This is a genomic window from Klebsiella sp. 64 (assembly GCF_018223915.1).
GTDB classification, from domain to species: Bacteria; Pseudomonadota; Gammaproteobacteria; order Enterobacterales; family Enterobacteriaceae; genus Klebsiella; species Klebsiella pneumoniae.
In genome coordinates this window covers 115,344-173,014 of sequence record NZ_JAGRQZ010000034.1, presented here as the reverse complement: position 1 = coordinate 173,014, position 57,671 = coordinate 115,344, and the positions used below count along the sequence as shown (strand labels likewise).

53 protein-coding genes and 7 tRNA genes (2 of these 60 cut by a window edge) are annotated in these 57,671 nt (G+C 57.9%); 41 read left to right on the top strand and 19 right to left on the bottom strand.

The features are described from left to right. From nei to KHQ23_RS21425, 8 genes are all read right to left on the bottom strand, one after another. A protein-coding gene (nei, locus tag KHQ23_RS21460) for an endonuclease VIII (protein WP_032414684.1) crosses the window boundary here: on the bottom strand, positions 1–52 show its 5' end (the start). 740 nt of this gene lie to the left of the window's left edge; only the first 52 of its 792 coding nucleotides appear in the window; its start codon is at positions 50–52; its stop codon lies off the left edge, out of view. Between the two features lie 15 nt (positions 53–67). Continuing rightward, entirely contained in the window at positions 68–712 is a 645-nt protein-coding gene (gene pcp, locus KHQ23_RS21455) for a pyroglutamyl-peptidase I (protein WP_032434206.1), read from the bottom strand. A 9-nt stretch (positions 713–721) separates the two neighbouring features. Further along, the gene (locus KHQ23_RS21450; protein ID WP_032423934.1) at positions 722–1,717 is read right to left on the bottom strand and encodes a DUF979 domain-containing protein; all 996 of its coding nucleotides are present in this window, start codon (positions 1,715–1,717) and stop codon (positions 722–724) included. Beyond that, positions 1,714–2,439 (bottom strand): DUF969 domain-containing protein, encoded by a 726-nt coding sequence (locus KHQ23_RS21445; protein ID WP_002894928.1) that lies wholly within the window; start codon positions 2,437–2,439, stop codon positions 1,714–1,716. The genes KHQ23_RS21450 and KHQ23_RS21445 overlap by 4 nt, the downstream gene beginning before the upstream one ends. 81 nt (positions 2,440–2,520) lie before the next feature. Then, a complete protein-coding gene (gene pxpA / locus KHQ23_RS21440) occupies positions 2,521–3,264 on the bottom strand; it encodes a 5-oxoprolinase subunit PxpA (protein ID WP_004176856.1) in 744 nt (247 codons plus the stop codon). Continuing rightward, positions 3,254–4,186 carry a 5-oxoprolinase subunit PxpC gene (pxpC, locus tag KHQ23_RS21435; RefSeq protein WP_004183433.1) on the bottom strand — a complete coding sequence of 311 codons (933 nt, stop codon included), beginning with the start codon at positions 4,184–4,186 and terminating at the stop codon, positions 3,254–3,256. The genes pxpA and pxpC overlap by 11 nt, the downstream gene beginning before the upstream one ends. Further along, entirely contained in the window at positions 4,180–4,836 is a 657-nt protein-coding gene (gene pxpB / locus KHQ23_RS21430; RefSeq protein WP_004214454.1) for a 5-oxoprolinase subunit PxpB, read from the bottom strand. Before pxpB ends, pxpC begins: the two co-directional genes overlap by 7 nt. 14 nt (positions 4,837–4,850) lie before the next feature. After that, positions 4,851–5,594 (bottom strand): type 2 GTP cyclohydrolase I, encoded by a 744-nt coding sequence (locus KHQ23_RS21425; RefSeq protein WP_004142237.1) that lies wholly within the window; start codon positions 5,592–5,594, stop codon positions 4,851–4,853. Between the two features lie 267 nt (positions 5,595–5,861). On the opposite strand from KHQ23_RS21425, the gene dtpD reads away from it, so the two are divergent. After that, the gene (gene dtpD, locus KHQ23_RS21420; protein ID WP_004893379.1) at positions 5,862–7,340 is read left to right on the top strand and encodes a dipeptide permease DtpD; all 1,479 of its coding nucleotides are present in this window, start codon (positions 5,862–5,864) and stop codon (positions 7,338–7,340) included. Here the strand turns inward: dtpD and phrB are convergent. Both phrB and KHQ23_RS21410 read right to left on the bottom strand, forming a co-directional pair. Further along, a complete protein-coding gene (phrB, locus tag KHQ23_RS21415; protein WP_073553723.1) occupies positions 7,312–8,754 on the bottom strand; it encodes a deoxyribodipyrimidine photo-lyase in 1,443 nt (480 codons plus the stop codon). The two genes, dtpD and phrB, sit on opposite strands and share 29 nt — an antisense overlap. A gap of 183 nt (positions 8,755–8,937) precedes the next feature. Further along, the gene (locus tag KHQ23_RS21410; RefSeq protein ID WP_004142243.1) at positions 8,938–9,147 is read right to left on the bottom strand and encodes a DUF2517 family protein; all 210 of its coding nucleotides are present in this window, start codon (positions 9,145–9,147) and stop codon (positions 8,938–8,940) included. 306 nt (positions 9,148–9,453) lie between these two features. Between KHQ23_RS21410 and kdpF the strand changes: the two genes are divergently transcribed. From kdpF to kdpE, 6 genes are read left to right on the top strand one after another with little or no spacing between them, the layout of a single operon-like run. After that, a complete protein-coding gene (kdpF, locus tag KHQ23_RS26565) occupies positions 9,454–9,543 on the top strand; it encodes a K(+)-transporting ATPase subunit F (protein WP_020323459.1) in 90 nt (29 codons plus the stop codon). Further along, on the top strand, positions 9,543–11,222 hold the full coding sequence (gene kdpA / locus KHQ23_RS21400) for a potassium-transporting ATPase subunit KdpA (protein ID WP_004152226.1): 1,680 nt from the start codon (positions 9,543–9,545) through the stop codon (positions 11,220–11,222). The genes kdpF and kdpA overlap by 1 nt, the downstream gene beginning before the upstream one ends. A gap of 20 nt (positions 11,223–11,242) precedes the next feature. Continuing rightward, positions 11,243–13,291 (top strand): potassium-transporting ATPase subunit KdpB, encoded by a 2,049-nt coding sequence (gene kdpB / locus KHQ23_RS21395; protein WP_004147607.1) that lies wholly within the window; start codon positions 11,243–11,245, stop codon positions 13,289–13,291. A gap of 10 nt (positions 13,292–13,301) precedes the next feature. Then, positions 13,302–13,877, top strand: coding sequence for a potassium-transporting ATPase subunit KdpC (kdpC, locus tag KHQ23_RS21390; RefSeq protein WP_004142248.1), 576 nt, complete (start codon positions 13,302–13,304; stop codon positions 13,875–13,877). Then, positions 13,878–16,565, top strand: coding sequence for a two-component system sensor histidine kinase KdpD (gene kdpD / locus KHQ23_RS21385; RefSeq protein ID WP_004142255.1), 2,688 nt, complete (start codon positions 13,878–13,880; stop codon positions 16,563–16,565). After that, positions 16,562–17,239 (top strand): two-component system response regulator KdpE, encoded by a 678-nt coding sequence (gene kdpE / locus KHQ23_RS21380; protein WP_002894776.1) that lies wholly within the window; start codon positions 16,562–16,564, stop codon positions 17,237–17,239. Before kdpD ends, kdpE begins: the two co-directional genes overlap by 4 nt. Here the strand turns inward: kdpE and KHQ23_RS21375 are convergent. From KHQ23_RS21375 to seqA, 3 genes are read right to left on the bottom strand one after another with little or no spacing between them, the layout of a single operon-like run. After that, positions 17,221–17,658: a hypothetical protein gene (locus KHQ23_RS21375; RefSeq protein ID WP_032434204.1), complete on the bottom strand. Its 438-nt coding sequence runs from the start codon at positions 17,656–17,658 to the stop codon at positions 17,221–17,223. The two genes, kdpE and KHQ23_RS21375, sit on opposite strands and share 19 nt — an antisense overlap. Before the next feature lie 54 nt (positions 17,659–17,712). Next, positions 17,713–19,353, bottom strand: coding sequence for a phosphoglucomutase (alpha-D-glucose-1,6-bisphosphate-dependent) (gene pgm / locus KHQ23_RS21370; RefSeq protein ID WP_073553722.1), 1,641 nt, complete (start codon positions 19,351–19,353; stop codon positions 17,713–17,715). 32 nt (positions 19,354–19,385) lie between these two features. After that, positions 19,386–19,934: a replication initiation negative regulator SeqA gene (gene seqA / locus KHQ23_RS21365; RefSeq protein ID WP_211776812.1), complete on the bottom strand. Its 549-nt coding sequence runs from the start codon at positions 19,932–19,934 to the stop codon at positions 19,386–19,388. Between the two features lie 183 nt (positions 19,935–20,117). Between seqA and ybfF the strand changes: the two genes are divergently transcribed. The 5 genes from ybfF (at position 20,118) to KHQ23_RS21340 (ending at position 23,363) form a co-directional block, all read left to right on the top strand. Continuing rightward, a complete protein-coding gene (gene ybfF, locus KHQ23_RS21360; RefSeq protein ID WP_065806618.1) occupies positions 20,118–20,891 on the top strand; it encodes an esterase in 774 nt (257 codons plus the stop codon). Between the two features lie 133 nt (positions 20,892–21,024). Beyond that, a complete protein-coding gene (gene ybfE, locus KHQ23_RS21355) occupies positions 21,025–21,318 on the top strand; it encodes a LexA regulated protein (RefSeq protein ID WP_009308190.1) in 294 nt (97 codons plus the stop codon). 151 nt (positions 21,319–21,469) lie between these two features. Beyond that, the gene (gene fldA / locus KHQ23_RS21350) at positions 21,470–22,000 is read left to right on the top strand and encodes a flavodoxin FldA (RefSeq protein ID WP_002894765.1); all 531 of its coding nucleotides are present in this window, start codon (positions 21,470–21,472) and stop codon (positions 21,998–22,000) included. Between the two features lie 291 nt (positions 22,001–22,291). Further along, positions 22,292–22,744: a ferric iron uptake transcriptional regulator gene (gene fur, locus KHQ23_RS21345; protein ID WP_002894761.1), complete on the top strand. Its 453-nt coding sequence runs from the start codon at positions 22,292–22,294 to the stop codon at positions 22,742–22,744. Positions 22,745–22,865: 121 nt separating this feature from the next. Next, entirely contained in the window at positions 22,866–23,363 is a 498-nt protein-coding gene (locus KHQ23_RS21340) for an MFS transporter (RefSeq protein ID WP_165863834.1), read from the top strand. Here KHQ23_RS21340 and chiQ read toward each other — a convergent pair. Continuing rightward, on the bottom strand, positions 23,360–23,692 hold the full coding sequence (gene chiQ, locus KHQ23_RS21335; RefSeq protein ID WP_002894759.1) for a ChiQ/YbfN family lipoprotein: 333 nt from the start codon (positions 23,690–23,692) through the stop codon (positions 23,360–23,362). The two genes, KHQ23_RS21340 and chiQ, sit on opposite strands and share 4 nt — an antisense overlap. A gap of 47 nt (positions 23,693–23,739) precedes the next feature. Beyond that, positions 23,740–25,143 carry a chitoporin gene (gene chiP / locus KHQ23_RS21330; protein WP_004152230.1) on the bottom strand — a complete coding sequence of 468 codons (1,404 nt, stop codon included), beginning with the start codon at positions 25,141–25,143 and terminating at the stop codon, positions 23,740–23,742. 73 nt (positions 25,144–25,216) lie between these two features. Here chiP and KHQ23_RS21325 point away from each other — a divergent pair, with 73 nt between their 5' ends. Further along, complete coding sequence (locus KHQ23_RS21325; protein ID WP_032434194.1) at positions 25,217–25,525, top strand: hypothetical protein; 309 nt, start codon at positions 25,217–25,219, stop codon at positions 25,523–25,525. 53 nt (positions 25,526–25,578) lie between these two features. Here KHQ23_RS21325 and glnS read toward each other — a convergent pair whose 3' ends face one another. Together glnS and nagE are read right to left on the bottom strand one after the other, a co-directional pair. After that, positions 25,579–27,246 (bottom strand): glutamine--tRNA ligase, encoded by a 1,668-nt coding sequence (glnS, locus tag KHQ23_RS21320; RefSeq protein ID WP_002894753.1) that lies wholly within the window; start codon positions 27,244–27,246, stop codon positions 25,579–25,581. A 178-nt stretch (positions 27,247–27,424) separates the two neighbouring features. Continuing rightward, positions 27,425–29,380, bottom strand: a complete 1,956-nt coding sequence (gene nagE, locus KHQ23_RS21315) for a PTS N-acetyl glucosamine transporter subunit IIABC (RefSeq protein ID WP_004147599.1) — start codon at positions 29,378–29,380, stop codon at positions 27,425–27,427. 314 nt (positions 29,381–29,694) lie between these two features. Here nagE and nagB point away from each other — a divergent pair, with 314 nt between their 5' ends. The 12 genes from nagB (at position 29,695) to KHQ23_RS21255 (ending at position 36,782) form a co-directional block, all read left to right on the top strand. Then, positions 29,695–30,495, top strand: a complete 801-nt coding sequence (gene nagB, locus KHQ23_RS21310) for a glucosamine-6-phosphate deaminase (protein WP_002894749.1) — start codon at positions 29,695–29,697, stop codon at positions 30,493–30,495. Between the two features lie 109 nt (positions 30,496–30,604). Then, positions 30,605–31,753: an N-acetylglucosamine-6-phosphate deacetylase gene (gene nagA, locus KHQ23_RS21305; RefSeq protein ID WP_002894747.1), complete on the top strand. Its 1,149-nt coding sequence runs from the start codon at positions 30,605–30,607 to the stop codon at positions 31,751–31,753. Between the two features lie 8 nt (positions 31,754–31,761). Then, a complete protein-coding gene (locus KHQ23_RS21300; RefSeq protein WP_002894742.1) occupies positions 31,762–32,982 on the top strand; it encodes an N-acetylglucosamine repressor in 1,221 nt (406 codons plus the stop codon). Positions 32,983–33,098: 116 nt separating this feature from the next. Then, positions 33,099–33,851 carry an HAD-IIA family hydrolase gene (locus KHQ23_RS21295; RefSeq protein ID WP_002894738.1) on the top strand — a complete coding sequence of 251 codons (753 nt, stop codon included), beginning with the start codon at positions 33,099–33,101 and terminating at the stop codon, positions 33,849–33,851. Between the two features lie 278 nt (positions 33,852–34,129). Continuing rightward, the gene (gene asnB, locus KHQ23_RS21290; protein ID WP_002894734.1) at positions 34,130–35,794 is read left to right on the top strand and encodes an asparagine synthase B; all 1,665 of its coding nucleotides are present in this window, start codon (positions 34,130–34,132) and stop codon (positions 35,792–35,794) included. A gap of 237 nt (positions 35,795–36,031) precedes the next feature. Continuing rightward, positions 36,032–36,108 (top strand) — tRNA-Met (locus KHQ23_RS21285). Positions 36,109–36,116: 8 nt separating this feature from the next. Further along, a tRNA-Leu gene (locus KHQ23_RS21280) sits at positions 36,117–36,201 on the top strand. A gap of 23 nt (positions 36,202–36,224) precedes the next feature. Further along, a tRNA-Gln gene (locus KHQ23_RS21275) sits at positions 36,225–36,299 on the top strand. Positions 36,300–36,335: 36 nt separating this feature from the next. Next, positions 36,336–36,410, top strand: a tRNA-Gln gene (locus KHQ23_RS21270). A gap of 23 nt (positions 36,411–36,433) precedes the next feature. Next, positions 36,434–36,510: transfer RNA gene (locus KHQ23_RS21265), tRNA-Met, on the top strand. Positions 36,511–36,557: 47 nt separating this feature from the next. Continuing rightward, positions 36,558–36,632 (top strand) — tRNA-Gln (locus tag KHQ23_RS21260). Between the two features lie 75 nt (positions 36,633–36,707). Then, positions 36,708–36,782 (top strand) — tRNA-Gln (locus tag KHQ23_RS21255). 119 nt (positions 36,783–36,901) lie between these two features. Here KHQ23_RS21255 and ubiF read toward each other — a convergent pair. Beyond that, positions 36,902–38,077 carry a 3-demethoxyubiquinol 3-hydroxylase gene (gene ubiF / locus KHQ23_RS21250; RefSeq protein WP_009308186.1) on the bottom strand — a complete coding sequence of 392 codons (1,176 nt, stop codon included), beginning with the start codon at positions 38,075–38,077 and terminating at the stop codon, positions 36,902–36,904. 179 nt (positions 38,078–38,256) lie between these two features. Between ubiF and miaB the strand changes: the two genes are divergently transcribed. The 11 genes from miaB (at position 38,257) to KHQ23_RS21195 (ending at position 51,514) form a co-directional block, all read left to right on the top strand. Continuing rightward, positions 38,257–39,681 carry a tRNA (N6-isopentenyl adenosine(37)-C2)-methylthiotransferase MiaB gene (miaB, locus tag KHQ23_RS21245; protein ID WP_002894730.1) on the top strand — a complete coding sequence of 475 codons (1,425 nt, stop codon included), beginning with the start codon at positions 38,257–38,259 and terminating at the stop codon, positions 39,679–39,681. A gap of 153 nt (positions 39,682–39,834) precedes the next feature. After that, positions 39,835–40,881, top strand: a complete 1,047-nt coding sequence (locus KHQ23_RS21240) for a PhoH family protein (protein ID WP_004176871.1) — start codon at positions 39,835–39,837, stop codon at positions 40,879–40,881. Further along, the gene (gene ybeY / locus KHQ23_RS21235) at positions 40,878–41,351 is read left to right on the top strand and encodes an rRNA maturation RNase YbeY (RefSeq protein ID WP_002894722.1); all 474 of its coding nucleotides are present in this window, start codon (positions 40,878–40,880) and stop codon (positions 41,349–41,351) included. The genes KHQ23_RS21240 and ybeY overlap by 4 nt, the downstream gene beginning before the upstream one ends. A gap of 147 nt (positions 41,352–41,498) precedes the next feature. Next, a complete protein-coding gene (gene corC, locus KHQ23_RS21230) occupies positions 41,499–42,377 on the top strand; it encodes a CNNM family magnesium/cobalt transport protein CorC (RefSeq protein WP_002894719.1) in 879 nt (292 codons plus the stop codon). A 125-nt stretch (positions 42,378–42,502) separates the two neighbouring features. Next, entirely contained in the window at positions 42,503–44,041 is a 1,539-nt protein-coding gene (lnt, locus tag KHQ23_RS21225) for an apolipoprotein N-acyltransferase (RefSeq protein WP_004147589.1), read from the top strand. Between the two features lie 354 nt (positions 44,042–44,395). Beyond that, positions 44,396–45,307 carry an amino acid ABC transporter substrate-binding protein gene (locus tag KHQ23_RS21220; protein WP_002894712.1) on the top strand — a complete coding sequence of 304 codons (912 nt, stop codon included), beginning with the start codon at positions 44,396–44,398 and terminating at the stop codon, positions 45,305–45,307. 164 nt (positions 45,308–45,471) lie between these two features. Beyond that, entirely contained in the window at positions 45,472–46,212 is a 741-nt protein-coding gene (locus tag KHQ23_RS21215) for an amino acid ABC transporter permease (RefSeq protein ID WP_002894709.1), read from the top strand. After that, positions 46,212–46,886, top strand: coding sequence for a glutamate/aspartate ABC transporter permease GltK (gltK, locus tag KHQ23_RS21210; RefSeq protein ID WP_002894707.1), 675 nt, complete (start codon positions 46,212–46,214; stop codon positions 46,884–46,886). The genes KHQ23_RS21215 and gltK overlap by 1 nt, the downstream gene beginning before the upstream one ends. Further along, a complete protein-coding gene (locus tag KHQ23_RS21205; RefSeq protein ID WP_002894706.1) occupies positions 46,886–47,611 on the top strand; it encodes an amino acid ABC transporter ATP-binding protein in 726 nt (241 codons plus the stop codon). The genes gltK and KHQ23_RS21205 overlap by 1 nt, the downstream gene beginning before the upstream one ends. Before the next feature lie 373 nt (positions 47,612–47,984). After that, positions 47,985–49,655, top strand: coding sequence for a ShlB/FhaC/HecB family hemolysin secretion/activation protein (locus KHQ23_RS21200; RefSeq protein ID WP_004176875.1), 1,671 nt, complete (start codon positions 47,985–47,987; stop codon positions 49,653–49,655). A 65-nt stretch (positions 49,656–49,720) separates the two neighbouring features. Beyond that, a complete protein-coding gene (locus KHQ23_RS21195; protein ID WP_032434192.1) occupies positions 49,721–51,514 on the top strand; it encodes a filamentous hemagglutinin N-terminal domain-containing protein in 1,794 nt (597 codons plus the stop codon). A gap of 45 nt (positions 51,515–51,559) precedes the next feature. Here the strand turns inward: KHQ23_RS21195 and KHQ23_RS21190 are convergent, their stop codons facing one another. Then, positions 51,560–52,042 carry a zinc ribbon-containing protein gene (locus KHQ23_RS21190; protein WP_002894699.1) on the bottom strand — a complete coding sequence of 161 codons (483 nt, stop codon included), beginning with the start codon at positions 52,040–52,042 and terminating at the stop codon, positions 51,560–51,562. Between the two features lie 226 nt (positions 52,043–52,268). On the opposite strand from KHQ23_RS21190, the gene leuS reads away from it, so the two are divergent. The 5 genes from leuS to KHQ23_RS21165 all read left to right on the top strand — a co-directional run. Beyond that, positions 52,269–54,851: a leucine--tRNA ligase gene (gene leuS, locus KHQ23_RS21185; protein WP_004179029.1), complete on the top strand. Its 2,583-nt coding sequence runs from the start codon at positions 52,269–52,271 to the stop codon at positions 54,849–54,851. A 14-nt stretch (positions 54,852–54,865) separates the two neighbouring features. Then, positions 54,866–55,456: an LPS assembly lipoprotein LptE gene (gene lptE, locus KHQ23_RS21180; RefSeq protein WP_002894693.1), complete on the top strand. Its 591-nt coding sequence runs from the start codon at positions 54,866–54,868 to the stop codon at positions 55,454–55,456. Then, positions 55,456–56,487: a DNA polymerase III subunit delta gene (gene holA, locus KHQ23_RS21175; protein ID WP_002894692.1), complete on the top strand. Its 1,032-nt coding sequence runs from the start codon at positions 55,456–55,458 to the stop codon at positions 56,485–56,487. Before lptE ends, holA begins: the two co-directional genes overlap by 1 nt. Next, positions 56,480–57,130 carry a nicotinate-nucleotide adenylyltransferase gene (nadD, locus tag KHQ23_RS21170; protein WP_004176879.1) on the top strand — a complete coding sequence of 217 codons (651 nt, stop codon included), beginning with the start codon at positions 56,480–56,482 and terminating at the stop codon, positions 57,128–57,130. Before holA ends, nadD begins: the two co-directional genes overlap by 8 nt. A gap of 72 nt (positions 57,131–57,202) precedes the next feature. Beyond that, on the top strand, positions 57,203–57,671 hold the 5' portion of the coding sequence (locus tag KHQ23_RS21165; protein ID WP_004191320.1) for an adenosylcobalamin/alpha-ribazole phosphatase. The gene runs 161 nt beyond the window's last position; the window shows 469 of its 630 coding nt (coding positions 1–469); its start codon is at positions 57,203–57,205; its stop codon lies off the right edge, out of view.

Below are 57,671 nucleotides of genomic sequence, written 5' to 3'. Positions count from 1 at the left end.
TTGCCGCCTCCAGTTTATCCGCCGCACGGCGGATCTCCGGACCTTCCGGCATACTGTCATCCTTCTGTTAATGGGTGGCGCCGCCGCCAATTTTGACATCGTCATCCTGTTCAAGAGCGACGGCAATCGCCGTTTCCAGCGCCGCGCGTACCGTCGCGACCGACATACTCGCCTGCCCCGGGTGGGCCGCCGCCTGTTCAGGCAGATACGGAATATGGATAAAACCGCCCTTCTGTCCGCGTTTTCCCTGCAGCTGATGCAGCAAACCATACATCACGTGATTGCAGACGAAGGTGCCCGCGGTTTGCGACACCGAGGCCGGGATCCCCTGCTGGCGCAACGCGCTGACGATCGCTTTGATCGGCAGCGTACTGAAGCAGGCCGCAGGGCCATTAGCGACGATCGGCTCATCGATCGGTTGCTGGCCTTTATTGTCGGGGATCCGCGCATCATCGACATTGATCGCTACACGTTCGACGGTAATATCGACACGGCCGCCGGCCTGTCCGACGGCAATCGTCAGCCGCGGTTGATAGGTTTCCAGCGCCTCCTTCAGCACCGTCAGCGCTTCGCCGAATACGCAGGGTAACTGTTTAGCCACCACCTGCTGTCCGCGAATAATCATGCCATCCAGCTGCTTAACCACTTCCCATGAAGGATTAACCGTTTCGCCGCCGAACGGCTCAAAACCGGTAATCAATACGCCAGCCATCATCCCTCCTTACAGGAACATCAGGAAATAGAGTAAGAATACATTGACGATAAGCAACAGGATACCGGTCGGTATCTGGGCTTTAATCACCGCGTTTTTATCCGGCAGTTCCAGCAGCGCCGCCGGGACAATATTGAAGTTCGCCGCCATCGGCGTCATCAGCGTGCCGCAGTAGCCGGAAAACATACCAATCGCCGCCATTACCGCCGGATTGCCGCCGTGCTGCAGGACTAAAATCGGAATGCCAACTCCGGCGGTCACAATCGGGAAAGCGGCAAAGGCGTTGCCCATCACCATTGTCAGCACCGCCATGCCGATGGCATACACAGCCACGGCGATAAAGCGGTTATCGACCGCCAGATAGTGCTCGGTCAGCCATGAAATGCTGGTTCCGACGCCCGCTGCGGTAAACAGCAGCCCCAGCACCGCGAGGATTTGCGGCAGGATAAAGGCCCAGCCGACGGAATCAAGCAAACGGCGCGCTTCCTGCATTGGCTGCGCCACCGTTTCATGCGTCATACGAATCGCCATCGCCAGGCCAATCAGCGTACCGACAGTCATCGAGAACAGAGTAATCAGCGTCGCGTGGTTGCCCGGCCCGAAGAGCGCCACCTGCCATGAGGGCAGATTGTTAAACAGCAGTACGCCAATGACGGTGACGACCGGAATCGCCAGCGCCGGAAAGAAAAGTTTGTTGCCGAGGCGTTTCGCGCTGGCGGTTTTCTCTTCCTGGGTACGCTGATGGTAGCTGCCGAGGCGCACGCCGCCAAAACCGGCGATCAGCGCCAGGACGACCACCGCCCCGCCGACAGCGATATTCACCGTACGCTTATCGCCCACCAGTTGATATGTCCAGTCGCCGAGCAAGAACACCAGCCCGTACAGGCCCCAGAACAGACCGGTTGTCAGACGTCGCGGATTGCTTTTGTCGCGCCAGGACATGATAGCCACGACCAGCAGTACCGCGCCGGCCAGCCAGTATAAATAGGTTTGCTGGAAATTCATGCCGCACCGCCTTTCGCCTGTCCGGCGTTTATCCGGTCCAGCTCGCGCTGGAGATGGCGATCGAGTCGCCACAGGCGCGCGGCGTGGATCAGAAAGGCGCAGATCGCCGTCGGGATCCCCCACAGGGCAATATGCAACGGTTCTGTCTGGATCCCACCCGACTCCAGCATAAAGTTGTGCATGAAGATGATCGCGCCGAAGGCGACAAAAATATCTTCGCCGAAGAACAGCCCGACGTTATCGGTCGCCGCCGACATCGCGCGCAGGCGGTACCGTACATTGCCCGGCAGCGGGCCAAAGCGCTTTTCCGCCGCCCCCTCCGCCATCGGCGCCAGCAGCGGGCGCACCATTTGCGGATGTCCGCCGAGGCTGGTCAACCCCAGAGCGGCGGTGGCTTCGCGCACAAACAGATAGACGATCAGCAGACGTCCGGCGGTCGCGCTATGGATCTTCGCGATCCACGCCTGCGCCCGCTCTTTCAGACCATGGCGCTCCAGCAGCCCGATCACCGCCAGCGGCAGCAGCAGAATAAACGGCAGATTACGGGTATTCAGGAAGCCCTCGCCCAGTTTCTCCAGAATAGTGGCTATTGGCATATGCGCCGCCACGCCGGTGACGATCCCGGAGATAATCACCACCAGCACCGGGTTAAAGCGTAATACAAAACCGACCACAATCACGGCAATGCCGATTAGCGGCCAGAGGGATATCGCCTCTTGCATAATAACGTCCTGTTCAGTTGTGAGTATTGTGAGTGTTGTTAATTATTTGATTTAATTATTATTAATAACTTAGGCGGACTATTACTCGAGGTCCGCGCTGACGTCGATATTCCGCCCGGCAAACGCGGCGCGCAAGCGTCGGGCGAAATCGAGCGCGTGAGCGCCATCGCCATGCAGGCAGACCGTTTCCGCCTTTACATGCGCCCATTCGCCGCTCAGGCTGCGCACCCGATTGTGCTGCACCATTTCCAGCGTTTGCGCCAGCGCCTGCTCTTCGCTCTCAATCAGCGCGCCCGGTTGGCTACGCGGCACCAGGCTGCCGTCGGCCTGATAGCCGCGATCGGCGAAGACTTCCTGGCGCGTCGTCAACTGATAATGCTGTCCGGCGCGGATAAGCTCGCTGCCCGCCAGCCCAACCAGCACCAGGTCGGCGTCGGCATCGCGCACCGCACGGGCGATAGCGTCGGCCAAAGGCGGCTCTTTCGCCGCCTGGTTGTACAACATGCCATGCGGTTTGACGTGCCGCAGCTCGCCCCCCTGGGCGTGTACGATTGCCGCCAGCGCGCCAATTTGGTACAGCACCTGGGCGTAGACCGTCTCTGGCGGTAACTGCATCGCGGTTCGACCGAAATTTTCCCGGTCCGGGAAGCTCGGGTGTGCGCCAATAGCGACGCCGTTTTTCAGCGCCTCGCGCACGCATTGCTGCATAAGAACCGCATCGCCGGCGTGAAAGCCGCAGGCGATATTGGCGGAAGAGACCAGCTGCAGCAGCGCGCTATCGCTGGCGCAGCCTTCGCCGAGGTCGGCATTTAAATCAATTTTCATCGCTTAATCTCCAGGCCAGTTGTTCAAGGTAGCGCTGCTGGTCGGCGCGCGCTTTTAGCGCTTCCTCCAGCGAACAGGGGGTGAAATGGATCGGCTGACCTAGCGGAATTTGCGCCAGTTGGTACATATCGGCTTCAATAATGCAGGCTATACGCGGATAGCCGCCGGTGGTTTGCGCATCGTTCATCAACACAATCGGCTGGCCGTTATGCGGTACCTGTACCACGCCGGGCAGCAGGCCATGAGAGAGCATTTCCCGGTCGGTTGTGCGCCTGAGCGGCTGCCCCTGCAGGCGGTAGCCCATACGGTTGCTTTGCGGACTCAGCTTCCACGGCGAGCGCCAGAAAGACTCCTGCGACACGCTGTCGAATTCGTGATACTCCGGCCCCGGCAGCGCGCGAATAATATTGCCTATCGGCAGCTGTTTAACGCCGCGCGAGGCGCTAAAGCGGCGGGACGATTTCCCAATCTTCACTTGATCGCCATCCTGCAACCGGCGCCCTTCGATTCCGCCGATACCGACTTTCAGATCCGTAGAGCGGGAACCTAAAACTTCAGGGACATCAATACCGCCCGCGACCGCCAGATAGCTGCGGATCCCATGCTGAGGATTTTTCAGCACCAGCCGCTGCCCGGCCTTCGCCTCCATTCGCCAGCCCAACCAGACCGGCGCGCCGTCGAGCGTCGCTTCACAGGCGGCGCCGGTCAACGCGAACCAGCAGTGGCGGGTAAACTGCACATCGACCTGACCCAGCGTAATTTCCAGCGCCGCCGCCTCCGGCGCATTGCCCACCAGCAGATTGGCAATGGTCATCGCCGGTTTATCCAGCGCGCCGCAGCGGCTAATCCCCCACTGGCGCTGGCCTTCCCGGCCGCCATCCTGTACCGAGGTATACATGCCGGCGCGGATAAATTTCAACATACCCCCTCCTTCTGCGGCACAAAGCGCACGCGATCGCCGGAACGCAGCAGCACCGGCTCTTCACGTTTTGGATCGAATAATGCCAGCGGCGTGCGCCCCAGCAGCTGCCAGCCGCCCGGCGTCGCCAGCGGATAAATACCGGTTTGCGATCCGCCGATGCCGACGGATCCCGCCGGTACCAGTACGCGCGGCTCGGCGCGACGCGGCATCGCCAGCTGCTCCGGCAGGCCGCCAAAGTACGGAAACCCCGGCTGGAAACCCAGAAACCACACCATATACTCCACCGAAGAGTGCAGTTCGACCACCTGCTTTTCGCTCAAACCGCTATGGCGCGCGACGTCGCCAAGATCTGGCCCCGCCTCGCCGCCGTAGATAACCGGGATACTTATCTCACGGGATTCCGGCTCCAGCGCATCGCTCTCTTCCCACCAGCGCTGCAGCTTGTCAATCGCCTCCCACGCCATCTCCTGCGGATGACGCAGCACAACGGTGATGTTGTTCATCCCCGGGATCACTTCAACCACCTCTTCGCGATCGGTCAACCGCTGCGTCAGGCCCCAGATACGTTTTTGGCTCTCCAGGGTCACCGGAGGCTCAAGCTCCAGGACCACCGCCGTTTCACCTAACAGATAACAACGCGCTCGCTGCACTTTCTTCTCTCCCGTCAGGCAGGGTTAGGAATATCAATAAAGGTAACATCCAGATCGGTCGTTTCCGTCAGCCATTCGCTGAGGGCGCGAATGCCGCCCCGCTCGGTGGCGTGGTGGCCGGCGGCATAAAAATGCAGGCCCTGCTCGCGGGCAGAGTGAATAGTTTGTTCCGACACTTCGCCGGTGATAAAGGCGTCCACGCCAAAGCGCGCCGCGGCGTCGATAAAGCTCTGGCCGCCGCCGGTACACCAGGCGACGCGGCTGACGGTATCCGACCCGGTATCGCCGCACCACAGCGGCTTGCGCCCCAGTCGCGCTTCGATCCACGAGGCCAGTTCGAGGCCGGAAACCGGCATCGACAGCTCGCCCCACGGCACCAGCGGTTCGATTTCGCCGAGCACGTTAATCCCCAGCAGATGCGCCAGCTGCGCGTTATTGCCCAGCTCCGGATGGGCATCCAGCGGCAGGTGCCAACCGTAGAGATTGATATCGTTGGCCAGCAGGGTTTTCAGGCGACGGCGCTTCATGCCGCGGATCACTGGCGATTCGTTTTTCCAGAAATAGCCGTGATGAACAATCACCGCATCCGCCTGCAGACGGACGGCCTCATCCAGCAGCGCCTGGCAGGCCGTCACTCCGGTGACGATCTTGTGCACCGTTTCGCGTCCTTCCACCTGCAGACCGTTAGGGGCGAAGTCACTGATGGCCGCACTATTGAGCTTGTCGTTAATCAGTTGTTCCAGTTCGCTATTTTTCATCGCCACTCCAGCAGATAATCAGGTTATACAAAGGCATAACATAACCATATCCATTCGGGTCGTCGATAGTCCGCTACCGTCACTGACCATGACTTTTTAACGAATCCCGCAATTTGTCTATTCATCCCGCCGCGCATTAGTGTATATTTATGCACTAATAAAGCATATTAAATAATCAGAAAGCCCCTCAAGCCATGAATATGACTGATAAATCGCTATTCATGCAGAACGATCGACTTTCGCTTTACGCCAGGAAACACACTTCATATGCAGACAACATCATCGCAACCGCGGGCGATCTACTACGTCGTGGCGCTGCAAATCTGGGAGTACTTTAGCTTTTACGGCATGCGCGCCCTGCTGATCCTCTATCTCACCAATCAGCTCAAATATGACGATAACCATGCCTACGCCCTGTTCAGCGCCTACTGTTCGCTGGTCTATGTGACGCCGATCCTCGGCGGCTATCTGGCCGATAAGCTGTTAGGCAACCGGATGGCGGTCATGCTCGGCGCGCTGCTGATGGCCATTGGCCATCTGGTGCTCGGGGCCAGCGAAACCGCTCCGGTTTTCCTGTACCTGTCGCTGGCGATCATCGTCTGCGGCTACGGGTTGTTTAAATCCAACGTCAGCTGTCTGCTGGGGGAGCTGTACGAACCCGCCGATCCGCGTCGCGATGGCGGCTTTTCGCTGATGTATGCCGCCGGCAATATCGGCTCGATTATCGCGCCGATCGCCTGCGGCTACGTACAGGAGGAGTATAGCTGGGCGATGGGCTTTGCCCTGGCGGCCATCGGCATGGTCGCGGGGCTGGTGATTTTCCTCTGCGGCAACCGTCATTTCCAGCATACCGCCGGCGTCAACCGCCAGGCGCTGTGCGCGCGCCGCTTCCTGTTGCCGAACTGGGGCTGGCTGCTGGTATTGCTGGTTACCGCCCCGCTGCTGATTGCGGTACTGTTCTGGCAGGAGTGGTCGGTGTATGCCCTGATGGTGGCCACGGCCATTGGCCTCGCGGTACTGGCGCGGATCTACCTGCGCGCCGAAACCGATAAACAGCGCAAGGATCTGCGCCTGATCGTCGTCCTGACCGCCTTCAGCCTGCTGTTCTGGGCCTTCGCCCAGCAGGGCGGGAGCTCCATCAGCCTGTATATTGACCGCTTCGTTAACCGCCATATCATGAGCTACGAAGTCCCTACCGCTATGTTCCAGTCAATCAACGCCTTCGCGGTGATGCTCTGCGGGATGGTGCTGGCGTGGCTGGTGAAAGAGAGCGTGAACGGCAATCGTACCGTGCGCATCTGGGGGAAATTTGCCCTCGGTCTGGGCCTGATGAGCGCCGGGTTCTGCATTTTGACCCTCAGCGCCCGCTGGTCGGCGGCCTATGGCCAGTCGTCCATGCCGCTGATGGTGCTGGGTCTGGCGGTGATGGGCTTTGCCGAACTGTTTATCGACCCGGTCGCGATGTCGCAGATCACCCGCATTGAGATCCCGGGTGTCACTGGGGTGCTGACCGGTATCTATATGCTGCTCTCAGGGGCCATCGCCAACTATCTGGCCGGCGTTATCGCCGACCAGACCTCGCAGGCGTCATTCGACGCCGCCGGAGCGGTGAACTACTCCATTGACGCCTACATTACCGTCTTCAGCCAGATCACCTGGGGCGCGCTGGCCTGCGTCGGCGTGGTGCTGGTCATCTGGCTGTATCATTCGCTGAAAGTCAGGACCCGCCGTCTGGCGGTGGAGTAATTCCTTTTCTGGCGGCCTCCCAGGCCGCCAGCGTCTCCTGCCGCGCCTGCTTGTGATCAACTATCGGGCGCGAATAGTCCAGCGTGATCCCTTGTTTATCCGCCCACGCCCACGGCTGATGCAGGGCCTTCTCCGGCACCTTTGCCAGCTCCGGCAGCCAGCGACGTATAAACACCCCCTGTTTATCAAACTTTTCGCCCTGGGTGGTGGGATTAAATATGCGGAAATAGGGCGCGGCGTCGGTGCCCGTTGAAGCCGCCCACTGCCAGCCGCCGTTATTCGCCGCCAGGTCGCCATCAATCAGCTGGCTCATGAAATAGCGCTCGCCCGCCCGCCAGTCGAGGCGCAAATCTTTGGTCAGGAAGCTGGCGACAATCATGCGCAACCGGTTATGCATCCAGCCGGTGGCGTTAAGCTGGCGCATGGCGGCATCAACAATTGGAAAACCGGTCTCCCCGCGCTGCCAGGCCTGTAGGGAGGCCTCCTCTGCGCGCCAGGCGACCTTATCTGTCCAGGCAGTAAATGGCCGCCCTTTACAGAGCTTCGGATAGTAGACCATCAGATGGCGGTAAAACTCGCGCCAGATCAGCTCGTTAAGCCAGGTGGCGCCGGCTCCGCCGTCCAGCGCGGCGGGATGTTCCGTCAGCAGACGATGCAGGCACTGGCGGGGGGAAAGCACGCCGATGGCCAGGCAGGGCGACAGGCGACTGGTCCCTTCCACGGCCGGGAAGTCGCGCTGCCCCTCGTAATCCGCCGCCGCTTGCTGACAAAACGCGCGCAGACGCGCCAGCGCCGTTTTTTCATCCGCGGCAAACAGCAGCCCGTCAAACGGCGTTTGCGGGTACTTAAGCTCAGGCAGCGGCGGCGCCTGACGGGCAGGCGCCTGGCGCGGCTTCGGGGCCGCCACGCACGCCGGCAGCCCGTCCCGCAGACGGCGAATAAACGCATTTTTAAACGGGGTGAAGACTTTATACATTTCGCCGCCACCGGTCAGTACGCTGCCGGGCGGCAACAGGACGCTGTCGTCAAAGCCCTGGCAAATCACGTCGCACAAGGTGTTCTCAACGGCGGCATCGCGCTGGCGTTCATTGAATTCGTACTGATAGTTGTAGAACAGGTGACTGACCTGATGCTGCTGGCAAAAATCGGCCAGCCGTTCGACGCTGGCGGTAAAATCGTCCGCCTCTTCTACCCACAGCGGTATGCCCCGTTCCGCCAGCGCGGCATGCAGACTCTGTAAATGGCTGGCGATAAAAGCGGCCTGCCGTGGCGCCAGGTGATGTTCACGCCACTGCCCCGGGGTGGCGATATACAGCGCCAGCACCTGCGCCTGCGGATCGCGGCAGGCGGCAGCCAGCGCCAGGTTATCGTGAATGCGTAAATCCGTGCGTAACCAGACCAGATGGGTGGCCATATCACTCCTTATTATCCGTCAGCAATACTCATCTTATGATCTAAGCCGGCAAAAATAGCGCGCTCCGGCAAAATACGCACCTGCCAATTCCAAGGCGGCGCATAAAAACGAGTGTAGACAAGCGGCGAAAAAAAACCGCCGGGGCAACCCGGCGGTCTTGTTATTTTCTTCGCAGCAGGAGGATTAATAGAAATCGTGAGCGGCTTTCTCCGCCTGCGCCATCCACACCGGCTGCTCGCTGGTTTTCGACCACACCCGGTGCAGCCAGCTGTAATAGCGGGCGCGATCTTTCCAGAACAGCATCACCGGCAGCGCCGCGACGCCAGCCACGACGGCGAAAGCACGACGCAGCAAAATAATATGAGCAGGATAAGCTTTGTACAACGCCATCATTTCTCTCCCCTTTGTCAGGCCGGCAAGCAGCGCCGGTAAAATTAATCATGTTTGTCTGAGCAAAATAATACCGCTCTGCTTGTAATTTTACTACTCATCCGACCACTAAAAAGCACGTATTTATACTTAATTTACATTCGCCACGTAAATTAGTTACGAAAAAGTTAAATTAATACTAACCATCAGTTAATTTGTGCCTTTGTCATTTTTATACTTTTTTTACACCGCACCCGCGGATTTTTGCGAAATCTTTGCGCCGTAATTTCTATCCTCCAGGTAAATCGAAAACACACCCGGAGGTGGATTGTGACTGCAGGCGTACTCACTGGCGTTGGGCTGGTGTTCCTGTTACTGGCTTATCTGGTTTATGCCTTGATACATGCGGAGGCATTCTGATGGCTGCCCAGGGATTTTTATTATTAGCCAGCTATCTGCTGGTATTGCTGGTGCTGGCGCGCCCGCTGGGGATGTGTCTGGCGAGAATGGTGAACGATATCCCGCTTCCCGGCCTGGCCGGCGTCGAGCGCGTCCTGTGGCGCGTGGCCGGGATCCGCGCCGAGGAGATGGGCTGGCTGCAGTATTTGCTGGCGATCCTGCTGTTTAACGCCCTCGGCGGCCTGGCGCTGTTTGCCCTGCTGATGCTCCAGGGCGTGCTGCCGTTTAACCCGCAGCACCTGCCGGGGCTGTCATGGGATCTGGCGCTCAATACCGCGATCAGCTTTGTCAGCAATACCAACTGGCAGGCTTACGCCGGCGAAAGCACCATGAGTTATCTCAGCCAGATGGTCGGCCTGACGGTGCAGAATTTCCTCTCCGCCGCCACCGGCATCGCCGTGGTCTTCGCCCTGACCCGCGCCTTCGCCCGGCAGAAAATGTCGACCCTCGGCAATGCCTGGGTCGACCTGACGCGCATTACCCTGTGGCTGCTGCTGCCGCTCTCTCTGCTGGTGGCCCTGTTCTTTATTCAGCAGGGCGTGCCGCAGAATCTGCAGGCCTACCAGCCCTTTACCACCCTCGAAGGGGTGCACCAGCTGCTGCCGATGGGGCCTGTCGCCTCACAGGAAGCGATTAAGCTGCTGGGCACTAACGGCGGCGGTTTCTTCAATGCCAACTCCGCCCATCCGTTTGAAAACCCGACCGCGCTGACCAATCTCGTGCAGATGCTGGCGATCTTCCTGATCCCGGCGGCGCTGTGCTTCGCCTTCGGCGAGGTGGTAAGCGATCGGCGTCAGGGACGCGCCATCCTGTGGGCAATGACGCTGATCTTTATACTCTGCGTCGCCGTGGTGATGTGGGCGGAGACCCGCGGCAATCCGCATCTGCTGACGCTGGGTGCCGACAGCAGCCTGAATATGGAAGGAAAAGAGAGTCGCTTCGGTATTCTCGCCAGCAGTCTGTTCGCGGTGATCACCACCGCCGCCTCCTGCGGCGCGGTCAATGCCATGCATGACTCCTTCACCGCGCTGGGCGGCATGGTGCCAATGTGGCTGATGCAGATTGGCGAAGTGGTATTCGGCGGCGTCGGCTCGGGCCTGTACGGCATGCTGCTGTTCGTTATGCTGGCGGTATTTATCGCCGGGCTGATGGTCGGCCGCACCCCGGAGTACCTCGGGAAGAAAATCGATGTCCGGGAAATGAAAATGATCGCCCTCGCCATTCTGGTCACCCCGACGCTGGTGTTGCTCGGCACGGCGCTGGCGATGATGACCGACGCCGGCCGCGCCGGGATGTTCAACCCTGGACCGCACGGCTTTAGCGAAGTGCTGTACGCCGTCACCTCGGCGGCCAATAACAACGGCAGCGCCTTCGCTGGCCTGGGTGCGGCGACGCCGTTCTGGAACCTGCTGCTGGCGTTCTGCATGCTGGTCGGCCGCTTCGCCGTCATCATTCCGGTGATGGCCATCGCCGGCTCGCTGGTGGCGAAGAAAATTCAACCGGCCAGCCCCGGCACCCTGGCCACTCACGACGCCCTGTTTATCGGTTTACTGATCGGCACCGTGCTGCTGGTGGGCGCCCTGACCTTTATTCCTGCGCTGGCGCTTGGCCCGCTGGCTGAACACTTTTCCTTACTTTGAGCGATGCGGAGCACCCTGTTATGAGTCGCAAACAATTAGCCCTGCTGGAGCCGACGCTGGTGCGCCAGGCGCTGCTGGATGCCGTGAAAAAACTCAGCCCGATGGTGCAATGGCGCAATCCGGTGATGTTTATCGTCTGGGTGGGCAGTCTGTTAACTACCCTGCTGGCGATCGCCATGGCTGGCGGCGCCCTGACCGGTAGCGCCACCTTTACCGCCGCCGTCAGTATCTGGCTGTGGTTTACCGTGCTGTTCGCCAACTTTGCCGAAGCGATGGCGGAAGGCCGCAGCAAAGCCCAGGCCAACAGCCTGAAAGGGGTGAAAAAAACGGCCTTCGCCCGCAAACTGCGCGCCCCGCAGCATGACGCGCCGGTCGACCACGTGCCGGCGGAAGATCTGCGCAAAGGCGACGTGGTGCTGGTGGAAGCCGGGGATATTATCCCCTGCGATGGCGAAGTCATCGAAGGCGGCGCCTCGGTGGACGAAAGCGCCATTACCGGCGAGTCTGCCCCGGTGATCCGTGAATCCGGTGGCGATTTTGCCTCGGTGACCGGCGGGACACGCATTCTCTCCGACTGGCTGGTGATCCGCTGCAGCGTGAACCCGGGAGAAACCTTCCTCGACCGGATGATCGCCATGGTGGAAGGCGCCCAGCGCCGTAAAACGCCGAACGAGATCGCCCTGACGATCCTGCTGATCGCCCTGACGCTGGTGTTCCTGCTGGCCACCGCCACCATTTGGCCCTTCTCGGCGTGGAGCGGCAATGCGGTCAGCGTTACCGTACTGGTCGCCCTGCTGGTGTGCCTGATCCCGACCACCATCGGAGGGCTGCTGTCGGCCATCGGCGTCGCCGGGATGAGTCGTATGCTCGGCGCCAACGTGATCGCCACCAGCGGCCGCGCGGTGGAAGCCGCTGGCGACGTCGATGTTCTGCTGCTGGATAAAACCGGGACTATTACTCTCGGCAACCGCCAGGCCTCCGCCTTCCTGCCGGCTCGCGGCGTGGAAGAGCGAACCCTCGCCGACGCCGCCCAGCTCTCCTCGCTGGCGGATGAAACCCCTGAGGGGCGCAGCATCGTGGTGCTGGCGAAACAGCGCTTTAACCTGCGCGAACGCGATCTGCAGTCGCTGCACGCCACCTTTGTCCCCTTTACCGCGCAAACGAGGATGAGCGGCATCAATATCGATCAGCGCATGATCCGCAAAGGGTCGGTGGACGCCATTCGCCGCCACGTGGAGGCCAACGGCGGCCACTTCCCTGCCGATGTCGATAAACAGGTGGAAGAGGTCGCTCGCCAGGGGGCCACGCCGCTGGTGGTCGCCGAAGGCGAAAAGGTGCTGGGGATTATTGCGCTCAAAGATATCGTCAAAGGCGGCATCAAAGAACGTTTCGCCCAGCTGCGCAAAATGGGCATTAAAACGGTGATGATCACCGGCGATAACCGCCTGACCGCCGCGGCGATCGCCGCCGAGGCCGGCGTCGATGATTTCCTCGCCGAAGCGACGCCGGAAGCCAAGCTGGCGCTGATCCGCCAGTACCAGTCGGAAGGTCGGCTGGTGGCGATGACCGGCGACGGCACCAACGACGCGCCCGCGCTGGCTCAGGCCGACGTGGCGGTGGCCATGAACTCCGGCACCCAGGCGGCGAAGGAAGCGGGCAACATGGTCGACCTGGATTCCAACCCCACCAAGCTGATTGAGGTGGTCCATATCGGCAAACAGATGTTAATGACGCGCGGTTCGCTGACCACCTTCAGTATTGCCAACGACGTGGCGAAATATTTCGCCATTATTCCGGCGGCGTTTGCCGCGGTCTATCCTCAGCTGGCCATGCTGAACGTGATGGGCCTGCATTCGCCCTCATCGGCGATCCTCAGCGCCGTTATCTTCAACGCGCTGATCATCGTCTTTCTGATCCCGCTGGCCCTGAAAGGCGTCAGCTATCGCCCGCTCTCCGCCTCGGCGATGCTGCGCCGCAACCTCTGGATCTACGGCCTCGGCGGTCTGCTGGTGCCCTTTATCGGTATTAAAGCCATCGACCTGCTGCTGACCCTGAGCGGTCTGGTTTGAGGAACAAACTATGTCATTGATTCGTCCGGCACTTGTGCTATTTATTCTGTTAACGCTGCTCACCGGCGGCGTCTATCCTCTGCTTACCACCAGCCTGGGACAATGGTGGTTTAACTCACAGGCCAACGGCTCGCTGATCCGCCTGAACGGTGAAGTGCGCGGCTCGGCGCTGATTGGCCAGAACTTCACCGCCGCAGGCTATTTTCAGGGCCGCCCGTCGGCCACCGCGGAGACGGCGGATAATCCCATGGCCTCTGGCGGCAGCAACCTCGCCGCCAGCAACCCGGCGCTGGATAAAGCGGTGAGCGAGCGCGTGCAGGCCCTGCGCGCCGCCAACCCGGACGCCGACCCGCGGGTGCCGGTCGAACTGGTCACCACCTCGGCGAGCGGTCTCGATAACAACCTGACTCCGGCCGCCGCGCTGTGGCAGGTGCCCCGGGTGGCTCAAGCGCGCCAGCTGAGCGTTGAGCAGGTAACCCAGTTGGTGAATCAGGCCACACAAACCCCGCTGCTGAGCTTCCTTGGCCAGCCGGTGGTCAATATACTGCAACTCAATATGGCGCTGGATGCCCTGAAGGATAAGTAAATGAGTGACGAGCCGCTGCGCCCGGACCCTGACCGCCTGCTGCAGCACACCGCCGCCCCGCATCGCGGCAAACTGAAAGTGTTCTTTGGCGCCTGCGCCGGGGTGGGGAAAACCTGGGCGATGCTGGCGGAAGCGCAGCGGCTGCGCGCCCAGGGGCTGGATATTCTGATTGGCGTGGCGGAGACCCACGGCCGTAAAGAGACCGCCGCGATGCTGCAGGGCCTGAGCACTCTGCCGCCGCGGCGGCTTGCCCATCGCGGGCGGTACGTCTATGAGTTCGATCTCGACGCCGCCCTCGCCCGCCGTCCGGCGTTGATTCTGGTGGATGAACTGGCGCACAGCAATGCGCCAGGCTCCCGCCATCCAAAGCGCTGGCAGGATGTGGATGAACTGCTGGAGGCCGGGATAGATGTTTTCACTACCGTTAACGTCCAGCATCTGGAAAGTCTGAATGACGTCGTCAGCGGGATCACCGGCGTGCAGGTGCGGGAAACGGTTCCCGATCCCTTCTTTGACGCCGCGGACGACGTGGTGCTGGTGGACCTCCCCCCTGACGATCTGCGCCAGCGGCTCAATGAGGGCAAAGTCTACATCGGCGGCCAGGCCGAGCGCGCTATCGAAAACTTTTTCCGCAAGGGCAATCTGATTGCGCTGCGCGAGCTGGCCCTGCGCCGCACCGCCGACCGCGTCGATGAGCAGATGCGCGCCTGGCGCGACCGCCAGGGCCAGGAGAAAGTCTGGCACACCCGCGATGCGATCCTGCTCTGTATCGGGCACAATACCGGCAGCGAAAAGCTGGTGCGCGCCGCCGCCCGGCTCGCCGCCCGCCTGGGCAGCGTCTGGCATGCGGTGTATGTCGAGACCCCTTCCCTGCACCGGCTACCGGAAGGCCGGCGGCGGGCTATTCTCGCCGCGCTGCGTCTGGCCCAGGAGCTGGGGGCCGAAACCGCCACCCTCTCCGACCCGTCGGAAGAGAAAGCGGTCCTCCATTACGCCCGCGAACATAACCTCGGCAAAATCGTCATTGGCCGCCAAAGCAAGCGCCGCTGGTGGGATCGCAGCGGCTTCGCCGATCGTCTGGCTCGCCATGCGCCGGACCTCGATCTGGTGGTGATCGCCCTCGATGAGAAACCCTTCCCCCTTGCCGCACGCGCCAGCGACAGCCGTCCGGCGCTGGAGAAATGGCGCCTGCAGCTGCAGGGCTGCGCGGTGGCGGTGGCGCTATGCGCCATCATTACCCTGGTGGCCATGCAGTGGTTGATGGCTTTCGAAGCCGCCAACCTGGTGATGCTCTATCTGCTGGGGGTGGTGATCATCGCCCTGGTCTATGGCCGCTGGCCGTCGGTGCTGGCGACGGTGATCAACGTCATCAGCTTCGATCTCTTTTTTGTCGCCCCGCGCGGGACGCTGGCGGTGTCGGATGTCCAGTATCTGCTCACCTTCGGCGTGATGCTCACCGTGGGCCTGCTTATCGGCAACCTCACCGCCGGCGTGCGCTACCAGGCGCGGGTGGCGCGCTACCGTGAACGCCGTACCCGCCATCTGTATGAGATGTCTAAAGCGCTGGCGGTGGGTCGCAGCCAGCAGGATATCGCCACCACCAGCGAGCGATTTATCGCCTCCACCTTTCAGGCCCGCAGCCAGCTGCTGCTCCCGGACGCCCAGGGAAAACTGCTGCCCTTAACCCACCAGCCAGGGCTGACCCCGTGGGATGATGCCATCGCCCGCTGGAGCTTTGATAAGGGCCAACCTGCCGGCGCCGGCACCGATACCCTGCCCGGCGTGCCGTATCAGATCTTGCCCCTGAAGAGCGCCGCCCGCACCTGGGGACTACTGGTGGTGGAACCGGAGAATCTGCGCCAATTGATGATCCCGGAGCAGCAGCGGCTGCTGGAGACCTTTACTCTGCTGGTGGCCAGCGCCCTGGAGCGCCTCACCCTGACCGCCAGCGAAGAACAGGCCCGGCTGACCAGCGAGCGGGAAAGCCTGCGTAACTCGCTGCTCGCCGCCCTGTCGCACGATCTGCGTACTCCGCTGACCGTGCTGTTTGGCCAGGCGGAAATTCTGACCCTCGATCTGGCCAGCGAAGGTTCAAAACATGCCCCGCAGGCCAACGAAATCCGCCAGCATGTGCTCAACACCACCCGGCTGGTGAACAACCTGTTGGATATGGCGCGGATCCAGTCCGGCGGCTTTAATCTGCATAAGGAGTGGCTGACGCTGGAGGAAGTGGTCGGCAGCGCGCTGCGCATGCTCGAGCCAAGCCTCGGCGGCCAGCATATTCAGCTGGATTTACCCGATCCCCTCCAGCTGGTGCATGTCGACGGACCGCTGTTCGAGCGGGTGCTGATCAACCTGCTGGAAAATGCCCATAAGTATGCCGGCGCCCGGGCGAGCATCGGCATCCGCGCCGAGGCGGACGCCCGGCAGCTGTCGCTGGAGGTATGGGATAACGGTCCTGGGATCCCGGCAGGCCAGGAGCAGACTATCTTTGATAAATTCGCCCGCGGCAACAAAGAGTCGGCGATCCCTGGCGTCGGGCTGGGCCTTGCCATCTGTCAGGCCATCGTCGACGTCCACGGCGGGACCATCTCCGCCAGCAACCGGCCCGAGGGCGGCGCCTCATTCCGTGTTACACTGCCGGGAGAAACGCCCCCTGAACTGGAAGAGCTACCTGAGGAATTGTGATTAACGTTCTGATTATCGAAGACGAACACGCTATCCGACGCTTTCTCCGCACCGCGCTGGAAGCCGACGGCATGCGCGTATTTGAAGCGGAAACCCTGCAGCGTGGGCTGATTGAAGCCGCCACCCGTAAGCCCGACCTCGCGATCCTCGATCTCGGCCTGCCGGATGGTGACGGCATTGATTTTATTCGCGACCTGCGTCAGTGGAGCCAGATGCCGATTATCGTCCTGTCAGCGCGTAGCGAAGAGCATGACAAAATTGCCGCCCTGGATGCCGGCGCCGATGACTACTTAAGTAAACCCTTTGGCATCGGCGAGCTGCAGGCCCGCCTGCGCGTCGCGCTGCGTCGCCACGGCGCGGCGCAGGCCGATGAGCCGGTGGTGCGCTTCGCTGACCTGGAGGTCAATATCCCCGCCCGCCGCATCCTGCGCGGCAGCGAAGAGATCCACCTGACGCCTATCGAGTTTCGCCTGCTGGCGGCGCTGTTGAATAATCCCGGCAAAGTGCTTACCCAGCGTCAGCTGCTGAATCAGGTGTGGGGGCCTAACGCCGTGGAGCACAGCCACTATCTGCGGATCTATATGGGTCATCTGCGACAAAAGCTGGAGGCCGATCCGGCACGGCCGCAGCATTTGCTGACCGAAACCGGGATTGGCTATCGCTTTATGCCCTGAATCCCGCCTCTGCAGTACCAGAGGCTGGCGATTTTCAGCCCTTCAGAGAGCAGCAGAAAGCCTGCCAGGATCGTTACATGCCTGATGCCGGCAGCCTGAATCAGCCACAGGCCCAGCGATAGCGAAGGCTGCATAAACAGCAGCCTGAGCGGCGCCTGCCCCCAGGCCAGCCACAGCGCATAGCGGCTCTGGCGGAAAAAAAAGATCATCGATAGCGGGATGCTGATAATCAGCAGAACATTCAGCGGGTACAGCCAGACCGCCGCGGAGCCCCAGGTGTGCAGCAGCTGGAGATAAGCCAGCAGATCGTCGTAAAAAGGGAGGCGGCGGTGGGCAATATTCCACCATAAGAATTGCAGGACGAAAAAGAGATCCATCCACGCCCAGAACAAAAACAGGGACTTCCGTTGTATTTTCATCGCTATCCTTGCGAAAAAAATCAGGCCCGCAAGGGGCCTGATGGTAGTGCGTTGTTAAGCGTTCTTCAGCACTTCGCTGACAATCTCTACCGCTTCTTTTTCAATCAGCTTGCGATGCTCTTCGCCGAGGAAGCTTTCGCAGTAGATCTTGTAGGCGTCTTCGGTGCCTGACGGACGCGCCGCGAACCAGCCGTTGTCGGTCATCACCTTGAGGCCGCCAATCGCCGCCCCGTTGCCCGGCGCCGCGGTCAGACGGGCAGTGATCGGATCCCCCGCCAGGGTGTCAGCGCTGACCATTTCCGGAGAGAGCTTGGACAGCACCGCTTTCTGCGCGGAGGTCGCGGAAGCCTGCAGACGGTTGTAGCTCGGCGCACCGAAGCGTTCCGCCAGTTCGTTGTAATGCTCCTGCGGGTTTTTCCCGGTCACCGCGGTGATTTCCGCCGCCAGCAGGCACATGATGATGCCGTCTTTATCGGTGGACCACGGCGTGCCGTCGAAGCGCAGGAAGGAGGCCCCGGCGCTCTCTTCGCCGCCGAAGCCGAAGCTGCCAGCGAACAGGCCGTCGACAAACCACTTAAAGCCCACCGGCACTTCCACCAGCTTGCGGCCCAGATCGTTCACCACGCGGTCAATCATCGCGGAGGAGACCAGCGTTTTACCCACCGCCACCTCTTTGCCCCACTGCGGACGATGCTGGAACAGGTAGTTGATCGCTACCGCCAGGTAGTGGTTCGGGTTCATCAACCCCGCCGGGGTCACAATCCCGTGGCGGTCGTAATCCGGGTCGTTAGCAAACGCCAGATCGAACTTATCGCGCAGCGCCAGCAGGCCGGCCATCGCACACTCTGAGGAGCAATCCATGCGGATGGCGCCGTCTTTATCGAGGTGCATAAAGCGGAAGGTCTGATCCACCTGATCGTTAACAATGGTCAGATTGAGCTTGTAGTGCTCGCCAATGCGTTTCCAGTATTCGATACCGGACCCGCCCAGCGGATCGACGCCCAGCGTCAGGCCGGCTTTCTGGATTGCGGCCATATCGACGATATCCGCCAGCCCTTCGATGAACGGCTGCACCAGATCCTGTTCTTTAACGTGGCCAGAAGCCAGCGCCGCGTCCAGAGAAATGCGTTTCACGCCCTGCAGGCCCGCGGCCAGCAGTTCGTTGGCGCGGTTTTCCACCACTTTGGTGACGTTGGTATCAGCCGGGCCGCCGTTTGGCGGATTGTACTTGATACCACCATCTTCCGGCGGGTTGTGTGACGGGGTGATCACAATGCCGTCCGCCAGCGGACCGCCTTTTTTGTTATGCACCAGAATCGCGTTGGAGACCGCCGGCGTCGGGGTGAAGCCGTTGTTTTCCTGCACGATCACGTCGACGCCGTTGGCGGTTAACACTTCCAGCACCGAAATAAACGCCGGCTCGGAGAGGGCGTGGGTATCTTTGCCGACATAGCACGGACCGGTGATCCCGTTTTTCGCACGATCTTCCGCAATGGCCTGGGCGATGGCCAGAATATGCGGTTCGTTGAAGTTGTGGCGCGCCGCGCTGCCGCGATGGCCAGAGGTGCCGAATTTTACCGCATGCTCCGCATTACCGACTTCAGGCTTCAGCACGTAGTACTGAGCAGTCAGTTGGGCGACGTTAATCAAATCACTCTGTTGCGCAGGCTGCCCCGCACGTTTATCGATTGCCATTGCCTGATCCTTCTGGTGCAAATGTTAAAAAGCTAGATCGTGCCGCAAACCTTTTCAATCAGCTCCGCAGGGAACTGCATCGACTGCATGATGTGCTCAATCATGCTGCATTTACGGCCGGTATTGGTATTGGTGATCACCCACCACGGTGTACCAAGAACCTGTTTCGGTTTGGTCTGATTACCGCTTTTCAGCAGCGTACGCGCATCTTCCGCGAAGTAAACGCGCGTGCGGCCGTGCAGAGACTCGGTGGCCTCGGCAAATGCTTTACTGTCCAGGGAGTAGAGGGTCGTCAACACCAGCATAAAACGGTTCACCGCGCGCTTCTGCTCGGCGTATTCATCAGATAACAGCATCTCGCGCATGGCGCGGACTTTATCTTTCACCGGGTTAGCGGGTTTCACCTCAGCGACAGGCGCTGGCGCCAGCGTCGGCGCGGCTTTGCTGACCAGTGTAGCCGGTTGGGAAACGGCGGAAAATTTTAGCATACGCCGTAAAATGTCGGATGCGCTCTCGCCGATATGCAGAGTGTGGCTGGCAATATAGCGATAGAGTTCATCATCAACTTCAATTGTTTTCATCTTAATCCAGTGCGATATCTTTTCTGAATACAAATCGTTGGGATTATAAGTACAAATCCCAACCGCGGATAGCGTCAAACCAGGATGGCGGTAAAACTCAGAAAACTTCTGGGTCTTGCAGCCGGATGGCAGAATGTCCAACATAATACCCTAACCCGACGGAGCGAAAAAAAGAACTTTGCCATGAAATTAAATAGCCGAGCGCAATCTGCACAGAATCCGCACAACCACTCCCCGATCGTGCTGGTCCACGGTCTGTTTGGCAGCCTGGACAACCTGGGCATCCTCGCCCGCGACCTGATCGCCGACCATGATATTGTGCAGGTCGATATGCGCAACCACGGTTTGTCGCCGCGGTCGCCAGAGATGACCTACCCCGCCATGGCGCAGGATCTGCTTGATACGCTCGACGCGCACCAGATCGAGCGCGCCACCTTTATCGGCCATTCGATGGGCGGGAAAGCGGTAATGGCGCTTACCGCCCTGGCGCCTGAACGCATCAGCGGTCTGGTGGCTATCGATATCGCGCCGGTGGATTATCACGTTCGCCGCCATGATGAGATTTTCGCCGCTATCCGCGCCGTCAGCGAATCCGCCGCCAGCACCCGCCAGCAGGCGGCGCAGGTGATGCGCGAGCACCTGCAGGAAGAAGGCGTGATTCAGTTCCTGCTGAAATCATTCGTCGACGGCGACTGGCGCTTCAACGTGCCGGTGCTGTGGGACCAGTATCCGCATATCGTCGGCTGGGAAACCATCCCGGCCTGGCCGCACCCGACGCAGTTTATTCCCGGCGGCAACTCGCCCTATGTGACCGACGCCTACCGCGACGCGCTGCTGGCCCAGTTCCCGCAGACCCGGGCCCACGTCATCGCCGGCGCCGGACACTGGGTCCATGCCGAGAAACCCGAGGCGGTGTTACGCGCCATCCGCCGCTATCTGACGAGCATCGCCGCCTGATTGGCTAAAATATGCCCGACCGCGCCGCAGAATGCCCGCGGTCGTTGGCGCAGCCGTTCGCCTGATGTATGATGGCGCGCTATCTGCGCCGGCTAGAGCCCGGCAGCTTGTTTCCCCGAAGTCACTCAGAATCATGGCAAAAGAACAAACGGACCGTACGACATTAGATTTGTTCGCAAACGAGCGTCGCCCGGGAAGACCGAAAACCAATCCGCTGTCGCGCGATGAACAACTGCGCATCAACAAACGTAACCAGCTGAAACGCGATAGGGTTCGCGGGCTGAAGCGCGTGGAGTTAAAACTCAACGCCGATGCGGTCGATGCGCTCAACGAGCTGGCGGAAGCGCGTAATATGAGCCGCAGCGATCTCATTGAAGAGATGCTGATGACCCAGTTAACCGCCCTGCGCAGCCAGGGAAAAGTCTAACTTTCCGCGAAAAACCCGCATTCATGTAGCAGAGTGTGCAGTCGGGCGTGATTGCTGTTTCCGCGCCCTTGCCTGTTCTGCTATGATTGCCGTTATCTATGGGCATTGCGTCCCTACCACATCATTTAAGTTTCAAGAGGTTATTTTACTCATGGCAATCATCGGCATCTTTTTTGGCAGCGACACCGGCAACACCGAAAATATTGCAAAAATGATTCAAAAGCAGCTTGGTAAAGATGTTGCTGATGTTCACGACATTGCCAAAAGCAGCAAAGAAGACCTGGAAGCCCACGACATCCTGCTGCTCGGTATCCCGACCTGGTACTACGGTGAAGCGCAGTGTGACTGGGATGACTTCTTCCCGACGCTGGAAGAGATCGACTTCAATGGCAAACTGGTGGCGCTGTTCGGCTGCGGCGACCAGGAAGATTACGCAGAATACTTCTGCGACGCGCTGGGCACCATCCGCGACATCATTGAGCCGCGCGGCGCGACCATCGTCGGTCACTGGCCAACGGCGGGGTATCATTTTGAGGCTTCCAAAGGCCTGGCGGATGACGACCACTTCGTCGGCCTCGCCATCGATGAAGACCGCCAGCCGGAGCTGACCAACGAGCGCGTTGAGAAATGGGTGAAGCAGGTTGCCGAAGAGCTGCACCTCGAAGAAATCAAAAACGCCTGATGATTAAGCGGCGCAATCATTGAGTTGCGCCGCATTAATAGACAAAAGCAATCAAACTAATAGCTACAAGTTTTTAACTTTTAATCACATATCTGTACAATGTCCTCTGATTCTACGAGGCACGTGACGCAGTTTGTAGCTGGTGCCTCGTTTTTGACAGCAAACCAGGCCTGATGCTTGCAGTTTTCATTTACCAGTGGCAGTTCTATAATGAGACGCATTACGTCGGGTTAATTTCTGTATGACTTCCGTTGAAGGAAGTAGATCGTTTAGCAACAGGACAGATTCCGCATGACTGACAACAATACCGCATTAAAGAAGGCTGGCCTGAAAGTCACACTTCCTCGACTAAAAATCCTTGAAGTGCTGCAGGAACCGGATAACCATCATGTCAGTGCGGAAGACTTATATAAACGCCTGATCGACATGGGCGAAGAGATCGGTCTGGCGACCGTTTACCGCGTCCTCAACCAGTTTGATGACGCCGGCATCGTGACTCGTCATAATTTCGAAGGCGGAAAATCCGTTTTCGAACTGACCCAGCAGCATCACCACGATCACCTGATCTGCCTCGACTGCGGCAAAGTGATCGAATTCAGCGACGACTCGATCGAATTACGCCAGCGTGAAATTGCCTCCCGCCACGGCATCCGCCTGACCAACCACAGTTTATATCTGTACGGTCACTGTGCGGAAGGGGATTGCCGCGAGGACGAACACGCCCACGACGCGGTGGAAAAATAATTCCCCGTTTCGCTGAGACTGAAAAGCCAACCTGCCGGTTGGCTTTTTTATGGGCGCCTCTGGCACCCTTCCCGCACACGCCCCTGGGGTGACTTTCCTCATCCCCGCTTTGTCCGGAGAGTTGATATGGAACTTCGCCAGCGGGGCGATCTCTGATCGGATCGGTCGTCGTCCGGTGCTGATGGGCATTACCGTGCTGGCCCTGCTCACCACCTGGCCGGTGATGCACTGGCTCACCGTCGCGCCCGATTTCACCCGTATGACGCTGGTCCTGCTATGGTTCTCGTTCTTCTTTGGCATGCATAACGGCGCGATGATCGCGGCGCTTACCGAAGTGATGCCGGTACACGTCCGCACCGTGGGCTTTTCGCTGGCCTTTAGTCTCGCTACTGCCATTTTCGGCGACCTGACGCCAGCTATTTCCACCGCCCTGGTCGAGCTCACCGGCGATAAAAGCCCGCCGGGCTGGTGGCTAATGTGCGCCGCGCTGTGCGGATTCATTGCCACCGCGCTACTGTTCGTGCGGCTGAGCCGCGGCTATCAGCCGGCGGAGAGTCAGCGCAAAAAAACAAACGGGCGGAGATATGCCCCGCCCGTTTGCCGCTGTCGTCTGATTTAATGGGTCGTATTATTGCTGCGGATCTCCTTCCAGATCTGATCGCAGCGCGCTTTCACCGCCTGATCGTTGCCGGTGCGGGTGGCCTGAATACACTGTTGGTAATCCAGGACGCGAACGCTCTCCTGGTTGGCGAACTGCTGGTGCTGTTTATCCTTTTTCAGCACATTCAGTACGCTCTGGCAGGCTTCAATCTTGTCCGGATTCCCTTCCGCCGTATTAATACAGGCGCTATAGGCATCTTTCAGTTTGGTGTCTTCTTTCGGCGCCGGCGACGTGGTGCAGGCCACCAGGCCCGCTGCCATCATGGCAATAAGCAGCATTTTTTTCATTGTCGTTCTCCCAGAGGTGCGGCAGGCTCACGCCCGCCGCGCAGGCATCAGAAAATAGTGAACGGGGCGATAACCATGAACTTCACGTCGCGCTCATCCTGGAAGATGTTGCCGTAGCCGCCGCTCCAGCTCGGAATATCGGAATGGTTGTCGTATTGGGTAAAGTGCAGTTTGAACAGGGTGCCCTTCGCCCGCCCTTCCTGTACGGTATACATTGCATCCAGGCTATAGGCCGACTCTTTCAGGCGATAGTCAGGGTCATAGTACGCATCCGGAGAGGACATTCTTCCCGGCTTCGCATCCCAGGCGTAGACATAAGACGCGCCGAACGCCCAGCCCGGCATATCCCAGTTTTTCATGTCATACATCGCGCCAAAGAAGACCGCTTTTTCGCCATTGGCGTTAAAGTCGGAGCGGTTATCCCACCAGATATCGAGACGACCATTGGAAGAGGCGTAGGTCGGGGTCATACGCTGCAGGAAGTAGCCCTGCTGGCCATCAGCCTTCACCCAGGTTCCCTCGAGACGCAGATCCAGGACATCCGCCACCTTATAACCAAAGGTTAACGCCTGCAGCCATGCGGTGCCATCATAGATGTCGTTGACCCCGCCGTTGCTGACCTTATCGCGGGTGCCGTAGAACTGGTAGCTGGTGCTCAGCGGCGCGCCGGCGACGTCAAACTTGTAGCTGGCTTTAGCAAAGTACTGATCGATATAGCCCTGAGCCTGACCAAATGCCGCCTCCAGCACCAGGTCATTTTTGAAATCATATTTAGCACCGACGGAGTGGAGATAATCGACTTTGGTCTTCTTATCGTTCTGATAGAAATCGTCCATCTCGATATGCCATGGCGCTTTATACTCGTTCGTCCACATATAGGAGAAACTTAACGCGCCCGCCGTGCCATAGTCGAAGTTAGCCCCGGCCTCCGCCCCCTGATAGGTACCTGGCATAAAACTCCAGTGCGGGGCCAGCAGAGTCTGGCCGGTTGGCTGGATATAGCCCGCACGTGCCCACGCCGGACCATATTTGAATTTCGCTGCGGCTTTATACAGGCTGATGCCGCTCTTATCGCCGGAATAGTCTTCGTCATAGGCTTTGTTACGTGACGAGAAGGCAATTTCGTTCGGGTGGCCGCTATCGCCGTTCTCCGCCATTTCAATCGCGGTAAACGCGGCAATATCAAGGCCAAACATATCGGCGGCATAGCCGGACTGGAAGTCCAGGTTGGCGTTCCAGGTGGAGTGGGAAAGGTTGGTTTTGTATTTGTCGCCGTCGGTCACATCTTTACGGTCACGCTCACGCTGCCAGTAATAGATACCGCCGGTTAAGGTTGAATCATCGATAAAGCCTGCTGCGCTGGCCTGTGGAGCAACAACCCAGCCCGACATCGCGGTGACGGCGGCAATAGCCAGCGCCAGCGTACTACGTTTGCCACTAAACGTACGCATGTGCATATCCTCTTTGACGTTTTAAAAGGCGAAGACCAGCGGTCAATCGCTAAAAAATAAATAAAACTGCAAAATGTGGGGCGGTAAAAAAGACCGCGAAACCACTATAGATAGACTATTTTTCGTGACGCGAATTATCAATGTTTTTCGTGAGGCAAAGCTTAAGATTATGACAAAGCGCACATATTTTATGTCGTTTTGTTACAATCTTATCTCTGATGATTTTGTTATGGAAGTCATTGCAAAATCAGGGAAAAACGCAATCATTGAAAGCGATTACATTGGTTTTTTGTATGTGACAGGAAACATCAGAAGCGCTATTTATTACCGCGCAGAAACAGAATTAATTCGCATCGCGAAAATGAAAAGTTTAATTAGCTGATTCTGAAACAAAAAAAGCGCCGCTGGGAGCGACGCTTTGACAGAAAAGAAATGTTATTCGCCCGCTTTCGCCCAGGTATCACGCAGCCCGACGGTGCGGTTGAACACCAGATTGGTTGCGGTTGCATAGCGGCTGTCGAGGCAGAAATAGCCTTCACGCTCAAACTGGTAAGCTTTACCGGCTTCGGCCTGCGCCAGGCTCGGCTCCGCGTACCCCTGTTTGATCACCAGCGATTCCGGGTTGATTACCGCGAGGAAATCGTCCGCCGCGCCCGGGTTTGGCACGCTGAACAGACGATCGTAGAGACGGATCTCTACCGGCAGCGCATGCGCCGCGCTTACCCAATGGATCACGCCTTTGACCTTGCGGCCGTCGGCCGGGTCTTTGCTCAGGGTGTCGGCATCGTAGGTGCAGAAGATGGTGGTAATATTGCCTTCGGCATCTTTCTCCACGCGTTCCGCTTTGATGACGTAGGCGTTGCGCAGACGCACTTCTTTACCCAGCACCAGACGCTTGTACTGTTTGTTGGCTTCTTCGCGGAAGTCCGCGCGATCGATCCAGATTTCGGCGCTGAACGGCACTTCACGACTGCCCATTTCCGGCTTGTTCGGATGGTTCGGCATCACCACCATTTCGCTTTCGCCCTGCGGATAGTTCTCGATAACCAGTTTCACCGGATCGATCACCGCCATCGCGCGCGGGGCGTTTTCGTTCAGATCTTCACGAATGCAGGACTCCAGCGACGCCATCTCGATGGTATTGTCCTGCTTGGTCACGCCGATGCGCTTGCAGAACTCACGGATGGATTCGGCGGTGTAACCGCGACGACGCAGACCGGAGATGGTCGGCATACGCGGGTCGTCCCAGCCTTCCACGTGCTTCTCAGTCACCAGCTGGTTCAGCTTACGCTTGGACATCACGGTGTATTCGAGATTCAGGCGCGAGAATTCGTACTGACGCGGATGCACCGGGATGCTGATGTTGTCCAGCACCCAATCGTACAGGCGGCGGTTGTCCTGGAACTCCAGGGTACACAGCGAGTGGGTAATGCCTTCCAGCGCATCGCTGATGCAGTGGGTGAAGTCGTACATCGGGTAGATGCACCACTTGTTGCCAGTCTGATGATGCTCAGCGAACTTAATGCGGTACAGCACCGGATCGCGCATCACGATAAACGGCGACGCCATATCGATCTTCGCGCGCAGGCAGGCTTTGCCTTCTTCGAAGCCGCCGCTGCGCATTTTTTCAAACAGCGCCAGGTTCTCTTCCACGCTGCGGTCGCGATACGGGCTGTTTTTACCCGGCGCTTTCAGGGTGCCGCGGTATTCGCGAATTTCATCAGGAGAGAGTTCATCAACATAGGCCAGACCTTTGTTGATCAGCTCAACCGCATACTGATGCAGCTGATCGAAATAATCAGACGAGTAGCATACGTCCCCGGACCAGTGGAAACCTAACCACTGCACGTCGTTTTTAATCGACTCAACGTATTCGATATCTTCTTTCACCGGGTTGGTGTCATCGAAACGCAGGTTGCATTGGCCCTGATAATCCTGGGCGATGCCGAAGTTCAGGCAGATGGATTTTGCATGGCCAATGTGCAGATAACCGTTCGGCTCCGGCGGGAAGCGAGTGTGAACGGTGGTATGTTTACCGGTAGCCAGATCTTCATCAATAATCTGACGGATAAAGTTAGTCGGGCGGGCTTCTGCCTCACTCATCACGGGTTCCTCAAAGCGTAAACAACGTATAACGGCACATGATCTTACAAGCAGGGCGTAGTGACAACTATTAGTTACGTAAAATAGGTATCAGAAGAGGATTATGGGGCCGATTGCTGGAAAAAAAAGCGGCGAAGGTTTCCCTTCGCCGCTGAGGCAAAAACTCGACTCAGGAGCCTTACTTGCCTTTAATCTCATACAGCGGCGTCTGGCCAGCAACGACCTTACCGCTCGCCAGTATCACCAGCGCGCTGTAGTCATCGCTGTTGCTGCAGACGACCGGACTGATCATTGAGCGCGCGTTGGCGTTGAGGAAGTCCAGATCCATTTCCAGAATCGGCTCACCCGCCTTCACGTCCGTGCCCTCTTCAACCAGACGTTTGAAGCCCTTGCCTTCCAGCGCCACGGTGTCGATACCCATGTGAACGACGATTTCCGCACCGTTGTTGGTTTCGAGGCAGAACGCGTGGTTAGTGTTGAAAATTTTCACCACGGTACCGGCGGCCGGGGCCACCACGATGTTGCTGGTCGGTTTCACCGCGATCCCGTCGCCGACGGCTTTGCTGGCGAAGGCTTCGTCCGGCACCTGCTCGAGGGCCACCACGTCACCGGTAATCGGCGAAACCAGCGACTCAACGGTCTTCGCGTTCGCTACCGCCTGCGGTTTAGCCGCGGGCGCTGCGGTGGCGACGTTGCCAGCCGGTGCGGCTGCCGCTGCCGCTACCGGGCCGCGGGTAACCACTTTTTTCATCTCATCGCCGATAGACTCTGCTTTCGCACCGACGATAACCTGGATGGTTTGCTTATTCAGTTTCACCACCCCGGACGCGCCGAGACGTTTACAGGCGGCGTCGTTCACCTTCGCCGAATCGCCCACGGTCAGACGCAGACGGGTGATACAGGCGTCAATGGCTTTCAGGTTGTCCGTTCCGCCCACCGCGGCGATATAGCTGGTCGCCAGCTGGGTCAGCCCCTCTTCAGTGTTGCTGTTGGCTTCTTCCGTTACCACGTCAGCGGCTTTGTCTTCACGACCCGGCGTTTTCAGGTTGAACATGCGGATCACCGCGCTGAACAGCAGGAAGTAGACGAAGAAGAACACCACGCCCATCACCAGCAGCATCCAGACGTTTTTGCTGGCGGCCGGCAGGCTGTACATCAGCACGTAGTCAATTGCACCTGCGGAGAAGGAGAAGCCCGCATGGATCCCGAGCGCCGTTGCGATGAACAGGCTGATACCGGTCAGCACCGCATGCAGGAGGTACAGCAGCGGAGCCAGGAACATGAACAGGAATTCCAGCGGCTCGGTTACCCCGGTCAGGAACGCGGTGATGGCCACGGACAGCAGCATACCGCCTACCATCGGACGACGCGCTTTCGGCGCCGCCAGATACATCGCCAGCGCCGCACCCGGCAGACCAAACATCATGATTGGGAAGAAGCCGGACATGAACATCCCCGCGGTGCCGTCGCCGGCGTAGAAGCGGTTGATGTCGCCGTGGAACACAGCGCCAGCGGCGTTAGTGAACTCACCAATCTGGAACCAGGCGATGGTGTTCAGCACCTGATGCAGACCGGTTGGGATCAGCAGACGGTTGATGAAACCAAAGATACCGGAACCGAGCGCCCCTGCGGAGACGATCCATTCGCCGCCAGAGTGGATAGCGTGCTGCACCGGCGGCCAGACGTAGCCGAAGATCGCCGCGAGGATCAGACAGAAGAAGCCGGTGGCGATCGGCACGAAGCGTTTGCCGCCGAAGAAGCTCAGGAAGTCCGGCAGCTTGATGCCGGCCCAGCGGTTGTATACCGCCCCTGCCACCAGACCGGTAATGATACCGGCCAGCACGCCCATATTGATTTCCGGGTTGATGGTGACCATCGCTTTGGTCATCACGAAATACCCTACCGCACCGGCCAGCGCCGCAGAACCGGCGTTATCCTTAGACCAGCTTGATGCCACACCAATTGCGAAGATCAGCGCCAGATTATCGAAGATCGCCCCACCCGCTTGCGCGATGAAGGGTACATTCAACAGGTCTGGTTGCCCGAAACGCAGCAGCAATGCCGCGACCGGCAGCACTGCGATAGGGAGCTGCAACGCCCTACCCAGTCGCTGAAAGAAACCTAAAATATTCATCTTATTCCCCCTATGAGACCCCGATGAGGCTCATTTCAAAGCCACTTTTTTATTGTGTAACAAGGTCGGTTTTATCACTTACCGGCAAAGTGTGTGAAAAATTAATTCGTATCGCAAATTAAACGGGTATTTTTTGTGATAATTATCACCAAATATCGTATTCCCTCCTCCCTTGCACTGGCTAACAACGAAAACTTATTTTATCATTCAAAAAATCAACACGGATTGACCCCGGTCGGCGCAGTTGCTGCAATACTCTCCTTAGAGTGCTGGCGCCAATCCGCCAGAATCTACTTTGACTATAGAGGTGAAGAATGAGACTGATTCCCCTGGTAACCGCTGAGCAGGTCGGTAAATGGGCTGCCCGCCATATCGTTAACCGCATTAATGCATTTAAACCAACCGCGGACCGTCCGTTCGTCCTGGGTCTGCCAACCGGTGGTACCCCGCTGACCGCCTACAAGGCGCTGGTTGAAATGCATAAAGCAGGCCAGGTTAGCTTCAAGCACGTCGTCACCTTTAACATGGATGAATACGTTGGCCTGCCGAAAGAGCATCCGGAAAGCTATCATAGCTTTATGCACCGTAATTTCTTTGACCACGTTGATATTCCGGCAGAAAATATCAACCTGCTGAATGGTAACGCGCCGGACATCGATGCGGAATGCCGTCGCTATGAAGAAAAAATTCGTTCCTACGGTAAAATCCACCTGTTCATGGGCGGCGTGGGCAACGATGGTCATATCGCGTTTAACGAACCGGCCTCTTCTCTGGCGTCCCGCACCCGTATTAAGACCCTGACCCATGAAACCCGCGTAGCGAACTCCCGCTTCTTCGACGGCGATGTGGATCTGGTGCCGAAATATGCGCTGACCGTCGGCGTGGGCACCCTGCTGGACGCAGAAGAAGTGATGATTCTGGTGCTGGGTCATCAGAAAGCGCTGGCGCTGCAGGCGGCGGTAGAAGGTAACGTCAACCACATGTGGACCATTACCTGTCTGCAACTGCATCCGAAGGCGGTGATCGTCTGCGACGAACCGTCCACCATGGAGCTGAAAGTGAAGACGCTGAAATATTTCAACGAATTAGAAGCTGAAAATATTAAAGGTCTGTAATGTAGTCCTTCCCGCGCCCTGGCGCGGGATCATCTTTTTCTTTGTACGCACCATCATGCCGGCGGCAAACGAACGCTGACCTGATGAGGCGTATATACCGGGGGTCGTAATGTATGCATTAACCCAGGGCCGGGTTTATACCGGTCATGAAATTCTCGATGACCATGCGGTTGTTATCGCTAATGGCTTTATCGAACGTCTTTGTCCGCTGGCAGATTTGCCGTCTGACATCGAGCAGCGCTCAGTCAACGGCGCAATAATCGCCCCCGGTTTTATCGACGTCCAGCTCAACGGCTGCGGCGGCGTGCAGTTTAACGACAGCCCAGAGGCGGTCACTGTCGAAACGCTGGAGATCATGCAGAAGGCCAACGAACGCTCAGGCTGCACCAGCTTCCTGCCGACGCTGATTACCTCCAGCGACGATCTGATGAAGCAAGGCGTGCGCGTGATGCGCGAATATCTGCAAAAACATCCGAACCAGGCGCTGGGCCTGCATCTCGAAGGGCCGTGGCTGAATATCGTTAAGAAAGGCACCCACAATCCGGACTACGTGCGTAAACCGGACGCGGCGCTGGTCGATTTCCTGTGCGACAACGCCGATGTGATCACCAAAGTGACCCTCGCCCCTGAGCGCGTTGAGCCAGAAGTGATCCGCAAACTGGTCGCCGCCGGGATCGTTGTCTCCGCGGGCCACTCCAACGCTACGCTGAAAGAGGCGAAAGTCGGCTTCCGCGCGGGCATTACCTTCGCCACCCACCTGTATAATGCGATGCCGTACATTACCGGCCGCGAACCGGGTCTTGCCGGGGCGATTTTTGACGAGCCGGATGTCTACTGCGGTATCATCGTCGACGGGATGCACGTCGATTACGCCAACGTGCGCAACGCCAAGCGCCTGAAAGGCGACAAGCTGTGCCTGGTCACCGACGCCACCGCGCCGGCGGGGGCGAATATTGACCAGTTCATTTTTGCCGGGAAAACAATATACTACCGCAATGGGCTGTGCGTAGATGAAAACGGCACCCTCAGCGGATCTTCGCTGACCATGATTGAAGGGGTGCGTAATCTGGTTGAGCATTGCGGCGTGGCACTGGACGAAGTATTGCGCATGGCGACGCTCTATCCTGCGCGCGCTATCGGCGTGGACAAGCAGCTCGGCAGCATTGCGCCGGGCATGGTCGCTAACCTGACCGCCTTTACACGCGATTATAAAATCACCAAGACCATCGTTAATGGTAACGAGGTCGTCACTGAGTAAGTAAAAGTATGACAGCAGGCGGACAAGCTCAAATTGGTAACGTTGACCTCGTAAAACAACTGAACAGCGCGGCCGTGTACCGCCTGATTGACCAGCATGGGCCCATCTCGCGCATTCAGATAGCCGAACAAAGCCAGCTTGCCCCTGCCAGCGTGACCAAAATCACGCGTCAGCTTATTGAGCGCGGCCTGATCAAAGAAGTCGATCAGCAGGCCTCCACCGGTGGCCGCCGCGCTATCTCTATCATCGCAGAAACTCGCAACTTCAACGCCATCGGCGTGCGGCTTGGCCGCTATGACGCCACTCTGACCCTGTATGATTTAAGCAGCAAGACCCTGGAAGAGGAGCACTTCCCGCTGCCCGAGCGCACCCAGGAAACGCTGGAACACGCCCTGCTGAATATCATCGCCACCTTTATCGAAAACTGTCAGCGCAAAATTCGCGAGCTGATCGCTATCTCAGTGATCCTGCCGGGCCTCGTCGACCCGGAAAGCGGCGTGATCCGCTATATGCCGCACATTGCGGTGGAAAACTGGGGCCTGGTCGGGGCGCTGGAGAAACGCTTCAATGTTACCTGCTTTGTTGGCCACGATATCCGCAGCCTGGCGCTGGCCGAGCACTATTTTGGCGCAAGCCAGGATTGCGAAGACTCCATTCTGGTGCGCGTGCACCGCGGTACCGGGGCGGGGATTATCTCCAACGGGCGCATTTTTATCGGCCGCAACGGCAACGTCGGCGAAATTGGCCATATTCAGGTCGACCCGCTGGGCGAACGCTGCCACTGCGGCAACTTCGGCTGTCTGGAGACCGTCGCGGCCAATGCCGCCATTGAACAGCGGGTTCGCCACCTGCTGGAGCAGGGCTACCAGAGCCGTCTGACGCCGGATGACTGCACGATCAAAACTATCTGCAAAGCGGCCAACAAGGGCGATGCCCTGGCCTGCGAGGTGATTGAGTACGTGGGGCGCCACCTCGGGAAAACGATCGCCATCGCCATTAACCTGTTCAACCCACAAAAAATCGTCGTCGCCGGCGAAATAGTGGAAGCTGAAAAGGTCCTTCTTCCGGCCATCGAAGGCTGCATTAACGCCCAGGCGCTTAAGGCGTTTCGTAAGAACCTGCCGGTGGTGCGCTCCACCCTCGATCACCGCTCTGCAATCGGCGCCTTCGCGCTGGTCAAACGCGCCATGCTTAATGGCACGCTGCTGCAGCGTTTGCTTGAGAGCTAATCGCCCCTTTTCTGATAGCGCGTCACCTTGATACGGGCGGGCCTCGCCCGTCAGAGGTGTGAAACCTCATCGATGACGCGTATAGTTTCGTCTTTGTTAATGATTCTGGACCCACCATGACCATTCAAAACATAATTTGTGATATTGACGGCGTACTGATGCACGATAACGTCGCCGTTCCCGGCGCAGCCGAGTTTATCAAGCGCATCCTCGATAAAGGCATGCCGCTGGTAATGCTGACCAACTACCCGTCGCAAACCGGCCAGGATCTGGCGAACCGTTTCGCCACCGCTGGAATTGATGTTCCGGATAGCGCCTTTTACACCTCAGCGATGGCCACCGCCGATTTTCTGCGTCGCCAGGAAGGCAAAAAAGCCTACGTGGTGGGAGAAGGGGCGCTGATCCACGAGCTGTACAAAGCCGGCTTTACCATTACCGATGTGAACCCGGATTTTGTCATCGTCGGGGAAACTCGCTCCTTTAACTGGGAAATGATGCATAAGGCCGCCTTCTTCGTCGCCAACGGCGCCCGCTTCATTGCCACTAACCCGGATACGCACGGTCGCGGCTTCTACCCTGCCTGCGGCGCGCTGTGCGCCGGGATCGAGAAGATCTCCGGCCGTAAGCCGTTTTACGTCGGCAAACCCAGCCCGTGGATCATCCGTTCAGCGCTGAATAAAATGCAAGCTCACTCCGAGCAGACGGTGATCGTCGGCGATAACCTGCGCACCGATATACTGGCCGGTTTCCAGGCGGGGCTGGAGACTATTCTGGTGCTCTCCGGCGTCTCCACCCTCGACGATATCGACAGCATGCCGTTCCGCCCGTCGTGGATTTACCCTTCCGTCGCGGAAATCGATATTTTCTGATGCCAACCACGTCGCAGGACGTGGTTTTTCATTTCTAGCGCCCATCAGAATTACTCCATCTAATAAAAACGGCCTATAAATACGAATTCCTCAATAAAGCCGTTCAAAAGATACTCTTTTTTCACTGTTCAACAATCACGGTTGCGTTTTTTCTTTTTCCGGCCGCAAAACCCTTGCGCCTGCTCCCCCTTTACGGCATTTTCTTAAGCACGCACTCAGGCTTCGCCACGAGACGAAGCCAGCACAACATCAAACACGACAGGGTAATGGAGAAGGCTATGTGTTCTATTTTTGGCGTACTGGATATTAAAACTGACGCAGGCGAGCTGCGTAAAAAGGCGCTGGAGCTTTCCCGCCTGATGCGCCACCGCGGTCCGGACTGGTCTGGCGTATATGCCAGCGACAAAGCGATTCTGGCGCACGAGCGCCTGTCGATTGTCGACGTCAACGCCGGGGCCCAGCCGCTGTACAACGCCGAAAAAACCCATGCGCTGGCCGTTAACGGCGAGATCTACAACCACCAGGCGCTGCGCGCGGAGTATGGCGATCGCTACCAGTTCCAGACCGGTTCCGACTGCGAAGTGATCCTCGCGCTGTATCAGGAAAAAGGCCCGGAGTTCCTCGACGACCTGCAGGGAATGTTCGCCTTCGCCCTGTACGACAGCGAAAAAGACGCGTACTTAATTGGCCGCGACCATATCGGCATTATCCCGCTGTATATGGGCCATGACGAACACGGCAACTTCTATGTCGCCTCCGAAATGAAAGCGCTAGTGCCGGTATGCCGCACCATTAAAGAGTTCCCGGCGGGCAGCTACCTGTGGAGCAAAGACGGCGAAATTCGCCAGTACTATCAGCGCGACTGGTTTGATTACGACGCGGTGAAAGACAACGTTACCGATAAGAACGAGCTGCGTCAGGCGCTGGAAGAGTCGGTGAAAAGCCACCTGATGTCCGACGTGCCTTACGGCGTGCTGCTCTCCGGCGGTCTTGATTCATCGGTCATCTCGGCTATCACCAAGAAATTCGCCGCCCGTCGCGTCGAAGATCAGGAGCGTAGCGAAGCCTGGTGGCCGCAGCTGCACTCTTTCGCGGTCGGTCTGGAAGGCTCTCCTGACCTGAAAGCGGCGCAGGAGGTGGCCAACCACCTCGGCACCGTGCACCACGAAATTCACTTTACCGTCCAGGAAGGGCTGGATGCCATCCGCGACGTTATCTATCACATCGAAACCTACGATGTGACCACTATTCGCGCCTCGACGCCGATGTACCTGATGTCGCGGAAAATTAAAGCCATGGGCATCAAAATGGTGCTTTCCGGCGAAGGTTCGGACGAAGTGTTCGGCGGCTACCTCTACTTCCATAAGGCGCCGAACGCCAAAGAACTGCACGAAGAGACGGTGCGTAAGCTGCAGGCGCTGCATATGTTTGACTGCGCCCGCGCCAACAAAGCGATGTCCGCCTGGGGCGTGGAGGCCCGCGTGCCGTTCCTCGACAAGAAGTTCCTCGACGTCGCGATGCGCATTAACCCGCAGGATAAGATGTGCGGCAACGGCAAAATGGAAAAACACATTCTGCGCGAATGCTTTGAATCCTACCTCCCGGCCAGCGTCGCCTGGCGCCAGAAGGAGCAGTTCTCTGACGGCGTCGGCTACAGCTGGATCGATACCCTGAAAGAAGTGGCCGCCAAACAGATCAGCGACCAGCAACTGGAAACCGCAAGCTTCCGCTTCCCGTACAACACGCCGACCTCCAAAGAAGGCTATTTGTACCGCGAGATCTTCGAAGAGCTGTTCCCGCTGCCGAGCGCGGCGGAGTGCGTCCCTGGCGGTCCGTCGGTGGCCTGCTCTTCAGCGAAAGCCATTGAGTGGGATGAAGCGTTCAAAACCATGAACGATCCATCAGGCCGCGCGGTCGGTGTCCACCAGTCGGCTTACAAATAAGCCCAGACGGGCGGTGAAACGCAAAACGGACCCTCCGGGGTCCGTTTTCTTTTTGCCGGATTTATACCGCTGAAAAACGATAAATAACCAATAATTGCCGAATATTCCAGCGAGCTGTTCGCAACCTAACCAAACAGTCACATTACAACGATTTTCCTTGAAAAAGAGGTTGACGCTCGCAGGCCCAATACGCATAATGCGCCCCGCAACGCCGATAAGGTTACGCGAAAAAAAGATGGCTACGTAGCTCAGCTGGTTAGAGCACATCACTCATAATGATGGGGTCACAGGTTCAAATCCCGTCGTAGCCACCATCTTTTTTGCGGGAGTGGCGAAATTGGTAGACGCACCAGATTTAGGTTCTGGCGCCGCAAGGTGTGCGAGTTCAAGTCTCGCCTCCCGCACCATTCACCAGTTAGCGTTGTACGGATGGGGTATCGCCAAGCGGTAAGGCACCGGTTTTTGATACCGGCATTCCCTGGTTCGAATCCAGGTACCCCAGCCATATTTCTTCGATATTTGCGGTTCACCGCGACGGTATTGGGGTATCGCCAAGCGGTAAGGCACCGGTTTTTGATACCGGCATTCCCTGGTTCGAATCCAGGTACCCCAGCCATCGAAGAAGCAGTAAGACAATTAGGCTACGTAGCTCAGCTGGTTAGAGCACATCACTCATAATGATGGGGTCACAGGTTCGAATCCCGTCGTAGCCACCAAATTCTGGACGTATCGATACGCATCGATAAATCCGCAAACAATTTGTTGGGGTATCGCCAAGCGGTAAGGCACCGGATTCTGATTCCGGCATTCCGAGGTTCGAATCCTCGTACCCCAGCCAAATTTAAAAGTCGTTCAGCAGTGAACGCACTGTTGCCCTCAACCGGCGTAGTTACGGTCAAGCGCAACAGACAATTGGGGTATCGCCAAGCGGTAAGGCACCGGATTCTGATTCCGGCATTCCGAGGTTCGAATCCTCGTACCCCAGCCATTTCAATGCAAAAAAGCTCACTTCGGTGGGCTTTTTTGCTATTGGCGTCCTGACATGCTTACTCCGTACTGACTGCCGGGCAGGCGCTCTCCGCTACGCCCCTGCCCGGGAAGCCGGTTTTACAAGCCTAAGGCATACTTCAGCGCCTGACGCTTCAGCCCCCCGGCGCGTTCAGCCGCCATCAGGCCAATATTACGCAGCATCCGCACCGGCGCCAGGTCATTGCTGAAACCGGCATAAAACAGATCCATCCCCGACTGCATGATAAAATTATCCGCTCGCCGCCGCGCCTGGTAGCGCTTCAGCACCGGCAGGCTGGCCCAGTCTTCGCCGCGGCCGCGCGCTTCCGCCAGGATCTCCAGCAGGGCATCGACATCACGATAGCCAAGGTTAACCCCCTGCCCCGCCAGTGGATGAATGGTGTGCGCCGCATCGCCCACCAGCGCCAGGCCGGGCTGAACATACTGCAGCGCATGACGCCGGGTGAGCGGGAAGGCGCCGGCCGCCTGCGGCGTCACCCGTCCCAGCCGCGCCGGAAAGTGACTGGCGATCTCCTGCTGGAGCTGCGCCATGGTCATGCTCTGCAGCTGACGGATCCGCGCCGGGGCGTCGTACCAGACCAGCGAGGCCCAGTGGTCGAACAGCGGCAGGAAGGCGCGTGGGCCGCTGGGAGTAAACTGCTGCCAGGTGCTGTCGCCGGGATCGTCGGCGCATTCGACGCTGATCAGCATACAGGACTGCTGATATTGCCAGGCGTGCACGCCGATGCCGGCCATCTCCCGCACCTGGGAGTTAGCGCCGTCGGCGCCGATAACCAGCCGGGCGTGGATCGTCTCCCCCTCGCGCAAATGCAACGCCGTCTGCGTCTCGCCGCGCTGCATCGTTTTCAGTTCGCTACCGACGCGCAGGGTAACCGCCTCATGCGCCGCCAGCGCTTGCCACAGGCCCCATTGCAGAACCTTGTTCTCGACCATATAGCCCAGCTCCGGCAGCTTGAGCTCCGCGGCGTCGAAGGCGACGTGCGCGCTCTCCCACTCCCAGGTCTCCAGACGGCGATAAGCATGGACGCGCATCGCCCGTATGGCATCCCAGACGCCGAGACTCTTCAGCAGGCCGACCGAAGCCGCGCTGATCGCCGAGATCCGCACATCCGGGGCGGATGCCGGATCGAACGCCGGTGGCGCCGCTTTCTCAAGCACCGTCACGGTAAATCCCTGTTGCGCCAGCCCTAACGCCAGGGCGCCGCCGACCATGCCGCCGCCCACGATGGCGACATCTGTTACGTGAATTGTCATGGCTATTATCCTTAAAGCAGAATCCGTTAAGTTTACCGGATTTTTCGCCCTCTTGCGGCGATAACGCTCGCACTGGTCAGGGGGCGACCAAAGCATTACAATACGCGCCCTGGAATGCGAAATTCACCCTGTATATATCCCCGCGTTTTGGATATCTATTACTGAGCATGAGCAAGTCAATGACAAAAAAACTCCATATTAAAACCTGGGGCTGTCAGATGAACGAGTATGATTCATCAAAGATGGCCGATCTGCTGGATGCGACACATGGGTATCAACTGACCGAAGTGGCGGAAGAAGCAGATGTGCTGTTGCTCAATACCTGCTCAATTCGTGAGAAGGCCCAGGAAAAAGTTTTCCATCAGCTTGGCCGCTGGAAGCTGCTGAAAGAGAAGAACCCGGACCTGATTATTGGCGTCGGCGGCTGCGTGGCTTCCCAGGAAGGCGACCATATTCGCCAGCGCGCGCACTATGTCGATATTATTTTCGGGCCGCAAACCCTGCACCGCCTGCCGGAGATGATTAACTCCGTGCGCGGCAACCGCAGTCCGGTAGTTGATATCAGCTTCCCGGAAATTGAAAAATTCGATCGCCTGCCAGAGCCGCGCGCCGAAGGGCCGACCGCCTTTGTCTCGATTATGGAAGGTTGCAATAAATACTGCACCTACTGCGTCGTGCCGTATACCCGCGGAGAAGAAGTTAGCCGTCCGTGCGACGATATCCTGTTTGAAATCGCCCAGCTGGCGGCGCAGGGCGTGCGTGAGGTCAATCTGCTGGGGCAGAACGTTAACGCCTGGCGCGGTGAGAATTACGACGGCACCACCGGCAGCTTTGCCGACCTGCTGCGCCTGGTCGCCGCCATCGACGGCATCGACCGCATTCGCTTCACCACCAGCCACCCGATCGAATTTACCGACGATATCATCGACGTTTATCGCGATACGCCGGAGCTGGTGAGCTTCCTGCACCTGCCGGTGCAGAGTGGCTCCGACCGTGTGCTGAACCTGATGGGACGCACCCATACCGCGCTGGAGTATAAAGCGATTATTCGCAAGCTGCGTGAAGCGCGCCCGGATATTCAGATAAGCTCCGACTTTATCGTCGGCTTCCCCGGCGAAACCACGGAAGATTTCGAAAAGACCATGAAGCTCATCGCCGACGTCAATTTCGATATGAGCTACAGCTTTATCTTCTCCGCTCGCCCGGGCACCCCGGCGGCCGATATGGTCGACGACGTGCCGGAGGCGGACAAAAAACAGCGTCTGTATATCCTGCAGGAACGCATTAACCAGCAGGCGATGGCCTGGAGCCGTCGCATGCTCGGCACGGTACAGCGCATCCTGGTGGAAGGCACCTCGCGTAAGAACATCATGGAGCTTTCCGGACGTACGGAGAATAACCGGGTGGTCAACTTCGAAGGTACCCCGGACCTCGTCGGTAAGTTTGTCGATGTCGAAATCGTCGATGTATATACCAACTCGCTGCGCGGTAAAATCGTGCGCACCGAAGCGGAGATGGGTCTGCGTATCGCTGAATCACCCGAATCAGTGATTGCCCGCACCCGTAAAGAGAACGATCTTGGCGTGGGAATTTACCAGCCATGATCCCTTCAGGCCTGTCGGTTCCGGCAGGCCTTGTAATTCCTCTCTCCGTCCCTATATCTACAGCAATGCTTGCGCCATTTTCCTGTGACGTAAATAATTTCCTGATTAGCCGGCCACGCGCCGCGTCCGGCCACCTGCGTAAAGAGGAATAGTTTGAACATAGACACTCGTGAGATTACCCTGGAGCCAGCGGATAACGCACGCCTGTTAGCCCTGTGCGGCCCGTTTGACGACAACATTAAACAGCTGGAGCGTCGGTTAGGCATTGAGATCAACCGCCGTGACAATCACTTTAAGCTGACCGGTCGCGCCCTGTGCGTGCACGCTGCCGCCGATATTCTGCGCAGCCTGTATGTCGACACAGCGCCAATGCGCGGTCAGATTCAGGATATTGAACCAGAGCAGATCCACCTGGCGATCAAGGAAGCGCGCGTACTGGAGCAGAGCGCCGAAAGCGTGCCTGAGTACGGTAAAGCCGTCAATATCAAGACCAAGCGCGGGGTAATCAAACCGCGTACGCCGAACCAGGCGCAGTACATCGCCAATATCCTCGATCACGACATCACTTTCGGCGTGGGTCCGGCGGGTACGGGTAAAACCTATCTGGCGGTGGCGGCGGCGGTCGATGCGCTGGAGCGCCAGGAGATCCGCCGTATTCTGCTGACCCGTCCGGCCGTCGAGGCAGGCGAAAAGCTCGGCTTCCTGCCCGGCGATCTGAGCCAGAAGGTCGACCCGTATCTGCGCCCGCTGTATGACGCGCTGTTTGAGATGCTCGGCTTTGAGAAAGTGGAGAAGCTGATTGAGCGTAACGTCATCGAAGTGGCCCCGCTGGCCTATATGCGCGGACGGACGCTGAATGACGCCTTTATCATTCTTGATGAAAGCCAGAACACCACCATCGAACAGATGAAGATGTTCCTGACCCGCATCGGCTTTAACTCCAAGGCGGTGATCACCGGCGACATCACGCAGATTGACCTGCCACGCAGCACCAAATCCGGTCTGCGCCATGCCATCGAAGTGCTGGCGGAAGTCGATGAGATCAGCTTTAACTTCTTCCATAGCGAAGACGTGGTGCGCCATCCGGTGGTCGCCCGCATCGTGAACGCCTATGAGGCATGGGAAGCCGCAGATCAGAAACGTAAAGCAGAGCTGGCCGCCGAGCGCAAACGCGAAGCCCAGGAACAGGAGCAAAAATGAGTCAGGTGATCCTCGATTTACAGCTGGCCTGCGAAGAGACCAGCGGCCTGCCGGACGAAGCCCTTTTCCAACGCTGGGTCGACGCCGTCATTCCGCCGTTTCAGGAGGAGTCAGAGTTAACGATTCGTCTGGTCGACGTTGCAGAAAGCCATGAGCTGAACCTGACCTATCGCGGCAAGGATAAGCCGACCAACGTCCTCTCCTTCCCGTTTGAAGCGCCGCCGGGAATTGAAATGCCGCTGCTCGGCGATCTGATCATCTGCCGTCAGGTGGTAGAACAAGAAGCCAGCGAGCAAGGTAAGCCGCTGGAGGCGCACTGGGCGCATATGGTGGTGCACGGTAGCCTGCATCTGCTGGGCTACGATCATATCGAAGACGACGAAGCGGAAGAGATGGAAGGCCTTGAAACAGAGATAATGCTTGCTCTGGGCTATGAGGACCCGTACATTTCCGAGAAGATTGCGGAATAGCGCCCAGCCGGATGGCGGTGCTTGCGCCTCATCCGGCCGCTGTTTCTGCGTTTTACCTGCCAGAAAGTCAGGCAACCCATGCCGTCCGGCGCTGAGTTTACGCGCGACGAGCGACAGTTAAATCAACATGAGAACCCAAACGACGCCATGAGCGACGACAATTCACACAGTAGTGACACAGTAAACAGCAAAAAGGGATTTTTCTCCCTGTTACTCAGCCAGCTTTTTCACGGGGAACCGAAAAACCGCGATGAACTGCTGGCGCTGATCCGTGATTCCGGGCAAAACGACCTTATCGATGAAGATACGCGTGACATGCTCGAAGGGGTAATGGATATCGCCGACCAGCGGGTCCGCGACATTATGATCCCCCGTTCACAAATGATAACCCTGAAACGCAACCAGACGCTGGACGAGTGCCTGGATGTCATCATCGAATCCGCCCACTCGCGTTTCCCGGTCATCAGTGAAGATAAAGATCACATCGAAGGGATTCTGATGGCCAAGGATCTGCTGCCGTTTATGCGCAGCGACGCCGAAGCCTTCAGCATGGAAAAAGTGTTACGGCCGGCGGTTGTCGTCCCGGAAAGCAAGCGGGTCGACCGCATGCTGAAAGAGTTTCGCTCACAGCGCTATCATATGGCGATCGTTATTGACGAATTCGGCGGCGTCTCTGGCCTGGTGACCATCGAGGATATCCTTGAGCTCATCGTCGGGGAAATTGAAGACGAGTACGACGAAGAAGAAGATATCGATTTCCGCCAGCTGAGTCGCCACACCTGGACGGTGCGCGCCCTGGCCTCCATCGAAGACTTCAACGAGGCCTTCGACACGCACTTTAGCGATGAAGAAGTGGATACCATTGGCGGGCTGGTGATGCAGGCCTTCGGCCATCTGCCGGCCCGCGGCGAATCTATCGACATTGATGGTTACCAATTCAAGGTAGCAATGGCAGATAGTCGTCGTATCATTCAGGTGCATGTAAAGCTGCCCGATGACGCTCCCCAGCCGAAGCTGGAAGAGTAAGCGGTAGCGCTGAAATGGCCAGCCGGGAGACCGCGAGTCATACACGGTTGTAGGTGCCCCGCGTCCGGCTGGCAAAAAGAATAGCCTGTAGCAGCAGGCGTTAATTAACGGGACGATTAACCTAAATGGTATTTGCCTCTCTTCTTGAACGCCAGCGCATACGTCTGTTGCTGGCGCTGTTGTTTGGAGCCAGCGGAACGCTGGCTTTTTCACCTTATGACTTCTGGCCAGCGGCTATCGTTTCGCTGATCGGTCTGCAGGCGTTAACCCTCAACCGACGCCCGCTGCAAAGCGCCGGGATCGGCTATTTCTGGGGACTCGGGCTGTTCGGCACGGGTATCAACTGGGTCTATGTCAGCATCGCGCAGTTTGGCGGAATGCCCGGCCCGGTTAACGTCTTCCTCGTCGTTCTGCTGGCGGCCTATCTCTCGCTCTACACCGGCCTGTTTGCCGGCCTGCTCGCCCGTCTGTGGCCTAAAACTAACTGGATACGGATGGCTATCGCTGCCCCTGTCGTCTGGCAAATCACCGAGTTCCTGCGCGGCTGGGTGCTGACCGGCTTTCCGTGGCTACAGTTCGGCTACAGCCAGATTGACGGCCCGCTGAAAGGTCTCGCGCCGGTGATGGGCGTCGAGGCGATTAACTTCCTGCTGATGGTAGTCAGCGGCCTGCTGGCCCTGGCCCTCGTCCAGCGCAACTGGAAGCCGCTGGCGATTGCCGCGCTGCTGTTCGCCCTGCCCTTCCCGCTGCGCTATATCCAGTGGTATCAGCTGCTGCCGGCGCGCGCGACCCAGGTCTCGCTGGTGCAAGGCGATATCCCACAGGCCATGAAATGGGACGAAAAGCAGCTGGTCAATACCCTGAAAACCTACCTGGCGCTGACCCAGCCGCATATCGGCCACTCGCAGCTGATTATCTGGCCTGAATCGGCGATCCCGGATCTGGAGATCAACCAGCAGCAGTTCCTCAGCATGATGGACGATCTGCTGCGCGCAAAAGACAGCTCGCTGATCACCGGCATCGTCGATGCGCGTCTCAACAAGCAGAACCGTTACGATACCTACAACACCATCATTACTCTCGGCAAAGATAACCCGTACCGCTACGACTCGACCAACCGCTACAACAAGAACCATCTGGTGCCGTTCGGCGAGTTTGTACCGCTGGAGTCGATTCTGCGTCCGCTGGCGCCGTTCTTTGACCTGCCGATGTCCTCCTTCAGCCGCGGCCCCTACGTGCAGCCGCAGCTGATGGCGCATAACCTGAAGCTGACCGCGGCCATCTGCTACGAGATAATCCTCGGGGAACAGGTGCGGGATAACTTCCGGCCGGACACCGACTTCCTGCTGACCATCTCCAACGACGCCTGGTTCGGCAAGTCCATCGGCCCGTGGCAACACTTCCAGATGGCGCGAATGCGCGCCCTGGAGCTGGCCCGCCCGCTGCTGCGCAGCACCAACAACGGCATTACTGCGGTGATCGGCCCGCGCGGCGAGATCCAGAAGATGATCCCGCAGTTTACCCGCGAGGTGTTGACCACCACCGTGACCCCCACCAGCGGCTTAACCCCTTACGCCCGCACCGGCAACTGGCCGCTATGGGCGCTGACGGCGCTGTTTGGTTTCGCCGCGCTGCTGATGAGCCTGCGCCAGCGTCGCCGATAAGTTTCTCCGCCGGCGACGCCCGTCGCCGGCTTTTTCTTCCCATCATCTGCCGCTCTGGCACAGTCATTGCTTTATTTAACCTGGTAGCGGCATCGTCCGACCCAGTGCAACCAGGTTGCACCAGAAACGTTCGGTGGTCGCGCTATTTTGGTGCAATGGAAGATATTTGCCTCCGATTGGTGCGGAGCGCTTCGCAAAAATAAACAATAAAGCAGCAAAATCTTTACATTAAGCCAAACTAAATGCTAACAAACACATACAAATGCGGCACGTGGACGCGTGCCCCCAATAACAACACACACAATCACAATGGGTATCAATAGCGTCGCTGACGCTGCGGATAAGGAGTTGGATATGCAATTACGTAAACTGGCCACGGCAATGCTGGTAATGGGAATGACCGCTGGTCTGGCGCAGGCGGAAGATGCTGCCCCGGCGGCTGGCCAGAACACCCTGGATAAGATCGCCAAAAACGGGGTTATCGTTGTCGGCCATCGTGAATCTTCGGTCCCGTTCTCTTACTACGATAACCAGCAGAAGGTTGTGGGCTACTCTCAGGATTATTCCAACGCCATCGTCGATGCCATCAAGAAAAAACTGAACAAACCCGATCTGCAGGTCAAACTGATCCCGGTCACCTCGCAGAACCGTATCCCGTTGCTGCAGAATGGCACCTTTGATTTCGAGTGCGGCTCAACCACCAACAACCTTGAGCGCCAGAAACAGGCGGCCTTCTCCGATACCATCTTCGTGGTCGGTACCCGTCTGCTGGTGAAGAAAGGCGGTCCGATCAAAGATTTTCCGGACCTGAAGGATAAAGCGGTCGTCGTCACCTCCGGAACCACCTCAGAGATCCTGCTGCATAAGCTGAACGATGAGAAAAAAATGAATATGCGCATTATCAGCGCCAAAGATCATGGCGACTCTTTCCGCACCCTGGAGAGCGGACGCGCCGTGGCCTTTATGATGGATGATGCCCTGCTGGCTGGCGAACGCGCCAAGGCGAAGAAACCGGATAACTGGGAAATCGTCGGCACCCCGCAGTCGAAGGAAGCCTATGGCTGCATGCTGCGGAAGGACGATCCGACGTTCAAGGCGCTGGTTGATGAAACCGTCGCCCAGGCTCAGACCTCTGGCGAAGCGGAGAAGTGGTTTGACAAATGGTTCAAAAACCCGATTCCGCCAAAAAATCTTAACCTCAACTTCGAGCTGTCGGACGACATGAAAGCGCTGTTCAAATCACCTAACGACAAAGCACTGAACTAATTATAACAACCAGGGGCGGGATATCCTGCCCTCCCGATGATTGTCACAGCACGGACAGACTATACGGCGGCTGGTCGTTCCCCAGCCGCCGCGAATACCGAAACAAGCTGGACAACCGTCTTCGAGGGTAGCAATGGCTACCCTTTTTTTTCCAGGAGTCATGTATGTCAATAGACTGGAACTGGGGGATATTCCTGCAACAGGCCCCCTTCGGCAACACTACCTACCTGGGCTGGCTGTGGAGCGGTTTTCAAATCACCGTCGCCCTCTCCATCTCGGCCTGGATCATCGCTTTTCTCGTCGGCTCACTGTTCGGCATTTTACGCACGGTACCCAATCGCTTCCTCTCGGGCATTGGCACCTGCTATGTCGAACTGTTTCGCAACGTGCCGCTGATCGTGCAGTTCTTTACCTGGTACCTGGTGGTGCCGGAGTTCCTGCCGGAAAATATCGGCATGTGGTTTAAATCGGAGCTGGACCCAAACATTCAATTCTTTGTCTCCTCCATGCTGTGCCTGGGGCTGTTTACCGCCGCTCGCGTCTGCGAGCAGGTACGCGCCGCCATCCAGTCGCTGCCGCGCGGGCAGAAGAACGCCGGCCTGGCGATGGGCCTGACCCTGCCGCAAACCTACCGCTACGTGCTGCTGCCGAACGCCTACCGCGTTATCGTGCCGCCGATGACCTCGGAGATGATGAACCTGGTGAAAAACTCGGCCATCGCCTCCACCATCGGTCTGGCCGATATGGCCGCGCAGGCGGGCAAACTGCTGGACTACTCCGCTCATGCCTGGGAGTCTTTTACCGCCATCACCCTGGCCTATGTTTTCATCAACGCGGTGATTATGCTGATTATGTATGTGGTCGAGCGTAAGGTTCGCCTGCCTGGCAATATGGGAGGCAAATAATGTACGATTTTGACTGGAGTTCGATCGTTCCCTCCATGCCCTATCTGCTGGCAGGGCTGGTGATCACCCTTAAGATTACGGTGATCGCCATCGTGGTCGGCATCGTCTGGGGCACCCTGCTGGCGGTTATGCGCCTGTCCAGCTTCTTGCCGCTGGCCTGGTTTGCTAAATCCTACGTCAACGTATTCCGCTCAATCCCACTGGTGATGGTCCTGCTGTGGTTCTACCTGATTGTCCCGGGCTTCCTGCAGAACGTGCTGGGACTGTCGCCGAAAACGGATATTCGCCTGATCTCGGCGATGGTGGCGTTTTCGATGTTCGAAGCCGCCTACTATTCAGAGATTATCCGCGCCGGCATTCAGAGCATCTCCCGCGGCCAGTCCAGCGCCGCGCTGGCGTTGGGGATGACCCACTGGCAGTCAATGCGGCTGGTGATCCTGCCGCAGGCCTTCCGCGCCATGGTGCCGCTGCTGCTAACCCAGGGGATCGTCCTGTTCCAGGATACCTCGCTGGTGTATGTATTGAGTCTCGCCGACTTCTTCCGTACCGCCTCCACCATTGGCGAGCGTGACGGAACCCAGGTCGAAATGATCCTGTTCGCGGGCGGCGTCTATTTTGTGATTAGCCTCAGCGCCTCGCTGTTGGTCAGCTGGTTGAAGAAAAGGACTGTGTAATGATTACCCTGAAAAACGTTTCAAAATGGTATGGTCACTTTCAGGTGCTGACCGATTGCTCCACGGAAGTGAAAAAAGGCGAAGTCGTGGTGGTCTGCGGGCCGTCAGGCTCCGGTAAATCCACGCTGATTAAGACTGTGAACGGCCTTGAGCCGGTACAGCAGGGGCAGATTATTGTCGATGGCACCGTGGTTAACGATAAAAAGACCAACCTGGCTAAACTGCGCTCGCACGTCGGCATGGTGTTTCAGCATTTTGAACTGTTCCCGCATCTGTCGATTATCGACAACCTGACGCTGGCGCAGGTCAAAGTTCTTAACCGCGATAAAGCCTCAGCGCGCAAGAAAGGCCTCAAGTTGCTGGAGCGCGTTGGCCTGGCGGCGCATGCGGAAAAATACCCGGCGCAACTCTCCGGCGGCCAGCAGCAGCGCGTGGCCATTGCCCGAGCCCTGTGTATGGACCCGATCGCCATGCTGTTTGATGAGCCCACCTCAGCGCTTGACCCGGAGATGATTAACGAGGTGCTGGACGTTATGGTCGAACTGGCCAACGAGGGGATGACCATGATGGTCGTGACCCATGAGATGGGCTTTGCCCGCAAGGTGGCGAACCGGGTGATCTTTATGGATGAAGGGAAGATTGTCGAGGATGCCGATAAAGAGGCCTTCTTTGCCAATCCGCAATCCGAGCGTGCCAAAGATTTCCTCGCCAAAATACTCCATTAATGGTTTTTCTCTGCGCATACCGCCCGGTATGCGCAGTTAATCTTTTCCGCCATATTATTCGCCAATGTTATTTATGCGGCGGATTATCGCTACTATCATTTACGTACCCAATAAACCTGGGCGATAAAAGCTGAACTTATTTATTAAATCGATCAATTCATAAAGAATTCAATAATGAATTCGTGGACCGGCCTTGCCACCGCCGCTAGCATATAACGCCTCGTAACAGGTTCGTCGCACGATTATTTTATTAATTGAATGTAATATTCTTGCCTGACCTCGCCTGCGCCGAAATAAAGGCCATCAATATTCTCTGCCGCTCGCAGAATAATGGATGCGCCACCAAACCAATGAAACAAATGGATATTGCTTCATGTTAATTCGATCTCGCACGCTCACCGGGCTGCTGTTTATCACGCTGGCGGGCACCTCAGCCGCCGGGGCCGCGCCATTGGCCTCTTCTACTCACCAGACGGAGCAGGATAAAGCCCGCCAGGAGGCGCTGGCGCCGCAGCAACAGGATTTTCAGTCTTCACAACAGCGCGTGGCGCCGCAGGGGATCCCTTTTCCTGAGGAAACGCATTGCAAATTGATCAACCGGGTCGATATCGACTCCGATAACCAGGCGCTCACCCGGAAATTACTGGCGAAAACCGCACGGCAGGCGCAGGGACGCTGTCTGGGTAGCGAAGGCATTCGCCTGCTGGCCTATACCTTGCAAAATGAGCTGATCGCGCAAGGCTACATCACCTCGCTGATTGATGTGCCCTCCCAGTCGCTGGAGCACGGCATACTCAGGTTCACGCTGCACTATGGCAAAGTGGGCGCTATCGACTATGCCGACGGCTCGGACACCACCCGCCTGTGGAATTCCCTACCCACCTCTTCCGGTACTATCCTGCGCTTAAGCGACCTTGAGCAAGGGATGGCCAACCTGCAGCGTCTGCCCGGCGCCACCGCGCACATGAAACTGCTGCCGGGCCAACACGAGGGAGAAAGCGATATCCAGATCGCCCGCAGCCTGGCGAAAAAATGGCAGCTTGGCGCCTGGCTTGACGACGCCGGCAGCAAAGCCAGCGGACGCTACCAGGCCGGGGGGGCCCTCTATCTCTATGACCTGACCACCCTCAACGATATCCTGTACCTTTCCGGCGGGGGCGATATTGAATTCAATCAGCATAACGACGGCAACCACAACGGCAGCCTGTATTACTCCATTCCCTTTGGCTACTGGACACTAAGCGCCTACGGGGCATACAGCCAGTATCGTCAGCAGTTTAACGGCAACTGGTCGACGATGGATTATAAGAGTAAAAATCGCTACTACAGCGCCACGCTGAGTCGTCTGCTCTCCCACACCCGGCAGCAAAAAACCACCGCTGACCTGCGGATCGCCAAGAGCACCTCGCATTATTACTTCGGCGGCAGTGAGCTACTGGTGATGCGCAAGCAGAACCCCTCATGGGAATTCACCCTCAACCACCAGCACTACTTTAACAAAAAGATTGTTGATGCCAGCATCGGCATCCAGCGCAGCCTGCCGTGGCTCAGCTCGACAGCAACGCCGGAAGAGCAGGCCGGGCTGTATAGCCCGCTGTCGCGGATTGTGCATGGTAATCTGCAGGCAATGATGAAATTTGACGCCACCGGCGACAAATTTACCTGGGCTCCCCGCCTCAGCGCCCAGTTCAGCCCGGACAAACTCGCTTCCGATAATAAATTCAATATTGGCAGCCGCTGGAGCGTGCGCGGTTTTGACGGTGAAAACAGCCTGTCCGGCAATCAGGGATGGTACTGGCGCAACGATTTTATCTGGGATCTGGCCACCCACGAGCGGCAATTCTATTTGGGCGCGGATATAGGCCGTCTTATCGGCGCCGATCTATATCAAAAAGGCAAAGTGCTCTCCGGCGCCGTCAGCGGGCTGCGCGGTCAGCTATGGTCAACGCAGTACGATCTGTTTATTAGTACCCCGCTGAGTAAACCGGATAAGTTTCATAGCGACGCCCTGAATATGGGCTTTTCATTACAGTGGAGGTATTAATTCGCACATTATTGACTCGTCATATTTACATTATTTATTAATCATTATTTAAAGGAATAAAGAAAATGTTTAAGTTTAAGGCTTCTTATGTCGCACTGGCGGCAGTATTAACCTCGTCGGTAGTTTATGCCGACCCCACAAGCTATACGCACTCTTCCGGCGCCACGGTTATCGATATTGAAAAGCCGAACGCCGCCGGTGTCTCCCATAACCTGTACCGCGACTTCAACGTCGGCACCAATGGCACCATCCTTAATAACAGCGGCGATGATGTCAGCCACAGCACATTTGGCAATATCGCCCGCAACAATAATCTGACCGCCGGCAGCGCTTCGGTGATTTTGAACGAGGTGACCTCCAAAAACGCCAGTAGCCTGAAGGGCTTTATCGAAGTCAACGGTCAGAAAGCGGATGTGGTAATCGCCAACCCGAACGGCATCACCTGTTCCGGCTGTAGCTTTGTTAATACCAACAAGGCTATCCTGACCACCGGCAAGGTTAATATGACCGACGATGGCGCCATCGGCAGCTATACCGTAACGGGAGGCACCCTCACCATCGGCGAAAATGGCATGAACGCCGCCAACGGCTACGCGGTTCTGCTCGCCGACGCGATTAAGATTAACGGTAAAGTGCAGGCCAACAACGCCCTGGTCAGCGCGGGCAACTTCACCATGGATAACAGCTCTGGCTCGGTGACCTCCGCCGGTAAAAAGGCCACCCTGATCCAGATGACGGTTAACCCGCAGTACAGCATCGACGTCAGCAGCCTTGGCGGCATTGAGGCCAACAGCATCAGCATGGTTGGCAATAATATCGGCTTTGGCGTACGTAATAAGGGTTCTATTATCTCCAACGGCACGCTGATGCTCACCAGCAACGGTAATTTACTGAACAAAGGGTCAATAACGGGCAAAGGTTTGCTGAGCCAGGTTTCCACCGTCACGGGCATCACCAATGACGGTAGCATCGCCGGCGCCTATTATTTAATGCTCTCCAGTGGCGATTATATCGTTAACACCGGTTCTCTCTCCGGCGGCCAGCTGATTGCCACCGCTAACGGCAACATCACCAACGGCGACTCAGGCACGATGACCGGCACCAGTGGATTAAGCCTGACCAGCGGCGGGAAAATCCGCAACGAAGAAAAAGCCTCCCTGCTGTCAAATAACCAGATTGCCGCCACGGCAATCGGTGATTTCCTCAATGAAGGCAAAATCAGCGCCAAACACACCAGCCTGACGTTTGTCGGCGACAGCTTTAAAAACACCGGCAATATTAACTCTACTGGCCAAACCACCATTCAGTCGCTTACACAGGACGGCAGCGCCAATACGGGCGAGATCTATAACCTCGGCAATATCACCGGCGAAAATATCAATCTGCAGACCAATGGCACGCTGGCGCAAAGCAGCAGTGGTCGTATTGAGGCAACCAACGCCATTACCGCCCACAGCTACTGGCTGAACCAAAATGGTTATATGAATGCCGCCGATATCACCACCGATCACGGCGTAGTGAATAATTATGGCAATATTACTGCCAAAAATATTTCAATCACGACCTACTCAGATATCACCAACGAAGGGCAGATCAGCAGCACCGGCGACCTGATCTTAAATACCAAAAATAAAGGCGCGATCTACAATTATTCAACCCTCAGCGCGGGCGGCAACATGACGTTAACCGCCACCAAAGTGGTCAATGGTGGTAAAAGTTGCGGCATACTGGGCCTGGCGAAATGCGGAGTCGGGACGTTAACTGCTGACAAGCTGGTACTGAACTCATCGCAGAAATATGTTAGCGACATGGGTGGAAAACAGTATTTCAAGAGCACCGAAGTCAACACGGTGAAATAAGACAAACCACGATGCGCGAAGCCTCGCGCATCGTTTTTCGCACGCTTAGGGCTCGAAGGGCCGACGCTGGAACTGATCGTGGCCACATTTTGGACAGCGCGGCAGCACGTCCGGGGTGTATACCGCCAGGTGATAGTGGCACTTCTCGCAGACCAGGTTGCCCAGACCGACCACTTCGCCGCTGTGGTACACGCCGTGGTGATTCAGATCCTGAAAGACTTCCCGCCACTCGAGCTGGGTTTTGTCGGTGATATCAGCCAGCTCCTGCCACAGGCTCTCTTTGATCACCCGCATAAACACGCTGTCGCTCTCGTCTTCGTGACTCTCTTCGTAGCTGCGGGCAAACTCCTCTAGGTCGCGCTTGACCGCCGCAATCACCGACTCGATCTCGCTCTGCGTCAGATCGCCGGCGCGGACGATTTTTTCCCGCGCCTGCGTCACCAGCGCGTCGATATCGCGCTCTCCATGGCGGAGCCGTTCGCTGAGCGAGGAGACCAGTTCACGGTAATATTGAGCAACCTTGTTCATCATTTCGCCTCCGGTGGGGTTAACGTCTTCTGATAATAGACCTTATTCCTCTCCCGCTGTGTCTGACAAGCCACAGAGTCGCGAAATAATCTGCGCAGCTTTTGCCGATGTTGATGTGCGAAAAGCTGTTTTGACGTGGGCGTTTGGGCTATGCTATGCCGATCTGAAATAACACATCCATTGGCTACACTTTGTAGCTGTATTGAAAACAGGACCACTGGCTGCCATGCAAGAGCAATACCGCCCGGAAGAGATAGAATCGAAAGTCCAGCTTCACTGGGACGAAAATCGTACATTTGAAGTAACTGAAGACGAGAGCAAAGAGAAGTATTACTGCCTGTCGATGCTTCCTTATCCTTCTGGTCGACTACACATGGGTCACGTGCGTAACTACACCATCGGCGACGTGATTGCCCGCTACCAGCGCATGCTGGGCAAAAACGTCCTGCAGCCGATCGGCTGGGATGCGTTCGGTCTGCCGGCAGAAGGGGCGGCGGTGAAAAACAACACCGCGCCAGCGCCGTGGACCTACGACAACATCGCCTACATGAAAAACCAGCTAAAAATGCTGGGCTTCGGCTATGACTGGAGCCGCGAGCTGGCGACCTGCACCCCGGAATATTACCGCTGGGAGCAGAAGTTCTTCACCGAGCTGTACAAAAAAGGCCTGGTGTACAAAAAAACCTCCGCAGTGAACTGGTGCCCGAATGACCAGACCGTGCTGGCCAACGAACAGGTTATCGACGGCTGCTGCTGGCGCTGCGATACCAAGGTCGAGCGTAAAGAGATCCCGCAGTGGTTTATTAAAATCACCGCCTACGCCGATGAACTGCTGAACGATCTGGATAAGCTGGACCACTGGCCGGACACCGTGAAGACCATGCAGCGCAACTGGATCGGCCGTTCGGAAGGGGTAGAAATCTCCTTTGACGTCAACGACTACGCTGACAAACTGACTGTCTACACCACCCGTCCGGACACCTTTATGGGTTGTACCTACCTGGCCGTCGCGGCGGGTCACCCGCTGGCGCAGCAGGCTGCGGCGAACAATCCGGCGCTGGCCGCCTTTATCGACGAGTGCCGCAATACCAAAGTGGCCGAAGCCGACATGGCGACGATGGAGAAAAAAGGCGTCGATACCGGCTTTAAAGCCATTCATCCGCTGACCGGTGAACAAATTCCGGTCTGGGCGGCAAACTTTGTGCTGATGGAATACGGCACCGGCGCGGTAATGGCCGTTCCGGGTCACGACCAGCGCGACTACGAGTTCGCCAGCAAGTACGGTCTGAACATTAAGCCGGTTATCCTCGCTGCCGACGGCTCCGAGCCGGATCTCTCCGAGCAGGCGCTGACCGAGAAAGGCGTCCTGTTTAACTCCGGCGAGTTCAGCGGTCTTGATTATGAAGCGGGCTTCAACGCCATTGCCGACAAACTGGCTGCCATGGGCGTGGGCGAGCGTAAAGTTAACTACCGTCTGCGCGACTGGGGCGTATCCCGTCAGCGCTACTGGGGCGCGCCGATCCCGATGGTGACCCTGGAAGATGGCACCGTGCTGCCGACCCCGGAAGATCAGCTGCCGGTGATCCTGCCGGAAGACGTGGTCATGGACGGCATCACCAGCCCGATCAAAGCCGATCCTGAATGGGCCAAGACCACCGTCAACGGCCAGCCGGCGCTGCGCGAAACCGACACCTTTGACACCTTTATGGAATCCTCCTGGTACTATGCGCGCTACACCTGCCCGCAGTATCAGGAAGGAATGCTGGATTCGAAAGCGGCCAACTACTGGCTGCCGGTAGATATCTACATCGGCGGTATCGAACACGCCATCATGCACCTGCTCTACTTCCGCTTCTTCCATAAGCTGATGCGCGACGCGGGCATGGTGAACTCCGATGAGCCGGCGAAACAGCTGCTGTGCCAGGGCATGGTGCTGGCTGACGCGTTCTACTATGTGGGCGAAAACGGCGAACGTAACTGGGTTTCCCCGGTTGACGCCATCGTTGAGCGCGACGAAAAAGGCCGCATCGTGAAGGCCAAAGACGCGGCGGGCCACGAGCTGGTGTACACCGGCATGAGCAAGATGTCCAAGTCGAAAAACAACGGCATCGACCCGCAGGTGATGGTTGAGCGCTACGGCGCGGATACCGTGCGTCTGTTCATGATGTTTGCGTCCCCGGCGGATATGACCCTCGAGTGGCAGGAATCTGGCGTTGAAGGGGCGAACCGCTTCCTGAAACGCGTCTGGAAACTGGTCTACGAGCACACCACTAAAGGAGAGGTTGCGGCACTGAACGTGGCGGCTCTGAGCGAAGATCAGAAAGCGCTGCGTCGCGATATCCACAAAACCATCGCCAAAGTGACCGATGACATCGGCCGTCGTCAGACCTTCAACACCGCCATCGCGGCAATCATGGAGCTGATGAACAAGCTGGCGAAAGCGCCGCAGGAAGATGAGCAGGATCGTGCGCTGATGCAGGAAGCTCTGCTGGCGGTGGTGCGTATGCTCAACCCGTTCACTCCGCACGCCAGCTTCACCCTGTGGCGTGAGCTGAACGGCGAAGGCGATATCGACAACGCGCCGTGGCCGGTAGCGGATGAGAGCGCGATGGTGGAAGACAGCACCCTCGTCGTCGTCCAGGTCAATGGCAAAGTTCGTGGTAAAATTACCGTTGCGGTAGATGCAACTGAAGAGCAGGTTCGCGAGCGCGCCGGCCAGGAACATCTGGTGGCGAAATATCTCGACGGTAAAACCGTGCGTAAAGTGATTTACGTTCCGGGTAAACTGCTCAATCTGGTCGTTGGCTAAGCGCGGGAGGAAGCGTGCGATATCTGGTAACAATGTTGTTATCTCTGGCGGTGCTCGTCACCGCCGGCTGTGGCTGGCATTTGCGTAGCACTACCAAGGTGCCCGCCACCATGAAAACCATGATTTTCCAGTCGAGCGATCCGAACGGCCCGTTAAGCCGCGCGGTACGTAATCAGCTGCGTCTTAACGGCGTGGAACTGATCGACGCCAGCACGCTGCGTAAAGATGTCCCTTCTCTGCGCCTCGATGGCTCGTCGATTCAGAAAGATACCGCATCGGTGTTCCAGGATGGTCGTACGGCGGAGTATCAGATGGTCATGACCGTTCATGCCAGCGTCCTGATCCCGGGTCACGATATCTATCCGATTACCACCAAGGTCTATCGGTCGTTCTTTGATAACCCGCAGGCGGCATTAGCGAAAGACGCCGAGCAGGATATGATTATCCAGGAAATGTACGACAAAGCGGCGGAACAGCTGATTCGTAAGCTGCCAAGCGTTCAGGTAGCGGATGTTGAAGCAACCCAGCAGGAAGAGAAACCGGTCGCCAGCAGCGCGGCGCCGGCTTCCTCGGGTAACCGCGTCTCCACCACGCTGGGTCAATGATGATTCGGTTGTACCCGGAACAGCTCCGCGCGCAGCTCACTGAAGGGCTGCGCGCGGCCTATCTGCTGCTTGGCAACGATCCCCTGCTGTTGCAGGAAAGCCAGGACGCCATTCGCGAAGCTGCTGCCGCGCAGGGCTTTACCGAGCACCATACTTTTTCAATCGACAACAGCACCGACTGGCAGGCGATTTTCGCCTTAAGCCAGGCGATGAGCCTGTTTGCCAGCCGGCAAACCCTGCTGTTGATCCTACCGGAAAACGGCCCCAACGCGGCGATCAATGAACAGCTCGCCACGCTGGTTGGCCTGCTGCACGACGACCTGCTGCTGATAGTTCGCGGAAATAAGCTGACCAAAGCCCAGGAGAATGCCGCATGGCTCACCGCCCTGGCTCAGCGCGCCGTCCAGGTCAGTTGCCAGACGCCGGAATACGCGCAGCTGCCGCGCTGGCTGGCCGCCCGTGCCAAACAGCATCAGCTGCAGCTCGATGACGCGGCCAGTCAGCTGCTGTGCTACTGTTACGAAGGCAATCTGCTGGCGCTGGCGCAGGCGCTGGAGCGTCTGGCGCTGCTCTGGCCGGACGGTAAGCTAACCCTGCCCCGCGTTGAGCAAGCGGTAAACGATGCCGCGCACTTTACGCCTTACCATTGGGTCGATGCCCTACTGGCAGGCAAAAGTAAGCGCGTGCTGCACGTCCTGCAGCAGTTACGCCTTGAAGGCTGCGAGCCGGCGATCCTGCTGCGTACTCTGCAGCGGGAGCTGCTGCTGCTGGTTACCCTCAAGCGCCAGGCGACGCACACGCCGCTGCGCTCGCTGTTTGATAAACACCGGGTCTGGCAAAACCGCCGTCAGCTGCTCAGCGACGCTCTCACGCGCCTGAGCGGGGAACAGCTGCGCCAGGCGGTGACCCTTCTGACCCGCGCGGAGCTCACCTTTAAACAGGATTACGGGCACGACGTCTGGCCCGAACTGGAAAGTCTTTCGTTGTTGCTCTGCCACAAAGCCCTGGCGGACGTTTTTATTGATGGTTGATATGACTCAGTTACAGGCAATCTATGGCGGCACCTTCGATCCGGTGCATTACGGTCACCTCAAGCCGGTTGAGATTCTGGCGAATCAGATTGGCCTGAGCAAGGTCATCATCATGCCTAACAACGTCCCGCCGCACCGGCCGCAGCCGGAAGCCACCAGCGCCCAGCGCGTGCACATGCTGAAGCTGGCGATTGCCGATAAACCGCTGTTCACGCTCGATGAACGCGAACTGCGGCGCGATACCCCCTCCTGGACGGCGCAAACGCTGCAGGAGTGGCGCCAGGAGCAGGGGCCGCGCAAACCGCTGGCGTTTATCATTGGCCAGGATTCGCTACTGACCTTTCCCACCTGGCACAACTATGAAACCATTCTCGACAATGTCCACCTGATTGTTTGCCGCCGCCCGGGTTACCCGCTGACCATGGCGCAGGAAGCGGATCAGCGCTGGCTGGATCGCCATTTAACCCACGACGTGGAGTCTCTGCATAACCGCCCTTCCGGCGTGATCTACCTGGCTGAGACGCCGTGGTTCGATATTTCCGCGACGATCATCCGCCAGCGCCTTGAGCGCGGCGAGTCCTGCGCCGAGATGCTGCCCGCCGCCGTGCTGGATTACATCCGCGAGCAGGGACTCTATTGCTGACCCCAGGCTGGGCCTGGCGCGAAAAAAGCGCTATCGTAACGCCATCTCTTCATCGCCTGTCAGAGCCTGTTCATGAAATTGTGGTTAGTTCGCCATGGCGAAACCGAAGCCAACGTTGCCGGGTTATACAGCGGCCATGCCCCAACGCCCCTGACGCCGCGCGGCGTCGCTCAGGCGCGCGCGCTCGGCGAACGGCTGCGCCTGGCGCCTTTCGATAAAGTATTCTGTAGCGAGCTGGCGCGGACCGGGACAACGGCCGATCTGCTGCTTGGCGACCGCGCTATTCCGCGTGAGCGCCATCCCGCGCTCAATGAGATGTTTTTCGGCGACTGGGAGATGCGTCATCATCGCGACCTCCAGCGAGAAGATGCGGAAAACTATGCCGCCTGGTGTGCCGACTGGCAGCATGCGGCCCCCACCAACGGCGAAAGCTTTCAGAATTTTGCCCGCCGCGTCAGCGAGTTTATCCCAACGCTGACCGACTGCCGCCATCTTGACCATCTGCTGATCGTCGGCCATCAGGGCGTCCTGAGCCTGCTGA

Coding starts and splice junctions, on each gene's coding strand:
- nagB (WP_002894749.1), top strand. CDS start 29,695: ATGAGACTGATTCCCCTGGTAACCGCTGAGCAGGTCGGTAAATGGGCT.
- pcp (WP_032434206.1), bottom strand. CDS start 712: ATGGCTGGCGTATTGATTACCGGTTTTGAGCCGTTCGGCGGCGAAACG.
- KHQ23_RS21425 (WP_004142237.1), bottom strand. CDS start 5,594: ATGAAAAATAGCGAACTGGAACAACTGATTAACGACAAGCTCAATAGT.
- ybfE (WP_009308190.1), top strand. CDS start 21,025: ATGGCAAAAGAACAAACGGACCGTACGACATTAGATTTGTTCGCAAAC.
- KHQ23_RS21195 (WP_032434192.1), top strand. CDS start 49,721: ATGTTTAAGTTTAAGGCTTCTTATGTCGCACTGGCGGCAGTATTAACC.
- corC (WP_002894719.1), top strand. CDS start 41,499: ATGAGCGACGACAATTCACACAGTAGTGACACAGTAAACAGCAAAAAG.
- ybeY (WP_002894722.1), top strand. CDS start 40,878: ATGAGTCAGGTGATCCTCGATTTACAGCTGGCCTGCGAAGAGACCAGC.
- kdpB (WP_004147607.1), top strand. CDS start 11,243: ATGAGTCGCAAACAATTAGCCCTGCTGGAGCCGACGCTGGTGCGCCAG.
- dtpD (WP_004893379.1), top strand. CDS start 5,862: ATGCAGACAACATCATCGCAACCGCGGGCGATCTACTACGTCGTGGCG.
- KHQ23_RS21200 (WP_004176875.1), top strand. CDS start 47,985: ATGTTAATTCGATCTCGCACGCTCACCGGGCTGCTGTTTATCACGCTG.
- KHQ23_RS21410 (WP_004142243.1), bottom strand. CDS start 9,147: ATGATGGCGTTGTACAAAGCTTATCCTGCTCATATTATTTTGCTGCGT.
- pxpA (WP_004176856.1), bottom strand. CDS start 3,264: ATGAAAATTGATTTAAATGCCGACCTCGGCGAAGGCTGCGCCAGCGAT.
- miaB (WP_002894730.1), top strand. CDS start 38,257: ATGACAAAAAAACTCCATATTAAAACCTGGGGCTGTCAGATGAACGAG.
- fur (WP_002894761.1), top strand. CDS start 22,292: ATGACTGACAACAATACCGCATTAAAGAAGGCTGGCCTGAAAGTCACA.
- chiQ (WP_002894759.1), bottom strand. CDS start 23,692: ATGAAAAAAATGCTGCTTATTGCCATGATGGCAGCGGGCCTGGTGGCC.
- chiP (WP_004152230.1), bottom strand. CDS start 25,143: ATGCGTACGTTTAGTGGCAAACGTAGTACGCTGGCGCTGGCTATTGCC.
- nagE (WP_004147599.1), bottom strand. CDS start 29,380: ATGAATATTTTAGGTTTCTTTCAGCGACTGGGTAGGGCGTTGCAGCTC.
- KHQ23_RS21375 (WP_032434204.1), bottom strand. CDS start 17,658: ATGAAAATACAACGGAAGTCCCTGTTTTTGTTCTGGGCGTGGATGGAT.
- kdpA (WP_004152226.1), top strand. CDS start 9,543: ATGGCTGCCCAGGGATTTTTATTATTAGCCAGCTATCTGCTGGTATTG.
- pgm (WP_073553722.1), bottom strand. CDS start 19,353: ATGGCAATCGATAAACGTGCGGGGCAGCCTGCGCAACAGAGTGATTTG.
- pxpC (WP_004183433.1), bottom strand. CDS start 4,186: ATGTTGAAATTTATCCGCGCCGGCATGTATACCTCGGTACAGGATGGC.
- KHQ23_RS21445 (WP_002894928.1), bottom strand. CDS start 2,439: ATGCAAGAGGCGATATCCCTCTGGCCGCTAATCGGCATTGCCGTGATT.
- KHQ23_RS21450 (WP_032423934.1), bottom strand. CDS start 1,717: ATGAATTTCCAGCAAACCTATTTATACTGGCTGGCCGGCGCGGTACTG.
- gltK (WP_002894707.1), top strand. CDS start 46,212: ATGTACGATTTTGACTGGAGTTCGATCGTTCCCTCCATGCCCTATCTG.
- KHQ23_RS21295 (WP_002894738.1), top strand. CDS start 33,099: ATGACCATTCAAAACATAATTTGTGATATTGACGGCGTACTGATGCAC.
- fldA (WP_002894765.1), top strand. CDS start 21,470: ATGGCAATCATCGGCATCTTTTTTGGCAGCGACACCGGCAACACCGAA.
- lnt (WP_004147589.1), top strand. CDS start 42,503: ATGGTATTTGCCTCTCTTCTTGAACGCCAGCGCATACGTCTGTTGCTG.
- kdpC (WP_004142248.1), top strand. CDS start 13,302: ATGTCATTGATTCGTCCGGCACTTGTGCTATTTATTCTGTTAACGCTG.
- ybfF (WP_065806618.1), top strand. CDS start 20,118: ATGAAATTAAATAGCCGAGCGCAATCTGCACAGAATCCGCACAACCAC.
- glnS (WP_002894753.1), bottom strand. CDS start 27,246: ATGAGTGAGGCAGAAGCCCGCCCGACTAACTTTATCCGTCAGATTATT.
- asnB (WP_002894734.1), top strand. CDS start 34,130: ATGTGTTCTATTTTTGGCGTACTGGATATTAAAACTGACGCAGGCGAG.
- nadD (WP_004176879.1), top strand. CDS start 56,480: ATGGTTGATATGACTCAGTTACAGGCAATCTATGGCGGCACCTTCGAT.
- phrB (WP_073553723.1), bottom strand. CDS start 8,754: ATGGCCACCCATCTGGTCTGGTTACGCACGGATTTACGCATTCACGAT.
- KHQ23_RS21325 (WP_032434194.1), top strand. CDS start 25,217: ATGTGGGGCGGTAAAAAAGACCGCGAAACCACTATAGATAGACTATTT.
- KHQ23_RS21220 (WP_002894712.1), top strand. CDS start 44,396: ATGCAATTACGTAAACTGGCCACGGCAATGCTGGTAATGGGAATGACC.
- KHQ23_RS21300 (WP_002894742.1), top strand. CDS start 31,762: ATGACAGCAGGCGGACAAGCTCAAATTGGTAACGTTGACCTCGTAAAA.
- kdpD (WP_004142255.1), top strand. CDS start 13,878: ATGAGTGACGAGCCGCTGCGCCCGGACCCTGACCGCCTGCTGCAGCAC.
- holA (WP_002894692.1), top strand. CDS start 55,456: ATGATTCGGTTGTACCCGGAACAGCTCCGCGCGCAGCTCACTGAAGGG.
- ubiF (WP_009308186.1), bottom strand. CDS start 38,077: ATGACAATTCACGTAACAGATGTCGCCATCGTGGGCGGCGGCATGGTC.
- KHQ23_RS21215 (WP_002894709.1), top strand. CDS start 45,472: ATGTCAATAGACTGGAACTGGGGGATATTCCTGCAACAGGCCCCCTTC.
- nagA (WP_002894747.1), top strand. CDS start 30,605: ATGTATGCATTAACCCAGGGCCGGGTTTATACCGGTCATGAAATTCTC.
- KHQ23_RS21205 (WP_002894706.1), top strand. CDS start 46,886: ATGATTACCCTGAAAAACGTTTCAAAATGGTATGGTCACTTTCAGGTG.
- seqA (WP_211776812.1), bottom strand. CDS start 19,934: ATGAAAACAATTGAAGTTGATGATGAACTCTATCGCTATATTGCCAGC.
- KHQ23_RS21190 (WP_002894699.1), bottom strand. CDS start 52,042: ATGAACAAGGTTGCTCAATATTACCGTGAACTGGTCTCCTCGCTCAGC.
- leuS (WP_004179029.1), top strand. CDS start 52,269: ATGCAAGAGCAATACCGCCCGGAAGAGATAGAATCGAAAGTCCAGCTT.